The sequence below is a fragment of the Pseudomonas sp. WP18 genome, from assembly GCF_036689585.1.
GTDB lineage: Bacteria > Pseudomonadota > Gammaproteobacteria > Pseudomonadales > Pseudomonadaceae > Aquipseudomonas > Aquipseudomonas chlororaphis_E.
On the sequence record NZ_CP144758.1, the window covers coordinates 4,334,818 to 4,390,206 of the forward strand.

Annotated in this window: 54 protein-coding genes, 2 tRNA genes and 3 rRNA genes (2 of these 59 cut by a window edge); 30 read left to right on the top strand and 29 right to left on the bottom strand. The window is 61.5% G+C overall.

What is annotated here, in order from left to right; translation table 11 throughout:
- Window positions 1-332: the final stretch of an SDR family oxidoreductase gene (locus V5F23_RS18970; RefSeq protein ID WP_123579742.1), read on the top strand. It extends 469 nt beyond the left edge of the window; 332 of the gene's 801 nt are visible here — the last part of the coding sequence; its start codon lies beyond the left edge, outside the window; its stop codon occupies window positions 330-332.
- On the top strand, window positions 325-2,148 hold the full coding sequence (locus tag V5F23_RS18975; RefSeq protein ID WP_053151613.1) for a glycoside hydrolase family 15 protein: 1,824 nt from the start codon (window positions 325-327) through the stop codon (window positions 2,146-2,148). Before V5F23_RS18970 ends, V5F23_RS18975 begins: the two co-directional genes overlap by 8 nt.
- 140 nt (window positions 2,149-2,288) lie before the next feature.
- Here the strand turns inward: V5F23_RS18975 and V5F23_RS18980 are convergent, their stop codons facing one another.
- On the bottom strand, window positions 2,289-2,663 hold the full coding sequence (locus tag V5F23_RS18980; RefSeq protein WP_338496071.1) for a DUF6124 family protein: 375 nt from the start codon (window positions 2,661-2,663) through the stop codon (window positions 2,289-2,291).
- Window positions 2,664-3,178: 515 nt separating this feature from the next.
- Between V5F23_RS18980 and V5F23_RS18985 the strand changes: the two genes are divergently transcribed.
- On the top strand, window positions 3,179-3,556 hold the full coding sequence (locus V5F23_RS18985; RefSeq protein WP_042732158.1) for a hypothetical protein: 378 nt from the start codon (window positions 3,179-3,181) through the stop codon (window positions 3,554-3,556).
- A 28-nt stretch (window positions 3,557-3,584) separates the two neighbouring features.
- On the top strand, window positions 3,585-4,487 hold the full coding sequence (locus V5F23_RS18990; RefSeq protein ID WP_338496073.1) for an alpha/beta hydrolase: 903 nt from the start codon (window positions 3,585-3,587) through the stop codon (window positions 4,485-4,487).
- On the opposite strand, the gene V5F23_RS18995 is transcribed toward V5F23_RS18990, so the two are convergent.
- A complete protein-coding gene (locus tag V5F23_RS18995) occupies window positions 4,456-5,448 on the bottom strand; it encodes a GlxA family transcriptional regulator (RefSeq protein ID WP_212802855.1) in 993 nt (330 codons plus the stop codon). The two genes, V5F23_RS18990 and V5F23_RS18995, sit on opposite strands and share 32 nt — an antisense overlap.
- A 99-nt stretch (window positions 5,449-5,547) precedes the next feature.
- Here V5F23_RS18995 and inhA point away from each other — a divergent pair, with 99 nt between their 5' ends.
- Window positions 5,548-6,237 carry an isonitrile hydratase gene (gene inhA, locus V5F23_RS19000; protein WP_042732161.1) on the top strand — a complete coding sequence of 230 codons (690 nt, stop codon included), beginning with the start codon at window positions 5,548-5,550 and terminating at the stop codon, window positions 6,235-6,237.
- Between the two features lie 46 nt (window positions 6,238-6,283).
- Here inhA and V5F23_RS19005 read toward each other — a convergent pair whose 3' ends face one another.
- Window positions 6,284-7,021 carry an SDR family oxidoreductase gene (locus V5F23_RS19005; protein WP_042732162.1) on the bottom strand — a complete coding sequence of 246 codons (738 nt, stop codon included), beginning with the start codon at window positions 7,019-7,021 and terminating at the stop codon, window positions 6,284-6,286.
- A gap of 202 nt (window positions 7,022-7,223) precedes the next feature.
- On the opposite strand from V5F23_RS19005, the gene V5F23_RS19010 reads away from it, so the two are divergent.
- Window positions 7,224-8,168 (top strand): AraC family transcriptional regulator, encoded by a 945-nt coding sequence (locus tag V5F23_RS19010; RefSeq protein WP_053151636.1) that lies wholly within the window; start codon window positions 7,224-7,226, stop codon window positions 8,166-8,168.
- A 485-nt stretch (window positions 8,169-8,653) separates the two neighbouring features.
- On the opposite strand, the gene V5F23_RS19015 is transcribed toward V5F23_RS19010, so the two are convergent.
- Window positions 8,654-9,112, bottom strand: a complete 459-nt coding sequence (locus V5F23_RS19015) for an SRPBCC family protein (protein ID WP_047737822.1) — start codon at window positions 9,110-9,112, stop codon at window positions 8,654-8,656.
- A gap of 143 nt (window positions 9,113-9,255) precedes the next feature.
- Between V5F23_RS19015 and V5F23_RS19020 the strand changes: the two genes are divergently transcribed.
- The gene (locus V5F23_RS19020; RefSeq protein WP_053151642.1) at window positions 9,256-9,657 is read left to right on the top strand and encodes a lysozyme inhibitor LprI family protein; all 402 of its coding nucleotides are present in this window, start codon (window positions 9,256-9,258) and stop codon (window positions 9,655-9,657) included.
- Between the two features lie 115 nt (window positions 9,658-9,772).
- Here V5F23_RS19020 and rrf read toward each other — a convergent pair.
- The 6 genes from rrf to V5F23_RS19050 form a co-directional block, all read right to left on the bottom strand.
- Window positions 9,773-9,888 (bottom strand): 5S ribosomal RNA (rrf, locus tag V5F23_RS19025).
- A 137-nt stretch (window positions 9,889-10,025) separates the two neighbouring features.
- Window positions 10,026-12,917: ribosomal RNA gene (locus V5F23_RS19030) — 23S ribosomal RNA — on the bottom strand.
- 246 nt (window positions 12,918-13,163) lie between these two features.
- Window positions 13,164-13,239, bottom strand: a tRNA-Ala gene (locus tag V5F23_RS19035).
- A 30-nt stretch (window positions 13,240-13,269) separates the two neighbouring features.
- Window positions 13,270-13,346 (bottom strand) — tRNA-Ile (locus V5F23_RS19040).
- Window positions 13,347-13,428: 82 nt separating this feature from the next.
- Window positions 13,429-14,965 (bottom strand): 16S ribosomal RNA (locus tag V5F23_RS19045).
- The 16S, 23S and 5S rRNA genes sit together here with 2 tRNA genes alongside, the layout of an rRNA operon.
- A gap of 300 nt (window positions 14,966-15,265) precedes the next feature.
- Window positions 15,266-15,445 (bottom strand): hypothetical protein, encoded by a 180-nt coding sequence (locus V5F23_RS19050; protein WP_338496075.1) that lies wholly within the window; start codon window positions 15,443-15,445, stop codon window positions 15,266-15,268.
- Window positions 15,446-15,646: 201 nt separating this feature from the next.
- Between V5F23_RS19050 and rhtA the strand changes: the two genes are divergently transcribed.
- Both rhtA and V5F23_RS19060 read left to right on the top strand, forming a co-directional pair.
- Window positions 15,647-16,534 carry a threonine/homoserine exporter RhtA gene (gene rhtA / locus V5F23_RS19055; RefSeq protein ID WP_053146316.1) on the top strand — a complete coding sequence of 296 codons (888 nt, stop codon included), beginning with the start codon at window positions 15,647-15,649 and terminating at the stop codon, window positions 16,532-16,534.
- Between the two features lie 167 nt (window positions 16,535-16,701).
- Entirely contained in the window at window positions 16,702-16,983 is a 282-nt protein-coding gene (locus V5F23_RS19060) for a hypothetical protein (RefSeq protein WP_042729241.1), read from the top strand.
- A gap of 5 nt (window positions 16,984-16,988) precedes the next feature.
- On the opposite strand, the gene V5F23_RS19065 is transcribed toward V5F23_RS19060, so the two are convergent.
- Window positions 16,989-17,552 (bottom strand): TetR/AcrR family transcriptional regulator, encoded by a 564-nt coding sequence (locus V5F23_RS19065; RefSeq protein WP_042729240.1) that lies wholly within the window; start codon window positions 17,550-17,552, stop codon window positions 16,989-16,991.
- Between the two features lie 89 nt (window positions 17,553-17,641).
- On the opposite strand from V5F23_RS19065, the gene V5F23_RS19070 reads away from it, so the two are divergent.
- Both V5F23_RS19070 and V5F23_RS19075 read left to right on the top strand, forming a co-directional pair.
- The gene (locus V5F23_RS19070) at window positions 17,642-18,370 is read left to right on the top strand and encodes an SDR family oxidoreductase (RefSeq protein ID WP_042729239.1); all 729 of its coding nucleotides are present in this window, start codon (window positions 17,642-17,644) and stop codon (window positions 18,368-18,370) included.
- Window positions 18,371-18,403: 33 nt separating this feature from the next.
- Window positions 18,404-18,994: a 2-hydroxychromene-2-carboxylate isomerase gene (locus V5F23_RS19075; protein WP_338496076.1), complete on the top strand. Its 591-nt coding sequence runs from the start codon at window positions 18,404-18,406 to the stop codon at window positions 18,992-18,994.
- Between the two features lie 9 nt (window positions 18,995-19,003).
- Here V5F23_RS19075 and V5F23_RS19080 read toward each other — a convergent pair whose 3' ends face one another.
- The 5 genes from V5F23_RS19080 to V5F23_RS19100 form a co-directional block, all read right to left on the bottom strand.
- Window positions 19,004-20,812 carry an aminopeptidase P family protein gene (locus tag V5F23_RS19080; RefSeq protein ID WP_338496077.1) on the bottom strand — a complete coding sequence of 603 codons (1,809 nt, stop codon included), beginning with the start codon at window positions 20,810-20,812 and terminating at the stop codon, window positions 19,004-19,006.
- Between the two features lie 49 nt (window positions 20,813-20,861).
- Window positions 20,862-22,028, bottom strand: coding sequence for an aminotransferase class V-fold PLP-dependent enzyme (locus tag V5F23_RS19085; protein ID WP_338496079.1), 1,167 nt, complete (start codon window positions 22,026-22,028; stop codon window positions 20,862-20,864).
- A gap of 160 nt (window positions 22,029-22,188) precedes the next feature.
- Window positions 22,189-22,803: a LysE family translocator gene (locus V5F23_RS19090; protein WP_042729235.1), complete on the bottom strand. Its 615-nt coding sequence runs from the start codon at window positions 22,801-22,803 to the stop codon at window positions 22,189-22,191.
- Window positions 22,804-22,905: 102 nt separating this feature from the next.
- Window positions 22,906-23,172, bottom strand: coding sequence for a hypothetical protein (locus V5F23_RS19095; protein WP_042729234.1), 267 nt, complete (start codon window positions 23,170-23,172; stop codon window positions 22,906-22,908).
- A 116-nt stretch (window positions 23,173-23,288) separates the two neighbouring features.
- Window positions 23,289-23,648, bottom strand: coding sequence for an antibiotic biosynthesis monooxygenase (locus V5F23_RS19100; protein WP_338496081.1), 360 nt, complete (start codon window positions 23,646-23,648; stop codon window positions 23,289-23,291).
- Between the two features lie 97 nt (window positions 23,649-23,745).
- Here V5F23_RS19100 and soxR point away from each other — a divergent pair, with 97 nt between their 5' ends.
- The 10 genes from soxR (at window position 23,746) to V5F23_RS19150 (ending at window position 31,154) form a co-directional block, all read left to right on the top strand.
- Complete coding sequence (gene soxR / locus V5F23_RS19105) at window positions 23,746-24,198, top strand: redox-sensitive transcriptional activator SoxR (protein WP_053146290.1); 453 nt, start codon at window positions 23,746-23,748, stop codon at window positions 24,196-24,198.
- Window positions 24,199-24,300: 102 nt separating this feature from the next.
- Window positions 24,301-24,759 carry a VOC family protein gene (locus tag V5F23_RS19110; protein WP_338473737.1) on the top strand — a complete coding sequence of 153 codons (459 nt, stop codon included), beginning with the start codon at window positions 24,301-24,303 and terminating at the stop codon, window positions 24,757-24,759.
- A 230-nt stretch (window positions 24,760-24,989) separates the two neighbouring features.
- The gene (locus V5F23_RS19115) at window positions 24,990-26,204 is read left to right on the top strand and encodes a PepSY domain-containing protein (RefSeq protein ID WP_042729230.1); all 1,215 of its coding nucleotides are present in this window, start codon (window positions 24,990-24,992) and stop codon (window positions 26,202-26,204) included.
- Window positions 26,201-26,746 (top strand): hypothetical protein, encoded by a 546-nt coding sequence (locus V5F23_RS19120; RefSeq protein ID WP_042729229.1) that lies wholly within the window; start codon window positions 26,201-26,203, stop codon window positions 26,744-26,746. Before V5F23_RS19115 ends, V5F23_RS19120 begins: the two co-directional genes overlap by 4 nt.
- Window positions 26,743-27,069: a hypothetical protein gene (locus V5F23_RS19125; protein WP_042729228.1), complete on the top strand. Its 327-nt coding sequence runs from the start codon at window positions 26,743-26,745 to the stop codon at window positions 27,067-27,069. The genes V5F23_RS19120 and V5F23_RS19125 overlap by 4 nt, the downstream gene beginning before the upstream one ends.
- Complete coding sequence (locus V5F23_RS19130; RefSeq protein WP_042729227.1) at window positions 27,066-27,641, top strand: DUF6162 family protein; 576 nt, start codon at window positions 27,066-27,068, stop codon at window positions 27,639-27,641. The genes V5F23_RS19125 and V5F23_RS19130 overlap by 4 nt, the downstream gene beginning before the upstream one ends.
- 35 nt (window positions 27,642-27,676) lie before the next feature.
- Window positions 27,677-28,606 (top strand): zinc ABC transporter substrate-binding protein, encoded by a 930-nt coding sequence (locus V5F23_RS19135; protein WP_338496084.1) that lies wholly within the window; start codon window positions 27,677-27,679, stop codon window positions 28,604-28,606.
- A complete protein-coding gene (locus tag V5F23_RS19140) occupies window positions 28,603-29,355 on the top strand; it encodes a metal ABC transporter ATP-binding protein (RefSeq protein WP_042729225.1) in 753 nt (250 codons plus the stop codon). The genes V5F23_RS19135 and V5F23_RS19140 overlap by 4 nt, the downstream gene beginning before the upstream one ends.
- Window positions 29,355-30,254, top strand: a complete 900-nt coding sequence (locus V5F23_RS19145) for a metal ABC transporter permease (RefSeq protein WP_047736382.1) — start codon at window positions 29,355-29,357, stop codon at window positions 30,252-30,254. The genes V5F23_RS19140 and V5F23_RS19145 overlap by 1 nt, the downstream gene beginning before the upstream one ends.
- Window positions 30,255-31,154, top strand: coding sequence for a zinc ABC transporter substrate-binding protein (locus V5F23_RS19150; RefSeq protein ID WP_042729223.1), 900 nt, complete (start codon window positions 30,255-30,257; stop codon window positions 31,152-31,154).
- Window positions 31,155-31,262: 108 nt separating this feature from the next.
- Here the strand turns inward: V5F23_RS19150 and prpF are convergent, their stop codons facing one another.
- The 5 genes from prpF to V5F23_RS19175 form a co-directional block, all read right to left on the bottom strand.
- Window positions 31,263-32,456 (bottom strand): 2-methylaconitate cis-trans isomerase PrpF, encoded by a 1,194-nt coding sequence (gene prpF / locus V5F23_RS19155; RefSeq protein ID WP_123578306.1) that lies wholly within the window; start codon window positions 32,454-32,456, stop codon window positions 31,263-31,265.
- 27 nt (window positions 32,457-32,483) lie between these two features.
- Window positions 32,484-35,075, bottom strand: coding sequence for a Fe/S-dependent 2-methylisocitrate dehydratase AcnD (gene acnD / locus V5F23_RS19160; RefSeq protein WP_338496090.1), 2,592 nt, complete (start codon window positions 35,073-35,075; stop codon window positions 32,484-32,486).
- A gap of 199 nt (window positions 35,076-35,274) precedes the next feature.
- Window positions 35,275-36,402, bottom strand: coding sequence for a 2-methylcitrate synthase (gene prpC / locus V5F23_RS19165; RefSeq protein WP_053146270.1), 1,128 nt, complete (start codon window positions 36,400-36,402; stop codon window positions 35,275-35,277).
- A 55-nt stretch (window positions 36,403-36,457) separates the two neighbouring features.
- Window positions 36,458-37,348, bottom strand: a complete 891-nt coding sequence (gene prpB / locus V5F23_RS19170) for a methylisocitrate lyase (RefSeq protein ID WP_042729219.1) — start codon at window positions 37,346-37,348, stop codon at window positions 36,458-36,460.
- Entirely contained in the window at window positions 37,345-38,058 is a 714-nt protein-coding gene (locus V5F23_RS19175) for a GntR family transcriptional regulator (RefSeq protein WP_042729218.1), read from the bottom strand. Before V5F23_RS19175 ends, prpB begins: the two co-directional genes overlap by 4 nt.
- A 282-nt stretch (window positions 38,059-38,340) precedes the next feature.
- On the opposite strand from V5F23_RS19175, the gene V5F23_RS19180 reads away from it, so the two are divergent.
- The 4 genes from V5F23_RS19180 (at window position 38,341) to pabB (ending at window position 43,030) form a co-directional block, all read left to right on the top strand.
- Window positions 38,341-38,877 carry an ATP-dependent zinc protease gene (locus tag V5F23_RS19180; protein WP_042729217.1) on the top strand — a complete coding sequence of 179 codons (537 nt, stop codon included), beginning with the start codon at window positions 38,341-38,343 and terminating at the stop codon, window positions 38,875-38,877.
- 5 nt (window positions 38,878-38,882) lie between these two features.
- Window positions 38,883-40,415 (top strand): inactive transglutaminase family protein, encoded by a 1,533-nt coding sequence (locus V5F23_RS19185; RefSeq protein WP_042729216.1) that lies wholly within the window; start codon window positions 38,883-38,885, stop codon window positions 40,413-40,415.
- A complete protein-coding gene (locus tag V5F23_RS19190) occupies window positions 40,415-41,401 on the top strand; it encodes an alpha-L-glutamate ligase-like protein (RefSeq protein ID WP_042729215.1) in 987 nt (328 codons plus the stop codon). The genes V5F23_RS19185 and V5F23_RS19190 overlap by 1 nt, the downstream gene beginning before the upstream one ends.
- Window positions 41,402-41,686: 285 nt before the next feature.
- Window positions 41,687-43,030: an aminodeoxychorismate synthase component I gene (gene pabB, locus V5F23_RS19195; RefSeq protein ID WP_338496097.1), complete on the top strand. Its 1,344-nt coding sequence runs from the start codon at window positions 41,687-41,689 to the stop codon at window positions 43,028-43,030.
- Between the two features lie 115 nt (window positions 43,031-43,145).
- On the opposite strand, the gene thrH is transcribed toward pabB, so the two are convergent.
- Window positions 43,146-43,763: a bifunctional phosphoserine phosphatase/homoserine phosphotransferase ThrH gene (gene thrH, locus V5F23_RS19200; RefSeq protein WP_042732465.1), complete on the bottom strand. Its 618-nt coding sequence runs from the start codon at window positions 43,761-43,763 to the stop codon at window positions 43,146-43,148.
- Between the two features lie 171 nt (window positions 43,764-43,934).
- Between thrH and V5F23_RS19205 the strand changes: the two genes are divergently transcribed.
- The 3 genes from V5F23_RS19205 (at window position 43,935) to V5F23_RS19215 (ending at window position 47,457) form a co-directional block, all read left to right on the top strand.
- Window positions 43,935-44,675 carry a phosphoadenylyl-sulfate reductase gene (locus V5F23_RS19205; protein ID WP_042732464.1) on the top strand — a complete coding sequence of 247 codons (741 nt, stop codon included), beginning with the start codon at window positions 43,935-43,937 and terminating at the stop codon, window positions 44,673-44,675.
- A 467-nt stretch (window positions 44,676-45,142) separates the two neighbouring features.
- A complete protein-coding gene (locus V5F23_RS19210; RefSeq protein ID WP_338496099.1) occupies window positions 45,143-46,672 on the top strand; it encodes an NCS1 family nucleobase:cation symporter-1 in 1,530 nt (509 codons plus the stop codon).
- 56 nt (window positions 46,673-46,728) lie between these two features.
- The gene (locus tag V5F23_RS19215) at window positions 46,729-47,457 is read left to right on the top strand and encodes an aspartate/glutamate racemase family protein (RefSeq protein WP_338496102.1); all 729 of its coding nucleotides are present in this window, start codon (window positions 46,729-46,731) and stop codon (window positions 47,455-47,457) included.
- A gap of 145 nt (window positions 47,458-47,602) precedes the next feature.
- On the opposite strand, the gene V5F23_RS19220 is transcribed toward V5F23_RS19215, so the two are convergent.
- Window positions 47,603-48,526 (bottom strand): LysR family transcriptional regulator, encoded by a 924-nt coding sequence (locus V5F23_RS19220; RefSeq protein WP_338496105.1) that lies wholly within the window; start codon window positions 48,524-48,526, stop codon window positions 47,603-47,605.
- A gap of 126 nt (window positions 48,527-48,652) precedes the next feature.
- Here V5F23_RS19220 and V5F23_RS19225 point away from each other — a divergent pair, with 126 nt between their 5' ends.
- Window positions 48,653-49,399 carry a 3-oxoacyl-ACP reductase family protein gene (locus tag V5F23_RS19225; protein ID WP_338496107.1) on the top strand — a complete coding sequence of 249 codons (747 nt, stop codon included), beginning with the start codon at window positions 48,653-48,655 and terminating at the stop codon, window positions 49,397-49,399.
- A gap of 70 nt (window positions 49,400-49,469) precedes the next feature.
- Here V5F23_RS19225 and V5F23_RS19230 read toward each other — a convergent pair whose 3' ends face one another.
- The 6 genes from V5F23_RS19230 to V5F23_RS19255 form a co-directional block, all read right to left on the bottom strand.
- On the bottom strand, window positions 49,470-50,165 hold the full coding sequence (locus tag V5F23_RS19230) for an HAD-IA family hydrolase (protein WP_053146256.1): 696 nt from the start codon (window positions 50,163-50,165) through the stop codon (window positions 49,470-49,472).
- A 183-nt stretch (window positions 50,166-50,348) separates the two neighbouring features.
- Window positions 50,349-50,720, bottom strand: a complete 372-nt coding sequence (locus V5F23_RS19235; RefSeq protein ID WP_053146253.1) for a hypothetical protein — start codon at window positions 50,718-50,720, stop codon at window positions 50,349-50,351.
- A gap of 92 nt (window positions 50,721-50,812) precedes the next feature.
- Complete coding sequence (locus V5F23_RS19240; RefSeq protein ID WP_338496111.1) at window positions 50,813-50,974, bottom strand: hypothetical protein; 162 nt, start codon at window positions 50,972-50,974, stop codon at window positions 50,813-50,815.
- Window positions 50,975-51,004: 30 nt separating this feature from the next.
- Complete coding sequence (locus V5F23_RS19245; protein WP_172679709.1) at window positions 51,005-51,163, bottom strand: hypothetical protein; 159 nt, start codon at window positions 51,161-51,163, stop codon at window positions 51,005-51,007.
- Window positions 51,164-51,662: 499 nt separating this feature from the next.
- Window positions 51,663-51,848 (bottom strand): hypothetical protein, encoded by a 186-nt coding sequence (locus V5F23_RS19250; RefSeq protein WP_042729288.1) that lies wholly within the window; start codon window positions 51,846-51,848, stop codon window positions 51,663-51,665.
- A 155-nt stretch (window positions 51,849-52,003) separates the two neighbouring features.
- Window positions 52,004-54,193: a response regulator gene (locus tag V5F23_RS19255; RefSeq protein WP_042729289.1), complete on the bottom strand. Its 2,190-nt coding sequence runs from the start codon at window positions 54,191-54,193 to the stop codon at window positions 52,004-52,006.
- 387 nt (window positions 54,194-54,580) lie between these two features.
- On the opposite strand from V5F23_RS19255, the gene V5F23_RS19260 reads away from it, so the two are divergent.
- On the top strand, window positions 54,581-55,389 hold the 5' portion of the coding sequence (locus tag V5F23_RS19260; protein ID WP_338496116.1) for a glycosyltransferase family 2 protein. The gene runs 151 nt beyond the window's last position; only the first 809 of its 960 coding nucleotides appear in the window; it begins with the start codon at window positions 54,581-54,583; its stop codon lies off the right edge, out of view.

Below are 55,389 nucleotides of genomic sequence, written 5' to 3' on the forward strand. Positions count from 1 at the left end.
TTCCCTGGGCCGGCCACGTCAACTACGCGGCCTCCAAGGGCGGTGTCGACCTGCTGATGCAGAGCCTGGCCCAGGAAACCAGCCACCAGCGCATCCGCATCAACAGCATCGCCCCCGGCGCCATCAGCACGGCCATCAACCGCGACGTCGTCGAAGGTGAACAGCGGCAGAAGCTGTTGGACCTGATCCCCTACGGCCGCGTCGGGGATGTGGAGGACGTTGCCAACGCAGTGGTGTGGCTGGCGTCGGATCTGTCCGACTATGTGGTGGGCACCACCTTGTTCATCGACGGCGGGATGAGCCTTTATCCGGGGTTTCGCGGCAATGGCTGATCATGACGAACCGCAAAGCCCCATCGAGAACCACGGCATCATCGGCGACATGCGCACCGCCGCCCTGGTCAACGACCGCGGCAGTGTCGATTTTTTCTGCTGGCCGGAATTCGACAGTCCGTCGATCTTCTGTTCGCTGCTGGACACTCCGGCGGCGGGTATTTTCCAACTCGCGCCAGACCTGCCGGATGCGCGTCGCCAGCAGATCTACCTGCCCGACACCAACGTGCTGCAAACCCGTTGGCTGAGTGACGGCGCCGTGGTGGAAATCACCGACCTGCTGCCCATCGGCGACACCGAGGATGACCTGCCCGTACTGATGCGCAAGGTGCACATGACCGTGGGCAGCGCGACCTTTCGCATGCGCTGCGCGGTGCGCCACGACTATGCCCGCGCCGCCACCCAAGCGCGCCAAGACCAGGCCCATGTCTGCTTCGAGGCGCCGGGGCAACCGAGCCTGCGCTTGTGTTCCGATCAGGCCATGACCCTGGACGGCGATGCGGCAGTGGCCGAATTTACCCTCGAACAAGGCCAGAGCGCCGAGTTCCTCTTGGGCGGCATCGACGACCCGCGGCTTCAGGACGACGTCAGCGGCATCTGCCTGGAACGGACCCTGGCGTTCTGGCGTGGCTGGATCGGCCAGTCCAACTATCGCGGGCGCTGGCGGGAAATGGTCAACCGCTCCGCCCTGGCCTTGAAGCTGCTGACCTCGCGCAAACACGGCGCCATCCTCGCCGCCGCCACCTTCGGCCTGCCGGAAACCCGCGGCGGCGAACGCAACTGGGATTACCGCTACACCTGGATCCGCGACGCGTCCTTTACCGTCTATGCGTTCATGCGCCTGGGCTTCGTCGAAGAAGCCAACGCCTACATGCGCTGGTTACGGGGCCGGGTTAGCGACTGTTGCGAACAGCCGACCAAACTCAACATCCTGTATGGCCTGGACGGCCGGCTGGAGCTGCCCGAGAGCGAATTGCCGCACCTGAGCGGTTTCGGCAATGCGCAGCCGGTGCGCATCGGCAACCTGGCCTACCAGCAGATCCAGTTGGATATCTTCGGCGAACTGATGGACGCGGTTTACCTGGTCAACAAGTACGGCGAGGCCATTTCGCACCAAGGCTGGAAACACACGGTCGAGGTGATCGACCAGGTCTGCGAGGTCTGGCAGGACGCCGACGTCGGCATCTGGGAAATGCGCGGCGAGAAACAGCATTTCCTGCATTCGCGACTGATGTGCTGGGTCGCCGTCGACCGCGCCATCCGCCTCGCCGAAAAACGCTCCCTGCCCGCCCCGTTCGCCCGCTGGGATGAGACCCGCCAGGCGATCTACGAAGACATCTGGACAAACTTCTGGAACGACGAACACCAGCATTTCGTCCAGCGCCTGGGCAGCACCGCCCTCGACGGCTCGATGTTGCTGATGCCTTTGGTCCGCTTCGTCAGCGCCCGCGACCCGCGCTGGCTCTCCACCCTGGACGCCATTGAAAAGAGCCTGGTGCGCGACGGCATGGTCTACCGCTACCGCAACGACGACAGCCCCATCGACGGCCTCAGCGGCACCGAAGGCTCCTTCGCCGCCTGCTCGTTCTGGTACGTCGAATGCCTCGCCCGCGCCGGCCGCGTGGAAAAAGCCCAACTGGAGTTCGAACAACTGCTGCGCTACGCCAACCCCCTGGGGCTGTACGCCGAAGAATTCGACAGCCACGGCTACCACCTGGGCAACACCCCCCAGGCCCTGACTCACCTGGCACTGATCAGCGCGGCAAGTTTCCTGGATCGCAAGTTGAGTGGGGAGAAAAATCATTGGCAGCCGTGAGCTGCATAACCACGCGCCCAAATAGATACCTTGTGGCGAGGGAGCTTGCTCCCGCTCGACTGCGCAGCAGGCGCAAGATGCCTGGGGGCGCTGCGCAGCCCAACGGGAGCAAGCTACCTCGCCACGGGACGGCGGGTCAGTTAACGGGGCAGCTCCACATCATCCAGCGCCCGGTCAGCCAGCAACGCACCCAACTCGATCAACTGCAAAATCCCCAGTGCCACATGCCGTCGCGAGCCCTCCAGTTCGAATGCCAGGTCACTGACCATGGCGTTGGCCGAGGCCAAGGTTTCGCTGAGGCTGGTCAGCACCGATTCGGTATTGAGGCCCGGGACCACTGAAAATATCTGCCCATCCTGGGTGTCGGGCTTGGCCGGGGTCGCGGCAGACAAATGCGCGTCCAACGCCCGGTCGGCGGCTTCGCGGAGTTTTTGGGTATTGAAGGTGGTGTAGGCGGAAAGGTTTTCGGCTTTTGGAGGGTTGGGGGTGATCTTGACCGTGACATGAATCTCCATTCAACGGTGGAGTTCGCCATTCCGCGACCAAGCAGAGGGTGGCGAACTGTACGCAGGTTGGTCGACCAGGGAATGGAAACCCGGCAGGGCCCAAAGCCCTCCCACGCACAGTCAGCCATAAAGCAGACAACCACTCACGCGGCATCGTGCGCCATTCTAAACCCGGGCGACCAAACCCGGTCGCTGATTTTGCAGCGACCATCAAAGCCTATCCCCGGTGTTTCCTAACCGACAACCGCCACGACTCGTCAGAAAATTCCTTTCCACCCAATTTTTTGTAGGACACCCACCCGTGGCGAGGGAGCTTGCTCCCGCTCGACTGCGCAGCAGGCGCAAGATGCCTGGGGCCGCTGCGCAACCTGAGCGGGAATAAGCGCCCTCGCCACAGGTGCAGTACCTCGGTTGTGCGGGTCCCTTTATCCGCGACTGGGTTGCGAGCCCCCCAAACCCCTCCTAAGATCGATGCACCCATGGGTGCAGCGGAGCTGCCCGACAACCCGACTCAAGGATCCGACATGTCCCGTATACAACGCCCCATCACCACTGCGCCCCGAACAGGCCTGACCCGCGAAGACCTCTGGGAAGGCCAGGACCGGGGGCTGATCAAATGCTGGGAAATCGGTCGCGAGCGCGCGACGCGGTTTCCCGAGCTGGCCCAACGCTGCCTGGCCGGCGAGTTGCCGGTGCTGGGTTGGAAAGGCGGCGTGAGCCGCAGCCTGAAGAAGAACGAAAAATTCGGCTGCCTCAAGTACCTCGCCCAATGGCAAGGCCTGCGGGGCGAAGACCTGGACATCGACTTGTCCCAAGAGCGCACGCTGACGTGCTCCAGCACGAACATGATCGTGACATTCACGCCGGATCGGACCAAATACGTGAACCAGGAACCCGCCTGAGCACCGCCAGGCGCCGCCGGAGACCGATATGAACCTAGCGCCAACCGTCAGCTACGCGGTGACACCGCTGCTGCGCATCGCCTACGAGGAACACGGGCCGGCCAGCGGCGAGCCGGTGATCCTGCTGCACGGCTTCCCCTACGACCCCAGGGCCTTCGATGACGTCGCCCCGGCGTTGGCCCAGCGCGGCTATCGAGTCCTCGTGCCCTACCTGCGCGGCTATGGCCCGACCCGGTTCAACAACCCGGCGATCATGCGTTCCGGCCAACAGGCGGCGCTGGCCCAGGACCTGCTGGACCTGATGGACGTGCTGGGCATCGGCCAGGCGACGTTGTGCGGTTATGACTGGGGCGGCCGGGCGGCGTGCATCGTTGCCGCGTTGTGGCCGGAGCGCGTGCGCGGCCTGGTGACCGGCGATGGCTACAACCTGCAGGACATCCCCCACTCGACGCAACCGCTGGCCCCGGAAACCGAGTATCGCCTGTGGTACCAGTATTATTTCCACACCGTACGGGGCGTCGAAGGGCTGACGAAAAATCGCCGTGAGTTGTGCGAATTGCTCTGGCGCCTGTGGTCACCCACCTGGGCCCGAGGCGCGCAATGCTATCCCCTCAGCGCCCCGTCGTTCGACAACCCGGACTTCGTCGAGGTGGTGATTCATTCCTACCGCCATCGCTTCATGTATGCGCCGGGGGACCCGACCCTGGAATGGATGGAGGAACGGCTCGCGGCACAACCGTTAATCAGCGTGCCGAGCATTTCCCTCTGCGGCGCCGACGACGGCGTGGGCCCCGCCCCTGAACAAGATGAGGACGCGGCACATTTCAGCGGTGCTTATGAACGGCGGGTGCTGGCCGGCGTAGGCCACAACATTCCCCAGGAAGCGCCCGAAGCCACGCTCAAGGCATTGCTGGATCTGCTTGAAGGCTGACCGAAAACCGCTCGCGATACGCCTGGGGCGTCACCCCCATGGCCCGCAGGAAGCTGCGGCGCAGGGTTTCTTCGCTGCCAAAGCCGCACTGCATCGCCACCCGCTTGATCGGCACCACGGTATCGGCGAGCAGGCGGCGCGCGGTTTCCACACGAATCAATTCGACGGCCCGCGCCGGGGTCTGGCCGGTGTCGGCGCGGTAGTGACGCACGAAACTGCGCTCGCTCATGCCCACCTCGGCGGCCAGGCTCGGCAAACCCAGGTCACAGGTCAGATGCTCGGCGATCCAGGCATGCAGTTCATCAAACCGGCCGCCGTTTTTCTGCAGTGACAGGGTCACGCTGAACTGCGACTGCCCGCCCGGCCGCTTGAGGAACACCACCAGGTGCCGGGCGACTTCCAGGGCCACGGCGCGTCCCAGGTCATCCTCAACCAGGGCCAGGGCCAGGTCGATACCGGCCGTGACACCCGCCGAGGTCCAGACCGGGCCATCGTTGATGAAGATCGGGTTGGGTTCGACTTTGAGTTGCGGGTGCTGTTCGGCCAACTGTTCGCAGCGGGTCCAGTGGGTGACCACGCGCCGCCCGTCCAGCCATCCGCTGGCGGCCAGCAGGAACGCGCCTGTGCACACGGACGCCACCCGCCGCGAACGCGTGCCGTGATCCTTGACCCAAGCCACCAGCGCCGGATCCTTCGCCGCCTCGTACACGCCCCAGCCACCGGCAATCAGCAGCGTGTCGCTGCGCTCGGTCGGCAGCGGTTCGGCCATCAGCGCCAACCCGGCAGAAGACATCACCGCTCCGCCGCCTGCGGCGACCACCGTCGGCGCATAAGGCAACGGCAGGCCTTGCTGGCGAGCCAGGTCATTGGCCGATGCGAACACCTGCAACGGCCCGGTGACATCGAGCACTTGCACGTTGGCGAAGGCCAGGACATGAACGGATTTAGGGGTGTTGGGCATATTGGCGTGATTCGTGGGGTTATTGGCGTATTCGCCAGAGCCTAAGGGCCTAAAGTGAAATCGTCCAGCCCCCGGGCATTACTCAAGGAGAAAAGCATCATGACGCTGCACATCGGTTTACTGCTGTTTCCCCAAGTCCAGCAGTTGGACCTGACCGGACCGTATGACGTGCTGGCCTCGCTGCCGGACGTGAAAGTGCACCTGATCTGGAAAGACTTGGCGCCAGTCACCTCCAGCACCGGCCTGGTGCTGCTGCCAACGACCACATTCCAAGACTGCCCGAGGCTCGACGCGATCTGCGTCCCGGGTGGCACCGGTGTCGGGGCATTAATGGAGGATGAGCAGGTCCTGGACTTCATCAGGCAACAGGCTAGCCATGCGCGGTACATCACCTCGGTGTGCACCGGTTCGCTGGTGCTCGGTGCCGCTGGCTTGCTGCAAGGGAAACGAGCCACCACCCACTGGGCCTATCACAGCTTGCTGCAAACCCTGGGTGCGACCCCGGTCAAGGAGCGCGTGGTGCGTGACGGCAACCTGATCACCGGCGGTGGCATCACGGCGGGCATCGACTTCGCGTTGACCCTGGCAGCCGAGCTGTTCGACCAGCCCACGGCCGAGTTGGTCCAGTTGCAATTGGAATACGCTCCGGCGCCGCCGTTCGATGCCGGCAGCCCCGAGACCGCACCGGTGTCAATCCTGGAGGAAGCGCACCGGCGTACGGCGGAATCGTTCCGGGTACGCTCGCAGATTACCCAACGCGCCGCCGCACGATTGTCCATCACCGCCTAGTGACCCGTGGCGAGCGGAGCAGTCCGCTCGCCACCGAAGGCCACGCTCAGTAAGGGCTGGCGGTAGGCCGCACGATCAACTCGCTGACGTCCACATCCGCCGGTTGCTCGATAGCATAGGCAATCGCCCGCGCGATGGCTTCGGCGGGGATGGCAATCCGCCGGAATTCGCGCATTTCGGCGCGTCCCCCTTCATCGGAAATGCTCTCGGCCAGTTCCGACTCCGTTACGCCGGGAGAAATCACCGTCACCCGCACATCGCCGCCCACTTCCTGGCGCAAGCCTTCGGAAATCGCCCGCACCGCGTACTTGGTGGCGCAGTAAACAGCGGCGGTCGGGCTGACCGCGTAGGCACCAATCGAAGCGATGTTGATGAACTGGCCACTGCGCTGACGCTGCATCAGCGGCAAGCCGGCAGCGATGCCGTGGAGTACGCCGCGAATGTTGACGTCGATCATGCGATCCCACTCCTCGACTTTCAGTGCTTCGAGCTTGGAGAGCGGCATGACGCCAGCGTTGTTGATGATCACGTCAACCGTGCCGAAACGTTCGACGGCGAAATCGATCAGGTCCTGGACCTCTTCACGGCGGGTCACGTCCACGGTCTTGCAAGCGGCTTGCTGGTCGGCGGCTTCGAGTTCCTGCACCAACGCCTGCAAGCGGTCGATACGCCGGGCGCCAAGCACCACACGGGCGCCACGGGCGGCCAACAGTCGTGCGGCGGCTTCACCAATCCCGCTGCTGGCACCGGTGATCACCACTACTTTGTTTTGAATATCGGACATGATGGTTTCCTCGTCTGGGTGTGTTGGCTCCCGGTAGGAGCGCTCTGACAAATCCAGATTAGGGAAACGACAAGGGTTGGGGTTAGCCGAATCCTCCTGTGCACTTGCACGATCCTGTAGCGATCACACCACCCCTGGCCGCCCGCCGCGCAATCGGTTTTACTAGCGCAGTTCACTCATTGGGTCAGGGAGATTGATCAGCATGTCGGTATCGCCCATGCACAGTGCGCCAGACGATGGCGTCAACCAGCGCCGCGCTGAACTGGCGGAGTTGATGAAGCGCTTCGCTCCTCAAGACGGTGTCTACGCCACCGCCATCGACACCTTGAACATTGTTCGCTGCGACCAGCCCACCGATGCCTTGCACGTGGTGCACAAGCCGGGCTTGTGCGTGATCGTCGAGGGCCGCAAGGAAGTGCGCCTGGCGGACGAACGCTACGTGTATGACCCGCTCAATTACCTAGTGGTCTCCGTCACCCTACCGCTGGCCGGCCAGGTGGTCGAAGCCTCTCCTGAGCGCCCTTACTTGTGCGTTCGCCTCGACATCGACCCGGCGCAGATCTGTCGCCTGATTGCCGACGCCAGTGCTATCGGCGTACCGCCTCCGAAAACCGGGCGCGGCCTGTTCCTCGACCGCATCGACTCGCCCTTGCTCGACGCCGTATTGCGTCTGTTGCGGCTGCTGGACAGCCCGGACGATATCGCCACTCTGGCGCCCCTGGCCCAGCAGGAGATTTTCTACCGGCTGCTGCGTGGCACCCAAGGCCAGCGCCTACAAGAAATTGCCATCCCCGATACCCAGACTCACCGCATCAGCCGTGCCATCGAATGGCTCAACACCCATTACGCCGAACCGTTGAGCATCGACAGCCTCGCGCAAATGATCAACCTCAGCCCTTCGGCATTGCATCACCGCTTCAAAGCCGTAACAGCCATGAGCCCGCTGCAATACCAGAAGCAGCTGCGCTTGCAGGAGGCCCGGCGATTGCTGCTGGCAGATAACAGCGACGTCTCGTCAATTGGCTACAAGATGGGGTATGAGAGCCCGTCGCAGTTCAGCCGGGAGTACAGCCGCCTGTTCGGTGCTTCTCCGAGCAAGGACATTGCCCGGCTGCGGGCCCAGGCGTTGCAGGTCGACAGCGCTTGAAGCCAGGCCGACGGATCGGCATTTTTCCACAGGCGAAAAAAAACCCGCCGAAGCGGGTTTTTTGAGGACCAATTTGACTTCCTGTCTGGCATTCCTTGCCTGGTCCCATCATCCATGACCCCAAGCACTCCCTGTACTCAGTGGATGGACACAGATTAGGCCCACCGGTGATTCGAAAAAAGACGAGAAAGCAGCAGCGGCGTGTAAGCAATTCGCTATACCGCTCTTTCTGACTTTTTGATGGACGAAAAAAAACCCGCCGAAGCGGGTTTTTCCAAGACCATTACGACTCCCTGTCGATAGCTATCCTTGCAAGGTCGATCGTCCCTGATCCTGAGCACATCCTGTGCATCAGTGGATGGGGCCAGATTACGCTTCGGATCCAAAGTGCAATAGACGACATAGCTACTATTGCGTGTAAGACATTCGCTATACCGGTACCCTCCAAAACCTTGCATATGCTCAGGTATGACAGCCAAGCCAGCTCAGGACTTGCTCAGGAACGCCTCGATATTGGCCATTTGCTCGTCCCAGCCACGGCTGTCCATACGAAAAGCCTTGAGCCGACGCGCCTCGGGAATGGCGTTGAAGCCGGACTCCACCACCTTCAGCAAGGTGCCGCCGTTCATGTCTTCGAGTTCGAATTGCACCCGTGTCTCGGGCTCCTGGGAGTAATCCACGTCGGGCTCGATAGCGTAGGGATGCCAACGAAACGAGAACACCCGCTCGGGCTCCACCCGCTCCACCGCCACGTCCCAGATGAGGTGTTGGTAACCTGGATAAGTGATTTGCCCCTGGGTACGCTCACCCGCCACGAACCGCTTCCCCTCAAGCGCGACACCGAACCACTGCCCAAAAGCTTCGGCATTGGCCAAGGCTCGCCAGACTTGAGCCCGCGGGACCTTGAGCAGGATCTTTCTTTCAATGCGATCGGATGAATGCATGGGTCACCTCCTGTGTGCAACAGTAGGCTTGTAAGACCACAAGGCCAACCGGAAAGTTGTATCAGGTCGTTGTTTCCAGCCCGGTGCCCCTGACCGATGTAAACTTCCCCAGCCATTTTTCATCCCTCAAGGAGAGACCCGGTATGTCCCCACGCCTGCTTCTGGCCCTGACACCTCTGCTATTCATCAGCCCTGCCCAAGCCGACGACTGCGCCAATGCCATGACTCAAGGCGATATGAACCAATGCTCGGCCCAAGAGTACAAGGCGGCCGACAAAGAGCTGAATGACCTTTACAAGCAGATCACGGGACGCCTGAAGGACAATCCCGAGGCCAAGCAGATGCTGGTCAAGGCACAGCGCGCCTGGATCGCTTTCCGTGACGCCGAATGCGACTTCTCCGCCTCCGGGGTCGAAGGCGGCAGCGTTTATCCACTGATCTACAGTACCTGCATGACCACGCAGACCAAGACACGGGTTGAAGCATTCAAGGCCTACCTCAACTGCAAGGAAGGCGACTTGAGCTGTCCAGTGCCCGAGGCTTAAGCGCCCTGCCAACAACAAGGATGGCCTCTTCTAGGTCATCCTTTTTTGGGGCTGACTTTTTTCAGCGCAAAAACAAAACCCCAACTGCTTTCGCAATTGGGGTTTCGGAATTTAATCTTGACGATGACCTACTCTCACATGGGGAAACCCCACACTACCATCGGCGATGCATCGTTTCACTTCTGAGTTCGGGATGGGATCAGGTGGTTCCAATGCTCTATGGTCGTCAAGAAATTCTTGAGCCAGCGCGCTTTTCAGCGTTCCAGCAAATCGGGTATGTGATCAGGTGTGAGCCGCAAACTTTCGGTTCGTTTCGTCTTCACCACACCGCAATCTGGCTTTCTAAGCGCAAATTGCTTGGGTGTTATATGGTCAAGCCTCACGGGCAATTAGTACAGGTTAGCTCAACGCCTCACAGCGCTTACACACCCTGCCTATCAACGTCGTAGTCTTCGACGGCCCTTCAGGGAGCTCAAGGCTCCAGTGAGATCTCATCTTGAGGCAAGTTTCCCGCTTAGATGCTTTCAGCGGTTATCTTTTCCGAACATAGCTACCCGGCAATGCCACTGGCGTGACAACCGGAACACCAGAGGTTCGTCCACTCCGGTCCTCTCGTACTAGGAGCAGCCCCTCTCAAATCTCAAACGTCCACGGCAGATAGGGACCGAACTGTCTCACGACGTTCTAAACCCAGCTCGCGTACCACTTTAAATGGCGAACAGCCATACCCTTGGGACCGGCTTCAGCCCCAGGATGTGATGAGCCGACATCGAGGTGCCAAACACCGCCGTCGATATGAACTCTTGGGCGGTATCAGCCTGTTATCCCCGGAGTACCTTTTATCCGTTGAGCGATGGCCCTTCCATACAGAACCACCGGATCACTAAGACCTACTTTCGTACCTGCTCGACGTGTCTGTCTCGCAGTCAAGCGCGCTTTTGCCTTTATACTCTACGACCGATTTCCGACCGGTCTGAGCGCACCTTCGTACTCCTCCGTTACTCTTTAGGAGGAGACCGCCCCAGTCAAACTACCCACCATACACTGTCCTCGATCCGGATAACGGACCTGAGTTAGAACCTCAAAGTTGCCAGGGTGGTATTTCAAGGATGGCTCCACGCAGACTGGCGTCCACGCTTCAAAGCCTCCCACCTATCCTACACAAGCAAATTCAAAGTCCAGTGCAAAGCTATAGTAAAGGTTCACGGGGTCTTTCCGTCTAGCCGCGGATACACTGCATCTTCACAGCGATTTCAATTTCACTGAGTCTCGGGTGGAGACAGCGCCGCCATCGTTACGCCATTCGTGCAGGTCGGAACTTACCCGACAAGGAATTTCGCTACCTTAGGACCGTTATAGTTACGGCCGCCGTTTACCGGGGCTTCGATCAAGAGCTTCGCGTTAGCTAACCCCATCAATTAACCTTCCGGCACCGGGCAGGCGTCACACCCTATACGTCCACTTTCGTGTTTGCAGAGTGCTGTGTTTTTAATAAACAGTCGCAGCGGCCTGGTATCTTCGACCGGCGTGGGCTTACGCAGCAAGTGCTTCACCCTCACCGGCGCACCTTCTCCCGAAGTTACGGTGCCATTTTGCCTAGTTCCTTCACCCGAGTTCTCTCAAGCGCCTTGGTATTCTCTACCCAACCACCTGTGTCGGTTTGGGGTACGGTTCCTGGTTACCTGAAGCTTAGAAGCTTTTCTTGGAAGCATGGCATCAACCACTTCGTCACCCAAAGGGTAACTCGTCATCAGCTCTCGGCCTTGAAACCCCGGATTTACCTAAGATTTCAGCCTACCACCTTAAACTTGGACAACCAACGCCAAGCTGGCCTAGCCTTCTCCGTCCCTCCATCGCAATAACCAGAAGTACAGGAATATTAACCTGTTTTCCATCGACTACGCTTTTCAGCCTCGCCTTAGGGACCGACTAACCCTGCGTCGATTAACGTTGCGCAGGAAACCTTGGTCTTTCGGCGTGGGTGTTTTTCACACCCATTGTCGTTACTCATGTCAGCATTCGCACTTCTGATACCTCCAGCAAGCTTCTCAACTCACCTTCACAGGCTTACAGAACGCTCCTCTACCGCATCACTTACGTGATACCCGTAGCTTCGGTGTATGGTTTGAGCCCCGTTACATCTTCCGCGCAGGCCGACTCGACTAGTGAGCTATTACGCTTTCTTTAAAGGGTGGCTGCTTCTAAGCCAACCTCCTAGCTGTCTAAGCCTTCCCACATCGTTTCCCACTTAACCATAACTTTGGGACCTTAGCTGACGGTCTGGGTTGTTTCCCTTTTCACGACGGACGTTAGCACCCGCCGTGTGTCTCCCATGCTCGGCACTTGTAGGTATTCGGAGTTTGCATCGGTTTGGTAAGTCGGGATGACCCCCTAGCCGAAACAGTGCTCTACCCCCTACAGTGATACATGAGGCGCTACCTAAATAGCTTTCGAGGAGAACCAGCTATCTCCGAGCTTGATTAGCCTTTCACTCCGATCCACAGGTCATCCGCTAACTTTTCAACGGTAGTCGGTTCGGTCCTCCAGTCAGTGTTACCTAACCTTCAACCTGCCCATGGATAGATCGCCCGGTTTCGGGTCTATTCCCAGCGACTAGACGCCCTATTAAGACTCGCTTTCGCTACGCCTCCCCTATTCGGTTAAGCTCGCCACTGAAAATAAGTCGCTGACCCATTATACAAAAGGTACGCAGTCACAGAACAAAGTCTGCTCCCACTGCTTGTACGCATACGGTTTCAGGATCTATTTCACTCCCCTCTCCGGGGTTCTTTTCGCCTTTCCCTCACGGTACTAGTTCACTATCGGTCAGTCAGTAGTATTTAGCCTTGGAGGATGGTCCCCCCATATTCAGACAAAGTTTCTCGTGCTCCGTCCTACTCGATTTCACTTCTAAGATCCTTTCGCGTACAGGGCTATCACCCACTATGGCCGCACTTTCCAGAGCGTTCCGCTAAAATCAAAGAAGCTTAAGGGCTAGTCCCCGTTCGCTCGCCACTACTAAGGGAATCTCGGTTGATTTCTTTTCCTCAGGGTACTTAGATGTTTCAGTTCCCCTGGTTCGCCTCTTGCACCTATGTATTCAGTGCAAGATAACCATCTTATGATGGCTGGGTTCCCCCATTCAGACATCTCCGGATCACAGTCTGTTTGCCGACTCCCCGAAGCTTTTCGCAGGCTACCACGTCTTTCATCGCCTCTGACTGCCAAGGCATCCACCGTATGCGCTTCTTCACTTGACCATATAACCCCAAGCAATCTGGTTATACTGTGAAGACGACATTCGCCGAAAATTTGCATGCTCAATTAAGAACGCTCACAAATTTTACCTTAGCCTGATCCGTTACCAGTGAAAGTAACGTTCAGTCTATCTTTCTATCACATACCCAAATTTTTAAAGAACGATCCAGTCAAAAGACCAGAAATCAACATTCACCATCACGTCGATGGAATGCTCATTTCTAAGCTTTCAGTCTCAGAAGCAGTAGTGGTGGAGCCAAGCGGGATCGAACCGCTGACCTCCTGCGTGCAAGGCAGGCGCTCTCCCAGCTGAGCTATGGCCCCGTATTTCTACAGGCGTTTCCCACACAAAATTGGTGGGTCTGGGCAGATTCGAACTGCCGACCTCACCCTTATCAGGGGTGCGCTCTAACCAACTGAGCTACAGACCCAATTTCGGGCTGCTTCTAATCGTCTTCTTCAATGAATCAAGCAATTCGTGTGGGAGCTCATGGAGCCGCTGCTGTCGTCGATTAAGGAGGTGATCCAGCCGCAGGTTCCCCTACGGCTACCTTGTTACGACTTCACCCCAGTCATGAATCACACCGTGGTAACCGTCCCCCCGAAGGTTAGACTAGCTACTTCTGGTGCAACCCACTCCCATGGTGTGACGGGCGGTGTGTACAAGGCCCGGGAACGTATTCACCGCGACATTCTGATTCGCGATTACTAGCGATTCCGACTTCACGCAGTCGAGTTGCAGACTGCGATCCGGACTACGATCGGTTTTATGGGATTAGCTCCACCTCGCGGCTTGGCAACCCTCTGTACCGACCATTGTAGCACGTGTGTAGCCCAGGCCGTAAGGGCCATGATGACTTGACGTCATCCCCACCTTCCTCCGGTTTGTCACCGGCAGTCTCCTTAGAGTGCCCACCATAACGTGCTGGTAACTAAGGACAAGGGTTGCGCTCGTTACGGGACTTAACCCAACATCTCACGACACGAGCTGACGACAGCCATGCAGCACCTGTCTCAATGCTCCCGAAGGCACCAATCCATCTCTGGAAAGTTCATTGGATGTCAAGGCCTGGTAAGGTTCTTCGCGTTGCTTCGAATTAAACCACATGCTCCACCGCTTGTGCGGGCCCCCGTCAATTCATTTGAGTTTTAACCTTGCGGCCGTACTCCCCAGGCGGTCAACTTAATGCGTTAGCTGCGCCACTAAGAGCTCAAGGCTCCCAACGGCTAGTTGACATCGTTTACGGCGTGGACTACCAGGGTATCTAATCCTGTTTGCTCCCCACGCTTTCGCACCTCAGTGTCAGTATCAGTCCAGGTGGTCGCCTTCGCCACTGGTGTTCCTTCCTATATCTACGCATTTCACCGCTACACAGGAAATTCCACCACCCTCTACCATACTCTAGCTCGACAGTTTTGAATGCAGTTCCCAGGTTGAGCCCGGGGCTTTCACATCCAACTTAACGAACCACCTACGCGCGCTTTACGCCCAGTAATTCCGATTAACGCTTGCACCCTCTGTATTACCGCGGCTGCTGGCACAGAGTTAGCCGGTGCTTATTCTGTCGGTAACGTCAAAATTGCAGAGTATTAATCTACAACCCTTCCTCCCAACTTAAAGTGCTTTACAATCCGAAGACCTTCTTCACACACGCGGCATGGCTGGATCAGGCTTTCGCCCATTGTCCAATATTCCCCACTGCTGCCTCCCGTAGGAGTCTGGACCGTGTCTCAGTTCCAGTGTGACTGATCATCCTCTCAGACCAGTTACGGATCGTCGCCTTGGTGAGCCATTACCTCACCAACTAGCTAATCCGACCTAGGCTCATCTGATAGCGCAAGGCCCGAAGGTCCCCTGCTTTCTCCCGTAGGACGTATGCGGTATTAGCGTTCGTTTCCGAACGTTATCCCCCACTACCAGGCAGATTCCTAGGCATTACTCACCCGTCCGCCGCTCTCAAGAGGTGCAAGCACCTCTCTACCGCTCGACTTGCATGTGTTAGGCCTGCCGCCAGCGTTCAATCTGAGCCATGATCAAACTCTTCAGTTCAAACATCTTTGGGTTTTGAGAAAACCCTAAACTTGGCTCAGCAATCGTTGGTTACATCTTTGATTTCTCGCGGAGTAACTTGTGATGCTGATAATCTGTTGACTAGCAGTCTGACTCCACAAGCACCCACACGAATTGCTTGATTCAGTTGTTAAAGAGCGGTGGTTGATTCTTTCGTCTCAACCGAGGCGCGCATTCTACAGCGCCTGGTGTTGCTGTCAAGCGGTTATTTAAGAAGTTTTTCAAAGTTTCCCGTGGGAAACACTAACAACTTCAACCACTTGCGCTTTCGATCTCTCGTTAGCGGGAGGCGAATTCTACAGCGTTGTTCGCTGCTGTCAACACCTCTTTTTCACCGCTTTCGATCGAGAGGATCGAACCGTTGATAAAGCCAAACGACAGCGCCTTATCCACGGCTTCCGGACTTCGATGAACTGAAGCCCTGCACTGCCTAAAATCGTTTAACTCATTGAAACCCAAGGAGTTTTCCGTTTCGACTGCGCCGGAAGTGGGGCGAATTATAGACGTCTGGAATCTGCCGTCAACACTTAATTTAACTTTTCTATCAACACGCAAGCCGTTCTTCTAAATTCACGTCCGTATATAGACGGAAGGCTTTCGAATGCGCAATATACTGCTCAAATCTGCCTTCCTGCCTTTATCTTTGGACGACCGTTAGTAATGACTCCCCCTTCTCGCAGCCTGGTAACCACCTTGTTCCCGGTTGCCCTTCTATTAGTAGCCATGGCCTCCATCCAGTCCGGCGCCTCCCTGGCCAAAAGCATGTTCCCGATCGTGGGTGCACAAGGAACCACGACACTGCGCCTCATCTTCGCCAGCATCATCATGCTTATATTGCTGCGCCCCTGGCGCGCCAAGCTCACCGTGCAGTCCCTGCGCACGGTGATCGTCTACGGGATGGCACTGGGCGGCATGAATTTTCTGTTTTATATGTCGGTGCGTACGGTTCCCCTGGGAATCGCCGTGGCGCTGGAGTTCACCGGCCCCCTGGCCGTGGCGATCTACGCGTCGCGCCGGGCAATCGACTTCCTCTGGATTGCCCTGGCAGTGATCGGCCTGCTGCTGTTGATACCTACAGGCGCCTCCAGCGCCGGCATCGACCTGGTTGGTGCCGGTTACGCATTGGGCGCGGGCGTCTGCTGGGCGCTGTACATTCTGTTCGGCCAGAAGGCCGGTGCCGACCATGGCGTGCAAACCGCCGCACTCGGTGTGGTGATCGCGGCTCTGTTCGTCGCACCGATCGGCATCGTCCACGCGGGCGCTGCATTGCTGACACCGAGCCTGATCCCTGTCGCCATCGGCGTGGCCGTACTGTCCACCGCCCTACCCTACACCCTCGAGATGGTCGCAATGACCCGCATGCCGGCCCGTACCTTCGGCACCCTGATGAGCATTGAACCCGCGATCGCAGCCATGTCCGGTTTCATTTTTCTCCAGGAGTTCTTGTCCTTGGCACAATGGTCCGCCATTGCCTGCATCATTCTGGCGTCGGTCGGCGCAACACTGACCATGGACAGCAAGGCAACGCCAGCCGTCGCGGCGGATTGAAGCAGGATTTAACGAAGGTCTGGCATTTGCCGCGCATTTAGGCCATGTTTAGGTCCGTAACCCAATGTCAGACATGGATTTTTCATACAGGACGTCATGAACGCTTCAAGCGCAAGCGAACGCAACCGTACGCAGGCATAAGACCCACGACGGTGTTAAGGACGGGAATGAAACGAATTTTGATACTGATCGCCGTATTGGCCGTTGCTGGCTGCGCGGCGACGACGAAAACCGAAGTCAAGCGCGGTAAAAAAGGCCTGCACATCAATTGCTCCGGCCTTTCCTCTTCCTGGGATCAATGCGCTGCCAGTGCTGCCAATTCCTGTGCCCCCAAGGGCTACAAGGTCATCGCCAAGTCGGGTGATGCCGTGGAAGAACCCGGTGACTATCCCTTCGGGCTCAACCCCGCCGGCTACACCAGCCGTAGCATGATCGTGATCTGCAAGTAAGCACGTCAGTCGAGCCCGGCCAGCCGAAGAGTAATTTCGGCACGGCTGGACTCGAGGACCTCCTGCTGGACCTCAGGTGCGGCCATCATCCGCGCAACAACCATCGCCCCCACGCATTGGGACAGGATGGCCCAGGCCAGGGCTTCACTGCCCAACACCCGCGCCCAGCTTTCATGCAAGCGACAAACCCACGTTTGCGCCACGTCTCTCACCTGCTCATCCGATCGCGCAATCTCGGCGCCCAGCACGGGTAACGCACAGCCCACCTCGGGTTGTTCGACGTGGCTCATGCTCAGGTACTGCTTGAGACAGCGCGCCAGCTTCGCCTGGTCCATGGCCCCTTCGCCACTCAGGCGATCCAGGCTCTGGGCCAGCTCACGCTCGACGATGGCCTTGAAAAGCTCATCCTTGGATGAGAAGTGGCTGTAGAACGCCCCGCCGCTCAAGCCGATCGCTTTCATCAGGCCATCGACCCCCACCGTGGAGAACCCCAATGTCTTGGCGGACGCGGCGCTGCTGGCGAGCAGCTTCTCTCGGGTTTCCATCTTGTGATTGGCTGAATAACGCATGGTCCTGCCCCTGATTGCCTGTCTTGACGCTTGCCGGATCTTAGCATAACGTCCGTTTAGCTAACGATCGTTTACCAATGAGGCTAATCATGAATAACAACAAGGTCGTACTGGTCGTGGGCGCGGGCGATGCAACGGGTGGAGCGATTGCCCGGCGTTTCGCGCAGGAAGGTTTTATCGCCTGCGTCACCCGCCGCAGCGCCGACAAGCTCGAACCGTTGGTGGAAGGGATCCGCGCCCTGGGCGGTGAAGCCCATGGCTTCGCCTGTGATGCACGCAAAGAAGACGATGTCATCGCGCTGGTCGAACAGATCGAGCAGCAGATCGGCCCGATCGAAGCCTTCGTGTTCAACATCGGCGCCAACGTCCCTTGCAGCATCCTCGAAGAGACCGCCCGCAAGTACTTTAAGATCTGGGAAATGGCCTGCTTTTCAGGCTTCCTCAATGCACGGGAAGTGGCCAAGCGTATGGTCACGCGTCAGCGCGGAACGATTCTGTTCACCGGCGCAACGGCAGGGCTGCGCGGCGCTTCAGGGTTTGCCGCGTTCGCCGGGGCCAAGCATGGCATTCGGGCGCTGGCCCAGAGCATGGCACGTGAGCTGGGTCCGATGAACATCCACGTGGCCCATGTGGTGGTGGACGGTGCCATCGACACCGACTTCATTCGCGATAATTTCCCGGAGAAATACGCGACCAAGGATCAGGACGGCATCCTGGACCCCGAGCACATTGCCGACAACTATTGGTATTTGCACAGCCAACCCCGTGACGCCTGGACCTTCGAACTGGACCTTCGCCCCTGGAACGAACGCTGGTAAACCCTCCCGTACAAATAACAAGAGAGCAGCGCCATGAGCAAATCGGTGGAGTTCTACTTCGATCTCGGCAGCCCGACCACGTACCTGGCCTATACCCAACTGCCAACGCTGTGTGCAGAGACCGGTAGCCAGTTGATCTATCGCCCGATGCTATTGGGTGGGGTGTTCAAGGCCACTGGCAACGCGTCCCCGGTGACCATACCGGCCAAGGGCCCTTACCTGTTCAAGGATTTGAAACGCTTCGCCGACCGTTACGGCGTCCCCTTCAGGCTCAACCCCTACTTCCCGATCAATACGTTGCTGCTGATGCGCGCCGTCACCGGCATGCAATTGCACCGGCCCGAGCGCTTCGAAGCCTTCCTCGATTGCCTGTTCCGCGCCTTGTGGGTGGAGGCGCGCAACCTCAACGACCAGGCGACGGTGGCGGCGCTGTTGGAAGAAGGCGGTTTCGATCCTGAGTACGTGCTGGCCCTGACCGCCAACGATCAGGTCAAGCAGGCGCTCAAGACGGCCACCGAAGCCGCCATTGAACGGGGCGTGTTTGGCGCCCCAAGCATGTTTGTCGACGACGAGCTCTACTTCGGCCAGGATCGGCTGGACTTCGTCCGTGAAGCCCTGGCCTGATCCTGCCGGTCAGATGGCCACCGTCCGCTCGTTCAGCCATTGCAGCGCCGCCCCGTCCAGCAATGGGCTCAACCGACGCTGAACCTCGGCGTGGTAAGCGTTGAACCAGTCCTTTTCTTCCTGGGTCAGCAACGATGGTTCCAGGCAGCGAGTGTCGATCGGGCACAGGGTCAGGGTTTCGAATTCGAGGAACTCACCGAACTCGCTGCTGCCCGCCTCGCGGTTCAACGCCAGGTTCTCGATGCGCACGCCCCAACGACCGGGACGATAGGTTCCCGGTTCGATGGAAGTGATCATGCCCGGCTGCATCGCCGTTTGCGGCGTGGCCGCGGCCTGGTAGGCAATCACCTGCGGACCTTCGTGGACGTTGAGGAAGTACCCTACCCCGTGACCGGTGCCGTGACCGTAATCCACCTGTTCGGCCCAGATCGGCGCGCGGGCGATGGCATCCAGCAACGGCGACAGGATGCCCCGCGGAAACCTGGCCCGGGACAAGGCGATCACGCCCTTGAGCACACGCGTGCAATCGCGCTTCTGTTCGGCGGTGGGTGTTCCGACCGGCACCATGCGCGTGATGTCCGTGGTGCCGCCGAGGTACTGTCCGCCGGAGTCAATCAGCAACAGGCCATCACCTTCGATGACCGCATGAGCCTCTGGTGTGGCGTGGTAATGCGGCATCGCGCCGTTGGCATTGAACGCGGCGATGGTATTGAAGCTCAGCGACACATAATCCGGCCGGCGTGTGCGGGCGGCAGTCAGGTGTTCATCGATGGTCAGCTCGGTAATGCGCTCGCGGCCCCACGCCGTTTCCAGCCAGGCAAAGAACTCGCAGAGCGCCGCGCCGTCCTGCTCCATGGCCTTGCGGATGTGCTCGGCGTCAGCCAGGCTCTTGCGGGACTTGGCCAACGTCGTTGGGTTGAGACCTTCGACCAGCGTTACATCGCTGCCCAGGTTATCCAAAAGCCCGACCGTGACCCGCGCCGGATCGACCAGCAGGCTCGCCCCGCCTGGCACTTCACGCAATGCAGGGGCCGCTTCGTTGTAGTCACGCAGGCACACCCCGTCCTGTTCAAGCACGGCACGCAGCGCTGCATCCACTTTGTCCAGGACCACGAACAACGTGGCCTGCTGCTGATTGATCAAGGCAAACGAGACGAACACCGGGTTGAACGACACATCGGCGCCGCGCAGGTTGAACAGCCAGGCGATGTCGTCCAGCGTGGCGATGAAATGCCAGTCGGCCCCACGTTCCTTGAGGGCCTCGCGCAACTTGGCGAGTTTCTCGACCCGGCTGACCGTCGCCTGGGGAGGCAAATGCGCGTAGACCGGTTGATTGGGCAGGCTCGGGCGATCGGTCCAGATTTCGTCAAGCAGGTCGATGTCCGTACGCAACCGCGCACCTCGTTCCGCCAACTTGCCGCTCAGGGTCCGGGCCGAAGCCACGGCCATCACCGCACCGTCCACCGCCACGACCCCACCCTTGGGCGTTTGCTCGGCGAGCCAATCCAGGGGGCCGGGCTGGCCCGGGATCAGCTTGACCAGCTCGATACCGCTGCCTTCCAGCTCATGGGTGGCCTGTTCCCAGTACCGACTGTCGGCCCAGACGCCGGCAAAACCGGCGGTCACGATCAACGTGCCCACCGAGCCATGGAACCCCGACAACCACTGCCGCCCCTGCCAGTAACCCGGCAGGTATTCCGACAGATGCGGGTCGGCCGATGGCACCAACAGCGCATGGATACCCTGCTGATTCATCCGTTGGCGAAGTCGGGCCAGGCGCTGGGGAACCAGTCCGTGGGTCAAAGGCTCGGTGCTCATCGTTTCTCCTGCTCATTAATGTTGTTGTTCGCTGCCGAAGACGCTCGGCTCATGGGGTGGTGGCCCAAAACGCCGGCGCCGTCGCGCATGCAGCCTTGATCAGCCGTACCGCTTCATCGATGTCCTGCTCGGTGGTAAAACGCCCCAGGCTCAGACGGACGGTGCGTCCCGCCGCGCGTGCATCATGCCCCAAGGCCAGCAGCACGTGGGACGGCGTGTTATGCGCCGAGTTGCAGGCCGAGGTCGCGGAAAAGGCAATCGACGCACCCAGGGTCGCTGGGTCGAACGTCCCTTCATTGAACGTGAGGCTTAATGTGTGGGGAATTCGCCGGGTCGCGCTGCCGTTGATACAAACCCCGGGCAAGGCCAGCAGCGGCTCCAGCAAACGATTGCGCAACCGGGCGATCTTGGCCAGCTCTTCATCAAACGCCTGGGCGGCCAGTTCGAACGCGGCGCCCATGGCAGCGATCTGATGGGTCGCCAGGGTCCCGGAACGCAGGCCGCCCTCGTGCCCGCCACCGTGAATCTGCGCCGCCAGCCGCGGCCGGGCACGGTCGCCGACGTACAGCGCACCAATCCCCTTGGGGCCATAGATTTTATGGGCGGAAAACGACATCAGGTCCACCGGCCAGCGGGCCAGGTCGATCTTCACCTTGCCGGCGCCCTGGGCGGCGTCGACATGAAACAGCGCACCGTGCTCACGCACGATCTCGCCCGTGGCCACGACATCATTGACGGTGCCCAACTCGTTGTTCACCAGCATCAGCGACACCAGGAACGTGTCTTCACGCAGAGCGTCGCGAACCGCCTGGGGGCTGATCAGCCCCTCGGCGTCCGGCGCCAGCCATGTGACCTCGACGCCGCTTTCCTCGAGCTGTCTTGCCGTGTCGAGGATCGCCTTGTGCTCGATCAGGCTGGTGATGACATGGCCACCGCCCCCGGCGCGGGCCTGGGCAACGCCCTTGAGGGCCAGGTTGTTGGATTCGGTAGCGCCGGAAGTCCAGACGATCTGCTCGGGCTGGGCGCCCACCAGATGCGCCACTTGCTGGCGGGCCCGATCGACCGAGAGACGGGCCTCCTGGCCGAAAGCATGGGAACTGGAAGCCGGGTTGCCGAAGTTGCCGTCAAAGCCAAGGCACTGGACCATGACCTGTATGACCCGCTCATCCACCGGCGTGGTGGCGGCGTAATCGAAATATAGCGGACGTTTTTTCATGGGAAACTCGCAGAGCCTGCTCCGGGATCAGGCGCCCTCGTTGGGGTTCGAGACTAGCAATACCTGATCAAAGACCTTAAAGAAGTCGGACTTCGTTTAAAAGTGCGTAGGAACGCTCCTGAACAGCGAGCTTAGCAGGCATCGCGTCGAAGCTCAGCCCTCAACTGATGCTTTCGAGCAACAGCGGATACAACGAAGCGACCAGCAACAGCGCCATGCCCCAGTTGAACAGGCGCAGCCAGCGACGATCACGCAAGAGGTTGCGCAACAGGCTGCCGCAAACCACCCAGAGGCTCACGCTCGGCAGGTTGATCAGGGCAAACACCGCGGCGATCACCACCACATTGAAGAAATAGCCCTGCAAAGGGGTGTACGTGCTGATGGCACCGATGGCCATGATCCAGGCCTTCGGGTTGACCCACTGGAAGGCCGCCGCCCCCCAGTAGCTGATGGGCGTGTGCGCTCCCGGCTGGCTGTCCGATACCGGGCCGGAGTGGGCGATTTTCCACGCCAGGTACAACAGGTACGCCGCCCCGATGTAGCGCAATGCGGTATAGAGCAACGGGTATGCCTGGAACACCGCGCCCAGGCCAAGGCCTACCGCCAGCACCAGGGAAAAGAAGCCGCAGGTGATGCCTAGCATGTGAGGAATAGTGCGGTTGAAACCGAAATTGACACCCGAGGCCAACAGCATGGTGTTGTTGGGACCCGGCGTGATCGAGGTCACCAGGGCAAACAGGGCGAAGCCCAGCAAGAGGTCGAGCGAGAGGGTCATGTGAAGTCAGTCCATCGGGGCGGTCAGTCAAGCCATGACCCTACCCCACGTCCTGGCGCAAACCCATGGACAGTTGGGCAAAACTTCGAGCAGTACAGTCCCTCAGCTTGAGCGGCCAGGTGTCTGCACACCCAGTTCGGCGCTCATCTCGCCCTGGTCGTCGAAGCCGACATTCTTTTGCGCGGTGCCGAGCAACTCGGTTTTCTTCGCGTGGTATTCCTCGAACGAAAGGCCGCGGCGATTCAAGGCCTCAAGGGCCAGCTCGCGGGTTTCATCGGCACTGTAGGGACGCAGCTCCGGCGACGAGGTGGCGCAACCGCTCAATACGGTGGCAGTCAACAGCAGCAAAACGGCAAGGGTACGGTTCATGGCAAGTGTCCGGTGTTCTGGAGTTGGGCGATGAACAAAGGCTACTCGCGGGCCCTGCCGGGCAGAAATCAACCCTCTCGATAGTGGGTATCGCGTCCTCGAATCGACCGTTGCGCTTAATCGACCAACTGGCAATGCAAGGCGTTATCGAGGCTGCGCTCGATGTTGCACAGCACCTCGAATGAGCCGAACGTGACGGCCTTGGCCCGGTGCACCAACCGCCAGAAGTCCTGCTCGCCGGCTTCGACACTACGAAGCGCTGCTTCGCCCGCCTCACGGGTTTGCCACTGCAAATAGTTGAGTACTCGCCGACCGTCTTCGCTGGCCTGGATGCTGGCGCTCAGCAATCCCTCATGGTCACGGGCCAGGCGCTCGGTCTGCTCCGACAGCGCCGAGACCAAGGCTTGCTGCCATTGAGGTTCGATGTTGAACTCCATCAGCTGGGTGAAACTGCGATTGTTCCTTGGCATCTGCATGAAAGGTCCCCGATTTGTGTAAGGCGGATCTTGAGATCCGAAGGCCTGCAGGGTAAAACCTCTAGTTAAGTCAAGGTCAAGCGAGAAATTCAGGCCAATGAAACCGATCGATGTCCACAAGGAACTCACCGTCGGCCAAGTCGCCGCCCGCAGCGGCGTGGCGGTCACCGCCCTGCACTTCTATGAAGCCAAGGGCTTGATCAACAGCACGCGCAATTCGGGCAACCAACGGCGTTACCCGCGCGAAGTGTTGCGCCGCGTGGCGCTGATCAAGGTTGCCCAGAGCCTGGGCATTCCCTTGGCGGAAATTGGCGAGGCCTTGAAAAACCTCCCGGACAGCCGCGCGCCCACGGCGACTGACTGGCAACGCCTCTCGGCGCAATGGGGCCAGGCGCTGGATGAGCGCATCAACCAGCTAGTGGCACTGCGCGACCGGCTCAACGGCTGCATCGGCTGCGGCTGCCTGTCGATGGAGCATTGCCCCCTGCGCAACCAGGGCGATGTGCTGGGCAAGCGCGGACCGGGCGCTCATCTGCTGGACGCACCGTGAGACGTTCGTCGGCGCGCGACCAGGTGCCAGAACGCTGTCCTATAGTGGATGGGCGCCAGCCAGCGAAGGTGCTCTTCGCCCTACCCCACAAGGAGAAACGTCATGGGTGCCAAAGCCATTCCTGAAGGTTTCCATTGCATCACGCCCTACCTGGGCATTCAAAAAGCGGCCGAAGCCATCGAGTTCTATAAAAAGGCCTTCAACGCCACCGAGGTCATGCGCCTGCCGATGCCCGATGGCAGCGTCGGACACGCCGAACTGCGGATCAACGACTTCCCGATCATGCTCGGTACGCCTTGCGACCAAGGCCCGCTGCGCAATCCGGACGCATCGCCCTCGGTGGGCCTGCACCTGTACGTCGAGGACGTGGACAGTGCATTTGCCCAGGCCATCGACGCGGGCGGTACGGTGATCTCGGAGGTGAAAGACCAGTTTTATGGGGATCGCACCGGCAGCCTGAAGGATCCCTATGGGCATGTGTGGTTCCTGGCAACGCACAAGGAGGACCTGACCCAGGAACAGATCGAGCAACGGGCCCGGGAGATGTTCCAATCAGGCTGACCTGAAGCCCTTATCCGCTGTGGGAGCAAACCTGCTCGCTCCCCACGGACAGGACTAAAACTGATTGCGAAACATTTTCTTTCATCTTTCCCTTCGGGATTTCAGTTTCTCGTTCGTCTTAATTAGATGCAGCGGGCCGCGTCGGCAAAAGCCACGGCCCGCCCGTCCAGGGTTCACCGTGTTGCGAAGCCCGTAATACAGAGCCTTTCATCGAATCAAGACGTTCAATCATGTCCAAGAAGTCCCGCTCCAAACTCTGGTTCCTGGTCCATAGCTGGCTGGCATTGCCCATCTGGTTTTTCGTCCTCATCGTGTGTGTCACCGGCACTCTTGCCGTGGTCAGCCAGGAGATCGTCTGGCTGGCCAACCCGGAGATGCGCGCCAGCAAGCCGACAGACGATGCACCGCTGCTCGGCTACGAGCAGGTGGTCGCGGCGATCAGGCAAGCCCAACCGCTTACCCAGGTGCAGAGCATCACCCGCCCGGATGAATCGCATTTCGCCCTGGAGGTCCGGGTCACCTACCCTGATGGCCGTCCCGACACGGTCTACGTCAACCCCTACAGCGGCGTCATCCAGGGCTCGGCGCCGACGTTCAACTTCCAGGCGTTCACCCGCGCCCTGCACGGCTGGTGGCTGGTCCCGTTCACCAACGGTTTCAGCTGGGGCTGGTACCTGGTGTCGTTCCTCGGCCTGCCGCTGCTGGCGTCCCTGGTCACCGGGCTGGTGGTCTACAAGCGCTTCTGGAAAGGCTTTTTTCGTCCAACCCTGCGCATTCGCCACGGCGCGCGGATTTTCTGGGGCGACTTCCACCGCCTCAGTGGCATCTGGTCGATCTGGTTCATCGCGGTCATTTCCATCACCGGTACCTGGTTCCTGATCCAGGCCTTGCTGTTCGACAACCAGATTTCCATTTCCAGCGAGCCCGTGCTGCCGGTGGTCGCCCGGGAAAGCGTGCCTCTGTCGGCCGACGGCACGGCACCGCCCCTGTTGAACCTGGACCGGGCCCTTGAAATTGCCCAGCAGCGAATCCCCGGCTTGGAAGCGAGCTTCATCAACCTGCCCGGCAATGCCTACAGCCATCTGGAAATCAGTGGACGCGGCTGGTACCCGCTGATGTTCCAGACCGCCACGCTCAACCCCTACGACGGTGACGTGGCGGCCTTGCGGCTGCTGTCGGACCGCACCACCCTGGAGTTCGTCACCGAATCCATGCGGCCGTTGCATACAGGGGATTTCGGCGGGCTGTGGATCAAGCTGATCTGGTTCTTCTTCGGCCTGATCCTGAGCATGATGGTGCTCAGTGGGTTGCTGATCTGGACCAAGCGCACGGCCCTCGCCACCGCCAACGCCTTCAAGCGCAGCCAGAAGCCCAGCCGAGGAGCACGGGCTGCACGGTCACTGCAGCCGTCCATGGGCAGTGAATCATCGGAGGGCAGCCTGTGAGCCAGTCCACTACCCACCCATCGACACCGTCACGCCTGAACCTGATCTGGCGTAAATGGCGCTTTCACCTCAACGTACTGCTGTTGCTGATTCCCCTGGGATTCATGCCCAAGTATTTCTCCGAAGCGGCGTTGTTCCGTGGCGACGAGGGGCTGGGTCAACGGGACGTCGGTGAAATCCAGGTCGGGCCCTGGAGCCTGCGCCTGGCCGAGTTTCGCAATGAAGCGCCACGCCAGGAGGGCCCAGCCGGGCCCATGAAGCATTTCAACGCGGCCCTGTGCCAACGTTGCATCGGCCAGGTCAAGGCCACCTACCTGCGCATCGGCAAGCCTCGCAGCCTGCGGGCCGCCGGGGTGATTTTCTTCGGCTCGCCCTATCGCATGGGCGCCTTGCTGCCGGTGCCATCCAAGACTCAGCCGGACGCCGAGCTGTGGATAACCCTCGAAGGTTGGGACGGCTCGATGCACCAGGCTTCCATTCCCCTGAGCCAGGCGTCACCGGCCACCGTCGCCTGGCTGAACACCCAAGGAACCCAACGATGACTTCCCGCGCCTGTTTCAAGCGCCTGGCGCTGCTGTTCTGCGCTGGCTTCAGCTCCAGTGTCCTGGCCCACAACCCGATGTGCGAATGCAAGGCCATCGACGCCGAGCAGATCCAGTGCACCGGTGGCTTTTCCGACGGCAGCGGCGCGCCTGGGGTGACCCTGGACGTCATTGGCTACGACGAAACCATCCTGGTTCCGGGCAAGCTGGGGGCGGATTCAACGCTGACCTTCAAGAAACCGAACGCTGAATTCTATGTGCTCTTCGACGCCGGCCCCGGCCACGTGGTGGAAATCGACCAAGCGGACATCGAGGCCCCATGAACCCGTCCACGACTCAAGTCGTCCGGCCTGCCGGCGCGGGCCATGAAACCCTCTACGTCGCGCTGTTGTGCCTGGTCATCGTGCTGGTGGCCGGGTCGGTCGTGACATGGCACCGCAAGGCCGAAGACACGCACGTCCTGGCCTCGAACCAGCTCGACGCCCGCCGCGACCTCAGCGCCGCGGAACAAGGCCTCTATGCGGACCTGCGAGTGACCCTGGATGAAATTCGCCTGTTGCGCGAAGAACACCCCTCGCTGCCCACCCCGCAGGCATTGGCGGATGAAGGCTTTGCCCCGTTCGCCCAGGACGCCAGTTCCGTCAGCCGCGGCGGCCACGCCTGGCAGTCGCTGGGGGATCGGGCCTACTTCGGTACGAGCGGCAATCCCGCCGTCGCCGGTTCGTTTCTGATGCGCATCGGCGAAGCTTCCGACGCTGCACCGGACATCTGGCTCAACCGTGGCAATCGCCCCACGGCGCCTACTGCACTGGACGATGCCGCGCTGTCCGCCGCCGGCTGGCAGCAGATCGTCGCGCAATTCGACGCCGGCGTGACCCGCCAGCACCGGCACTGACCCACGCCCCTGATTCGAGAGAAGACCCTTCGCCCATGCCTATCGCCCCTCAACGCCGCCCCTTGCTGCGCCTGCTGCTGATCAGCCTGCTGGCCTGCCTGTTCACCGCGCCGGCCAGCGCCGAAACAGCCAAGCGCCTGCGCATCGGCATTACCCTGCACCCTTATTACAGCTACGTGGCGAACATCGTCGGCGACAAGGCCGAGGTCGTCCCGCTGATCCCGGCCGGTTTCAATCCCCACGCCTACGAGCCTCGCTCCGAAGACATCAAACGCATCGGCGGCCTCGACGTGATCGTGCTCAACGGCGTGGGCCATGACGATTTCGCCGACCGCATGATCGCCGCCAGCGAAACCCCGGACGTGAAGGTGATCGAAGCCAACGAGAACGTGCCGCTGCTGGCGGCCACCGGTACCGCGGCCCGCGGCGCGGGCAAAGTGGTGAACCCGCACACGTTCCTGTCCATCAGCGCCTCCATTGCCCAGGTCAACAACATCGCCCGGGAACTGGGCAAGCTCGACCCGGACAACGCCAAGACCTACACCCAGAACGCCCGTGCCTACGGCAAGCGCCTGCGGCAGATGCGCGCCGCCGCCCTGGCGAAACTGACCCAGGCGCCCAACGCCGAGCTGCGGGTGGCCACGGTGCATGCCGCCTACGACTACCTGCTGCGTGAATTCGGCCTGGAAGTGACCGCGGTGGTCGAGCCCGCCCATGGCATCGAGCCGAGCCCCAGCCAACTGAAGAAGACCATCGATCAACTGCGCGAGCTGGACGTGAAGGTGATCTTCTCCGAGATGGATTTTCCGTCCACCTACGTCGACACCATCCAACGTGAGTCCGGCGTGAAGCTGTACCCGCTCTCGCACATTTCCTACGGCGACTACAGCGCCGAGAAGTACGAGAAGGAAATGACCGGCAACCTCGACACGGTGGTCCGGGCCATCCAGGAGTCCGGCGCATGACCGCCCAGCAAACCCTCACTCGGCCTCACACCGGGCCATTGATTGAATTCGCCGGCATCCGCCTGGACCTCGGTCGCACCACCATCCTCGATGAGGTGGCGTTCCAGGTGGCGCCCGGTAGCATCCACGCCCTGGTGGGGCCCAACGGTGGCGGCAAGAGCTCACTGATCAAGACATTGCTCGGGCAGATGCCACACCAGGGCCGCTTGAGCCTGCAATGGCCGGGCGAACCCGGCGTGATTGGCTACGTGCCCCAGGCGCTGGAGTTCGACCGGGGCCTGCCCATGACCGTGGATGATTTCATGGCGGCGATGTGTCAGCGACGGCCCGCCTTTCTCGGCCTGAGCCGGCATTACGCCGGTGCCATCGGCGCGGCCCTGGAACGGGTCGGCATGCAGGACAAACGCAAGCGACGCATGGGCGCGCTGTCTGGTGGCGAACGCCAGCGGGTACTGCTCGCCCAGGGTTTGATCCCACCGCCGCAATTGCTGGTGCTGGATGAACCGATGTCGGCGCTGGACGAGGCCGGGATCCAGGTCTTCGAACGGTTGCTGCGGGACTGGCGCGAAGCCGGGATCACCGTGCTCTGGATCGAGCATGACCTGGAAGCCGTCGCGCGCCTGGCCGACCGGGTCACCGGCCTGAACCGCCGGGTGCTGTTCGACGGTCCACCGCACCAGACCCTCACCCCCGAACGCTTGCTGTCGCTGTTTTCCACCCATCCACGGACGAACGGGAGCGCCGCCTGATGAGCTATGAAGCCTTTCGCTTGATGGTCCAGGGCTGGGCCTCGTCCGGCTACCTGCCCGAGGCGCTGGCCTACGGGTTCGTGGTCAATGCGCTGCTGGCCGGGCTGTTGATCGGCCCGGTGCTGGGCGGCCTGGGCACACTGGTGGTGGTCAAGCGCTTCGCGTTTTTCTCCGAGGCGGTGGGCCACGCGGCGCTGACCGGCGTCGCCATTGGCATCCTGCTGGGCGAGCCCTACACCGGGCCGTACGGCAGCCTGTTCGGTTACTGCCTGTTGTTCGGCATCCTGCTCAACTACCTGCGCAACCGTACCGGCCTGGCACCGGACACCTTGATCGGCGTCTTCCTTTCCGTGTCCCTGGCCCTGGGCGCCAGCCTGCTGCTGATCCTGGCGGGCAAGATCAACGTGCACATCCTCGAAAACGTGCTGTTTGGCTCGGTGCTGACGGTCAACGGCAACGACCTGCTGGTGCTGGCGGTGGTCGGCTCGCTGGTGATGGCCCTGGCGTTGCCACTGTACAACCGCATCATGCTGGCCAGTTTCAACCCGCAACTGGCGGCGGTGCGAGGCGTGGCGGTCAAGACCCTGGATTATCTGTTCGTGGTCCTGGTGACGTTGATCACGGTGGCGGCGGTGAAGGTCATCGGCGCGATCCTGGTCGGCGCCTTGCTGGTGATCCCGGCTGCGGCGGCGCGCTTGCTCAGCCAGTCATTGAAAGGCTTTTTCGGCTGCTCGGTGCTGATCGCCACCGTCAGTACCTTGTGCGGAATCCTCGCACCGATCGTTTTCGACCTGCCGATCCCCTCCGGTGCCGCGATCATCCTGGTGGCCGGCATCGCCTTCGCCTTGAGCGCCATCGCCCGCGGTGTCGTCCCCAGCCTCAAAGGGAACCTTGGATAAATGATGATGCTTCGACGCTTGAGCCTGGCCGTGGCGCTAGGCGGCCTGATCACCCTCCCCGCATTCGCCGCCGAAAGCAGCCGGCCCGTGCACCTGCTGGCCTCGCTGCCTGTCACCTACGGGTTGAGCGAGACCTTGCTCAAGGGCACTGACGTCAAGCTGGACCGAGCGGCCCCGGCCAACTTGCCCGGCACCCGGCAGAGCGCCTATTTCAGTGGCCGGGGCGCTCCAGCACTGAACACACTGGCCCGTGACGCCGACGCGGTGATCGGCCTGCGCTCACTGTGGCCAGACGATCCGCTGTACCCCATGGCCCGGCGCAGCAACATCCGCATTGTCGAAGTCGATGCCGCCCGCCCGGTGGACGGTGCCTTGCCAGGGATCGCCGTGCAACCGGGCACGGCCGATGGCCTGGCGAGCCAGCCGTGGATGGCCAGTCATAACCTCGGGCGGATGGCCGATGTGATCGCCGCCGACCTGGTACGCCTGGCGCCCTCGGCCAAGCCCAGCATCGACAGCAACCTGGCGACCCTCAAGCAACGCCTGCTCAAGCTCAGCGCCGACAGCGAAAAACGCCTCGCCAGTGCCGACAACCTGAGCGTGGTCAGCCTGAGCGAACACTTCGGCTACCTGATCAGTGGGCTGAACCTGGACACAATCGACACCGACGCCCGCCCCGACGCCGAATGGACACCCGAGGCCCTCGCCCAACTGACCGCCCAATTGAAAGACAACGAAGTGGCGCTGGTGCTGCACCATCGCCAACCGTCGGAGGCCGTGAAAGCGGCCATCCGCGAAGGCGGTAGCCAATTGCTGGTGCTGAGCACCGACGCCGCCGACCCGGTGGCGGAGCTGGAGGGCAATATTGGACAAGTCATCGCGGCACTGGCAGGAGACTGACAGCGCCCCTGTGGGAGCGGGCTTGCTCGCGAAAAAACCAGCGCCTCCAACCTTTGTGCTGGCTGATACACCGCTTCGCGGGCACGCCCGCTCCCACAGGCTTTCAACTTAGTTCAGGGCATCCCCCGGCACACGCACGAACCCTTCCATCAATACCCGCGCGCTGCGGCTCATGATGGCCTTGGTCACGGTCCATTCGCCGTTGACCTGGCTGGCTTCGGCGCCGACGCGTAAGGTGCCGGAGGGGTGGCCGAAACGTACGGCGCTGCGTTCGGTGCCGCCGGCGGCGAGGTTGACCAGGGTGCCGGAAATGGCGGCCGCGGTGCCGATGGCCACGGCCGCGGTGCCCATCATGGCATGGTGCAGCTTGCCCATGGACAACGCCCGGACCAGCAAATCAACGTCGCCGGCAGCCACCGTCTTGCCACTCGACGAGACGTAGTCCGCCGGCGGTGCGACGAACGCCACCTTCGGCGTGTGCTGGCGCTGGGCAGCTTCGTCCAGGTGCTTGATCAAGCCCATGCGCAAGGCGCCGTGGGCCCGAATGGTTTCGAACATCGCCAGTGCCTTGGCGTCGCCATTGATCGCGCCTTGCAATTCCGTGCCGGTATAACCGACGTCTCGGGCATTGATGAAAATCGTCGGGATCCCGGCGTTGATCAAGGTCGCCTTGAACGTACCGACACCCGGCACCTCAAGGTCGTCCACCAGGTTGCCGGTGGGGAACATCGAACCGCCACCGCCCTCCTCGTCAGCCGCCGGGTCCAGGAACTCCAACTGCACTTCAGCCGCCGGAAAGGTCACGCCATCGAGTTCGAAGTCGCCGGTTTCCTGCACCGCGCCGTCGGTGATCGGCACATGGGCGATGATGGTCTTGCCGATATTGGCCTGCCAGATCCGCACCACGGCCACGCCGTTGTACGGAATGCGCGCCGCCTCCACCAGGCCGCTGCTGATGGCGAACGAGCCCACCGCCGCCGACAGATTGCCGCAGTTGCCGCTCCAATCCACGAACGGCTTGTCGATGGAGACCTGGCCGAACAGGTAATCGACATCGTGATCGGCGCGTGAGCTCTTGGACAGGATCACCGTCTTGCTGGTGCTGGACGTCGCACCGCCCATGCCATCGATCTGTTTCTCGTACGGGTCGGGGCTGCCGATGACTCGCAACAACAGGGCATCGCGCGCCGGCCCCGGGACGCGGGCGGCCTCGGGCAGGTCTTGCAGGCTGAAGAACACGCCTTTGCTGGTGCCGCCACGCATGTAGGTGGCGGGGATTCTGACTTGTGGTGCGTGAGCCATGGACGCTCCTACTCCCTATCGTGAGATTTAAACGGCGACCGCCGATTCAAGAAAGTCCTGGGCGAAGCGTTGCAACACGCCCCCGGCTTCATAAATCGACACCTCTTCGGCGGTGTCGAGACGGCAGGTCACCGGCACCTCGACGCGCTCGCCGTTCTTGCGCGTGATCACCAGCGTCAGCGTCGCCCGCGGCGTACGCTCGCCGATCACGTCATAGACCTCGCTGCCGTCGATACCCAGGGTCTTGCGGTCGGTGCCGGGCTTGAATTCCAATGGCAACACGCCCATGCCCACCAGGTTGGTGCGATGGATGCGCTCGAAGCCCTCGGCCACAATCGCCTCGACACCGGCCAGGCGCACGCCCTTGGCCGCCCAATCCCGGGAGGAACCCTGGCCGTAGTCGGCACCGGCGACGATGATCAGCGGCTGCTTACGTTGCATGTAGGTTTCGATGGCTTCCCACATGCGCATGACCTGGCCTTCCGGCTCGACCCGGGCCAAGGAGCCCTGCTTGACCTTGCCGTTTTCCTGGACCATTTCGTTGAACAGTTTCGGGTTGGCGAAGGTGGCGCGCTGCGCGGTCAGGTGGTCGCCCCGGTGGGTCGCGTAGGAGTTGAAGTCCTCTTCCGGCAGGCCCATTTTGGCCAGGTATTCACCGGCGGCGCTGTCGAGCATGATCGCGTTGGACGGCGACAGGTGATCGGTGGTGATGTTGTCCGGCAGCACCGCCAGCGGGCGCATGCCCTTGAGCGGCCGCGCACCGGCCAGCGCGCCTTCCCAATAAGGTGGACGACGAATGTAGGTGCTTTGCGGACGCCAGTCGTACAGCGGCGTGACTTTCGGCCCGGTGTCTTCCTGGATGGCGAACATCGGGATGTAGACCTGGCGAAACTGTTCCGGCTTGACCGAGGCCTTGACCACCGCTTCGATTTCTTCGTCGCTCGGCCAGATGTCCTTGAGGCGGATTTCCCGACCGTCCACCACGCCCAGCACGTCCTTCTCGATGTCGAAACGGATGGTCCCGGCGATGGCATAGGCCACCACCAGCGGCGGCGACGCGAGGAACGCCTGCTTAGCGTACGGATGAATGCGGCCGTCGAAGTTGCGGTTGCCCGACAACACGGCGGTGGCGTACAGGTCGCGGTCGATGATTTCCTGCTGGATCACCGGGTCCAATGCACCCGACATGCCGTTGCAGGTGGTGCAGGCAAAGGCCACGACACCAAAGCCCAGTTGCTCCAGTTCTTTGGTCAGGCCTGCCTCATCCAGGTACAACGCCACGGTTTTCGAACCGGGCGCCAGGGAGGACTTGACCCACGGCTTGCGCACCAGGCCCAGGCGGTTGGCGTTGCGCGCCAAGAGGCCGGCGGCGATCACGTTGCGTGGGTTGCTGGTGTTGGTGCAACTGGTGATGGCGGCGATGATCACCGCGCCGTCGGGCATCTGCCCCGGCACTTCGGTCCATTGCCCGGCAATGCCATTGGCCGCCAGGTCCGTGGTAGCCACGCGGGCGTGGGGGTTGCTCGGCCCTGCCATGTTGCGCACCACCGACGACAGGTCGAAACTCAGGCCGCGCTCGTACTGCGCACCCTTGAGGTGATCGGCCCACAAGCCAACTTGTCTGGCGTATGTCTCGACCAGTTGCACCTGCTGGTCTTCACGACCGGTGAGCTTCAGGTAATCTATGGTCTGCTGGTCGATATAGAACATCGCCGCCGTGGCGCCGTATTCCGGGGCCATGTTGGAGATGGTCGCGCGGTCGCCCAGGGTCAGGGCCTGGGCACCTTCACCGAAAAACTCCAGCCAGGCGCCGACGACCTTTTGCTTGCGCAGGAACTCGGTCAGTGCCAGCACCATGTCGGTGGCGGTGATGCCCGGTTGCAACTTGCCGGTCAGTTCGACGCCGATGATTTCCGGCAGGCGCATCCACGAGGCACGGCCGAGCATGACGCTTTCCGCTTCCAGGCCGCCAACACCGATGGCGATCACCCCCAGGGCATCGACGTGAGGCGTGTGGCTGTCGGTGCCCACGCAGGTGTCGGGGAATGCCACGCCGTCACGCTGCTGGATCACCGGGGACATTTTCTCCAGGTTGATCTGGTGCATGATCCCGTTGCCGGGCGGGATCACGTCGACGTTCTTGAAGGCCTTTTTGGTCCAGTTGATGAAGTGGAATCGGTCCTCGTTGCGCCGGTCTTCGATGGCGCGGTTCTTGGCGAGCGCCTGGGGATCATAGCCGCCGCTTTCCACGGCCAGGGAATGGTCGACGATCAGTTGCGTCGGCACCACCGGATTGACCTGCGCCGGGTCCCCGCCCTGCTGGGCGATGGCATCACGCAGGCCGGCCAGGTCCACCAGGGCGGTCTGGCCGAGGATGTCATGGCACACCACGCGGGCCGGGAACCAGGGGAAGTCCAGGTCACGCTTGCGCTCGATCAGTTGCAGCAGCGATTCGCCCAGCGTCGCCGGGTCGCAGCGGCGCACGAGGTTCTCGGCCAGCACGCGGGAGGTGTACGGCAGGCCGTCATAGGCGCCGGGACGGATGGCCTCGACGGCCCCACGAACGTCGAAATAATCCAGCGAAGTGCCGGGCAGCGGTTTGCGAAATTCTGTGTTCATCGTCAGGACTCGGGTCACGGTGGTTTCAGAGGGGCCGGCGCAGCTATTGAAGTGAACCCGGTCAACTGTGGGAGCGGGCTTGCTCGCGAATGCGGTGTGTCAGTCGACATCAATCTTGAATGTCAGTCCGTCTTCGCGAGCAAGCCCGCTCCCACAAGAGAAGGCGGTTCCTTCAGTTACAGCGCCAGCGCCCTCCAGCTCAGCGTTGTTCGATTGGCACGAACTTGCGCTGTTCGACGCCGGTGTATTCGGCGCTCGGGCGGATGATGCGGTTGTTGGCGCGTTGTTCGAACACGTGGGCGGCCCAGCCGGTCAGGCGCGAGCAGACGAAGATCGGTGTGAACAGCTTGGTCGGGATGCCCATGAAGTGGTACGCCGAGGCGTGGTAGAAATCGGCGTTGGGGAACAGTTTCTTCTGCTCCCACATGGTCTTGTCGATGGCTTCGGAGACCGGGAACAGCACCGTGTCGCCCACTTCGTCGGCAAGCTTTTTCGACCAGCCCTTGATCACCTCGTTGCGCGGGTCGTTGTCCTTATAGATCGCGTGGCCGAAGCCCATGATCTTGTCCTTGCGCTCAAGCATCGCCAGCGTGCCCTTGATCGCCGCTTCCGGCGAGTCGAAGCGCTCGATCATTTCCATCGCCGCCTCGTTGGCCCCGCCATGCAGCGGGCCGCGCAGCGAGCCGATGGCCGCGGTGATGCAGGAGAACAGGTCCGACAGGGTCGAGGCGCAGACCCGGGCGGTGAAGGTCGAGGCGTTGAACTCATGCTCGGCGTAGAGGATCAGCGAAACGTTCATCACCTTGACGTGCAGCTCGCTCGGCTTCTTGCCGTGCAACAGGTGCAGGAAGTGGCCACCGATGGAGGCTTCGTCGGTGACGCATTCAATGCGCTGGCCCTGGTGGCTGAAGCGATACCAGTAGCACATGATCGCGGGGAATGCGCCCAACAGGCGGTCGGTCTTGTCCTGCTGCTCGGTGAAATCGCGCTCGGGTTCCAGGTTGCCCAGGAACGAGCAACCGGTGCGCATCACGTCCATCGGATGGGCGTCGGCGGGGATGCGCTCGAGCACTTCCTTCAGAGCCTGGGGCAGGTCTCGCAGTTGGCGCAGCTTGCGGGTGTAGGCGTCCAGTTGCGCCTGGGTCGGCAGCTCGCCGTACAGCAGCAGGTACGCCACTTCTTCAAATTGCGCCTGCGCCGCCAGGTCGCGGACATCGTAGCCACGGTAGGTCAGGCCGGCACCGGACTGGCCCACGGTGGACAAGGCGGTTTGCCCGGCCACCTGGCCACGGAGCCCGGCGCCACTGAGTACTTTTGCTTCGGCCATTTGCTGTCTCCAATTTTTGAATTTGTAGGGAATCGGCAAGTTTCGGGAGCGGGCCTTATTTCTTCGCCGCGAACAACGCATCGAGCTTCTGCTCGAAGGTGTGGTAGTCGATACGATCGTAAAGCTCCATGCGGGTCTGCATGGTGTCGATGACATTCTGCTGCGTGCCGTCGCGACGAATCGCGATGTAGACGTTCTCGGCCGCCTTGTTCATGGCACGGAAGGCCGACAGCGGGTACAGCACCAGGGACACGTCGGCACCGGCCAACTGCTCGGTGGTGTACAGCGGGGTCGCGCCGAACTCGGTGATGTTGGCCAGGATCGGCGCCTTCACCCGGCTGGCGAACAGCTTGTACATCTCAAGCTCGGTGATCGCTTCGGGGAAAATCATGTCGGCACCGGCCTCGATGCACGCGGCGGCACGGTCGAGGGCCGACTCCAGCCCTTCCACGGCCAGGGCATCGGTACGGGCCATGATCACGAAACTGTCATCGGTGCGCGCGTCCACCGCCGCCTTGATGCGGTCGACCATTTCCTGTTGCGAGACGATTTCCTTGTTCGGCCGATGACCGCAGCGCTTGGCGCCGACCTGGTCCTCGATATGCACCGCCGCCGCGCCGAACTTGATCATCGACTTGACCGTGCGCGCCACGTTGAACGCCGAGGAACCAAAACCGGTGTCCACGTCCACCAGCAGCGGCAAGTCGCACACGTCGGTGATGCGACGCACATCCGTCAGCACGTCGTCCAGGCCGGTAATGCCCAGGTCCGGCACACCGAGGGAGCCGGCCGCCACGCCGCCGCCCGAGAGGTAGATCGCCTTGAAGCCGGCACGCTTGGCCAACAACGCGTGGTTGGCGTTGATCGTGCCCACCACCTGCAGCGGATGCTCCTGGGCGACCGCATCGCGGAATCGCTGGCCTGGCGTGCTCTTGCTGGAACTCATGACTCACCTCGTTCAGTGGCGGCGCTGTCCTGGAAATGACGCGCGATATTGCGTTTGGAAGCGCCGATGTGTCGGCGCATCAGTAATTCAGCCAGTTCGCCGTCACGGTCGGCGATGGCATCGAGAATCCGGTGGTGCTCGGCAAAGGCCTGGCGCGGACGGTTGGGCGTGGTGGAGAACTGGATGCGGTACATGCGCACCAGTTGATACAACTCGCCGCAGAGCATTTGCGTCAGGGTGCGGTTGCCGCTGCCCTGGATAATCCGGTAGTGGAAATCGAAATCGCCTTCCTGCTGGTAGTAGCCGACACCGGCCTGGAACGCCGCATCGCGCTCGTGGGTTTCCAGCACCCGGCGCAGTTCGTCGATTTCTTCCAGGGTCATGCGCTCGGCCGCCAGGCGGCAGGCCATGCCTTCGAGGGATTCGCGGATTTCGTAGAGCTCCAACAGCTCGGCATGGCTCAGGGACACCACCCGCGCGCCGACATGAGGCACTCGCACCAGCAGGCGCTGACCCTCCAGGCGATGGATGGCCTCGCGCAACGGCCCGCGGCTGATGCCGTAGGTGCGGGCCAGCTCCGGCTCGGAGATCTTGCTGCCGGGGGCGATGTCGCCCTGGACAATGGCCGCCTGGATACGCCGGAACACGTTCTCGGAGAGGGTTTCCGAGTCGTCCTGGGCCATCACCGGGGTTTCGAGCTGACCGAGCATATTGTCGACACCTTTAAAAGCAATGTGCCAAAAACTAACCAATAAAGAACTATTCGTCAAAGTAAAAATCCATATTGTCGACAATCGTCTAATAACGACCTTCTCCATAACCGCTCGCATGGTTCAATCGTAGCCTCCGGCCAGCGGTGGCGTCAGAAAACCACCGTGCTAGAATGCCGCCGCTGTTTGCCGCTCTCCTCTATATAGGGAAAGCGCCTGAAGGAGCTTGCGCAGTAATGCCAGGGCCTGAACCGATGAACGGAATGCTGCGCACCAGGATCTATGACACTCAAGCCCTTATCTGCTGCTCTCTATCTCATGTGCCTGCCGGGGCTTGCCGCGGCGGGCGAAAAAACCGTGTACGGCCTCAACGAATACGCGGCCTTGCAGGGCATCGACCTGGAAGTGGCCGCCAAGCTCGACACCGGGGCCAAGACAGCGTCCCTCAGTGCCCGCGACATCAAGCGCTTCAAGCGCAACGGCGAATCCTGGGTGCGTTTCTACCTGGCCATCGACGCGGCCCACTCGCACCCCATCGAACGTCCGCTGGCCAGGGTCAGCAAGATCAAGCGCCGCGCCGGTGACTACGACCCGGAAGAAGGTAAGAAGTACACGGCTCGGCCGGTCATCGAACTGGACATCTGCATGGGTTCGGCCCTGCGCAGTATTGAAGTGAACCTGACCGACCGCAGCGCTTTCCAATACCCGTTGCTGATTGGCTCCGAAGCGCTCAAGCGCTTCGACGCGCTGGTCGACCCCAGTCTCAAATACGCTGCCGGCAAACCCGCCTGCGCCAATGCCGCTCAAACCGCAGAGTAATTCCAATGCGCTCCCTGACCCTCCATTTGAAAATGCTGATCGCCATCCTGGTGGTGCTGGGCCTGTCGGTGACGGCCTATCAGATTTTCGTGCTCGGCATCCCGGTGACCGAAGACGCCACCGACGACTTGTGGAACATCGACGCCAAGGTCGAGTTCGTGCCCAACGCCAAGGATCCGGTCAAGGTCCAGATGTTCGTGCCGCCCCTGAGCCGCGACTACGTGAGCCTCAACGAGAGCTTCATTTCCAACAATTACGGTGTGGCGGTGAACCGGGTCGACGGTAACCGCAAGGTGACGTGGTCGGCCCGTCGTGCCAAGGGTAACCAGACGCTCTACTACCGCCTGGTGCTGACCAAGCGTTACAGCGCCGAAAAAACCAAGGTCAAGGGCCCGACCTTCCGTGACAGCATCGCCGTCGAGGGCCCGGAAAAACTCGCCGCCGAAGCCCTGCTCGCCCCAATCCGCCAGCATTCGGCCGACGTCGAGACCTTCATCAGCGAGGCCATCAAGCGGGTCAACAACCTCAACGACGACAACGTCAAGCTGCTGCTGGCCGGCGATCCGTCGTCGAGCAACAAAGCGCGCATCGTCGAACTGGTGCTGTCGATTGCCCACGTCCCGGTGGAAAAAGTCCACACCATCCGCCTGGTGGCCGACCAGCCGCAGACGCCGGAACTGTGGCTGCGCAGCTTCAACGGCACCGATTGGCTGTATTTCAGCCCTGACACCGGCGAGCAGGGCCTGCCCACCGACCGGCTGTTGTGGTGGACCGGCGATGAAAACCTGATCACCGTCGATGGCGGCAAGAAAGCCACCGTGACCTTCAGCATGAACAACAGCGAGATGAACGCAATCCGCCTGGCCAAGCTGACGGACGAGAACACCGACGCCAACTTCCTCGAATACTCGCTCTACGGCCTGCCCCTGCAGACCCAGCAGACGTTCATGATCATGGTGATGATCCCGATCGGCGTGCTGGTGATCCTGGTGCTGCGCAACCTGATCGGCCTGCAGACCCTGGGAACGTTCACCCCGGTGCTGATTGCCCTGGCCTTCCGGGAAACCCAACTGGGCTTCGGGATCATCCTGTTCACGGTGATCACGGCGCTGGGGCTGTCGCTGCGCTCGTACCTGGAACACCTCAAGTTGCAGATGCTGCCCAGGCTCTCGGTGGTGTTGACCTTCGTGGTGGTGCTGATCGCCGCCATCAGCCTGTTCAGCCATAAGCTGGGCCTGGAGCGCGGCTTGTCGGTGGCGCTGTTCCCGATGGTGATCCTGACCATGACCATCGAACGCCTGTCCATTACCTGGGAAGAACGCGGCGCCGGCCATGCGATGAAGGTCGCCATCGGCACCCTGTTCGCCGCCTCCCTGGCGCACCTGATCATGAGCGTGCCGGAGCTGGTGTATTTCGTGTTCACGTTCCCGGCGATCCTGCTGATCCTGGTGGGCTTCATGCTGGCCATGGGGCGCTATCGCGGCTACCGCCTGACCGAGCTGGTACGGTTCAAGGCCTTCCTCAAGGCTGACTCGTAATGTTCGGTTTCTGGAAGACCTGGAAGGCCTTGGAAGCGCGGGGCATCATGGGCATCAACCGGCGTAACGCCGACTACGTGCTCAAGTACAACAAGCGCAGCCTGTACCCCATCGTCGATGACAAGATCATCACCAAGGAACGGGCGATCGAGGCCGGCATCCATGTGCCGGAGTTGTACGGGATCATTTCCACCGAGAAGGAAATCGACAAGCTCGACGGGATCATCGGCGGGCGCACCGACTTCGTGATCAAGCCGGCCCAAGGCGCTGGCGGCGACGGCATCATCGTCATCGCCGACCGCTTCGAGGGCCGCTATCGCACGGTCTCCGGCAAGATCGTCAGCCATGAGGAAATCGAGCACCACATCTCCAGCATCCTCACCGGCCTGTATTCCCTGGGCGGACATCGGGACCGGGCGTTGATCGAATACCGGGTGGTGCCGGACCAGATCTTCAAGAGCATCAGCTACGAAGGCGTGCCGGACATCCGCATCATCGTGTTGATGGGTTATCCGGTGATGGCCATGCTGCGTCTGCCGACCCGCCAGTCCGGCGGCAAGGCCAACCTGCACCAGGGCGCCATCGGCGTGGGCGTCGACCTCGCCACGGGCTTGACCCTGCGCGGCACCTGGCTGAACAACATCATCACCAAGCACCCCGACACCACCAACGCGGTGGACGGCGTGCAACTGCCCTACTGGGACGGTTTCATGAAGTTGGCCGCCGGTTGTCACGAACTGTGCGGGCTGGGCTACATCGGCGTGGACATGGTGCTGGACCAGGAAAAAGGCCCGCTGATCCTGGAACTCAATGCCCGGCCGGGGCTGAACATCCAGATCGCCAACGACTGCGGCCTGACCCTGCGCACCCACGCCGTGGAAGCGCACCTGGAAGCACTCAAGGCCCGTGGCGTGGTTGAGACCGTGGAAGAACGAGTGGCCTTTGCCCAGGAGTTGTTTGGGCATATTCCGCCGGTTGAAGGTTGATCCTTTTTAGAATGCTCTATGCAAGATCTGTGGCGAGGGGATTTATCCCCGCTGGGGTGCGGAGCAGCCCCAAAACCTACCATTTCTGTACATCCGATTGATCACGTTCAGCCGCTATGGGGCCGCTTCGCGACCCAACGGGGATAAATCCCCTCGCCACAACATTTGTCCACAACCTTGCTATTTCGGTCGCCAAACTTACCCATCTCCGACATCCCTCTAGGTGCAAATCCTACACAGGGATTACAATCGCTCCCCCGCCTCAATGGCTGATCCGCCCCGCCCATGCCGACCTGTTCCGTACACCCACTGCCCTACCGCGCCAACCCCGCCGAGTACTTCGCGGCCATCCGCCATGCCCCTGGTAGCGTGCTGCTCGACAGCGGCCGGCCGAGTGCCGAACGCGGGCGTTATGATGTGCTCAGCGCCTGGCCACTGGCGCAACTGGCGGTGCTGCCGGACGAGAGTGGGCGCGATTTCCTGCAACGTTTGCGCGCCCAACTGACCCGGTTGGGGCATGCTGTCCTGCCGGCCAAGGTGCAATTGCCCTTCGCCGGTGGCCTGATCGGCTACCTGAGCTATGACTTCGGCCGACATCTCGAAACCCTGCCGTCCCATGCGAAGGACGACCTGCACCTGCCCGACGCGCGTTTCGGCGTGTACGACTGGGCACTGGTCAGCGACCATCAGGCCGGCACCAGCCAACTGGTGTTCCACCCCCATTGCGCCGAAGCCGAACGCCAGCGCCTGATTGCACTGTTCAGCCAGGCGGCCCCACGGCCTGTGGACAACTTCAGCCTGGCCGGGCCGATGACACCCGACCTGAGCGCCGACGCCTATCGCGAGGCGCTCGAACAGATCCACGCGTACATCCAGGCCGGCGATTGCTATCAGGTGAATTTTGCCCAGCGCTTTCGCGCACCTTGCCAGGGCGATGCCTGGGCGGCCTACATGGCACTGCGGGCTGCGTGCCCGACGCCCTTTTCCGGGTTCCAGAGCCTGCCGGAGGGCGGCGCCGTGCTGAGCCTGTCACCCGAACGCTTCGTCAAGGTCAGCCAGGGCCACGTGGAAACCCGGCCGATCAAGGGCACCCGCCCCCGGGGCACGACGCCCACCGAGGACGCCGCCCACGCGGCCGACCTGCTGGCCAGCCCCAAGGATCGCGCGGAGAACCTGATGATCGTCGACCTGCTGCGCAACGACCTGGGCCGCACCTGCCGCATCGGCACGGTGCAGGTGCCGGAGCTGTTCAGCTTGGAAAGCTACCCGAACGTGCACCATCTGGTCAGCAGCGTGACCGGTGAGCTGGCCGCCGACAAGGATGCCCTGGACCTGATCGCCGGTAGCTTCCCCGGCGGCTCAATCACCGGCGCGCCAAAGATCCGCGCCATGCAGATCATCGATGAACTCGAACCGACCCGACGTGGCCTGTATTGCGGCTCGCTGCTGTACCTGGACGTGCGCGGGGAAATGGACAGTTCCATCGCGATCCGCAGCCTGCTGGTCAAGGATGGGCAGGTGTGCTGCTGGGGCGGCGGCGGGATCGTCGCGGATTCGGACTGGCAGGCGGAGTATCAGGAGTCGATTACCAAGGTAAAGGTGCTGCTCGATACCCTGCAGAACCTTTAGTGACCACACATCTTCTGTGGGAGCGGGCTTGCTCGCGAATGCAGTGTGTCAGTCACCATCATCATTTCTGACACACCGCATTCGCGAGCAAGCCCGCTCCCACAAGGGATTGGGGTTACAGGTTGAGGTTGCGGTTCGAAGCCTTGAGGAATTCCTGCTTCAACTCGGCAAAGCTGTGCACCGCCGGGAACTGCGGGAACTCCCGGATCACATTGTCCGGCGCATGGAACAGGATGCCGGCGTCGGCTTCACCGAGCATCGTGGTGTCGTTATAAGAATCCCCGGCCGCAATCACTCGGTAGTACAGGCTCTTGAAGGCCAGGACCGACTGCCGCTTGGGATCTTTCTGACGCAGTTGGTAGCCCGTCACTCGCCCGCTGTCATCGGTAATCAAACGATGGCAGAGCAAGGTGGGGAAACCCAACTGACGCATCAGGGGTTGGGAGAATTCATAGAACGTGTCCGAAAGAATCACCACCTGGAAGCGCTCGCGCAGCCAATCGACGAACTCGATGGCGCCGTCCAGCGGCTTGAGCGTGGCAATCACCTCCTGGATGTCCGACAGCTTGAGACCGTGCTCGTCGAGGATACGCAACCGCTGCTTCATCAGCACGTCGTAGTCGGGAATGTCCCGAGTGGTTGCCCTGAGGGATTCAATCCCGGTTTTTTCGGCGAAGGCAATCCAGATCTCCGGGACCAGCACACCTTCCAGGTCGAGACAGGCGATTTCCACAGGACACTCCCATTTATTGATGTTTATCGGTTGAGGGAACAAAAGGCCTGCCGACTCTAGCCATTCACCGGTGCCGGCGCAACGCACAGGGCGCGCCAGTGCCGACAGCTTTTGTTACCATCAGCCCCCTATAGAGCGCTCAGCGCCACCGACCTGTAGGAAACCGCCCTGATGAGCCCATCGTTTGACGTCGTGGAACTCGCCACGACTTATGCCAACAAGTCCCCGCAGGACATTCTCAAGCTGGCCTTCGCCGAGTTCGGTGACGAGCTGTGGATATCCTTCAGTGGCGCCGAAGACGTGGTGCTGGTGGACATGGCCTGGAAACTGAACAAGAACGTCAAGGTGTTCAGCCTCGACACCGGTCGCCTGCACCCGGAAACCTATCGGTTCATCGACCAGGTGCGCGACCATTACAAGATCGACATCGAGCTGATCTCGCCGGACCACGCCAAGCTTGAACCCTTCGTGAAGGAAAAAGGCCTGTTCAGCTTCTACAAGGACGGTCATGGCGAGTGCTGTGGCATTCGCAAGATCGAGCCGCTGCGCCGCAAACTCACCGGTGTGCGCGCCTGGGCCACCGGCCAGCGCCGCGACCAGAGCCCCGGCACCCGCAGCCAGGTGGCCGTACTGGAAATCGACACGGCGTTCTCCACCCCGGAGCGCACCCTGTACAAGTTCAACCCGCTCTCGCAAATGACCAGCGAGGAAGTCTGGGGTTACATCCGCATGCTGGAACTGCCTTATAACAGCCTGCACGAACGCGGCTTCATCAGCATCGGCTGCGAACCCTGCACCCGCCCGGTACTGCCCAACCAGCACGAGCGCGAGGGGCGCTGGTGGTGGGAAGAAGCGACCCAGAAGGAATGCGGGCTGCACGCCGGCAATATCATCAGCAAATCCAAGGCCTGATACCGCACAGACCGACGCCCGCCTCGACCTTGTACACAGAAATGTCACCACAGGTGCCATTTTTGTGTGCACTTTATCCATCAATGCCCTGAAAAGTTACACCTATCTCCCTACCCCGCCTCCCTTCTGCGCCCTGCCACGCCCACTGAAAAAATAAATACCTGTTCAAACGGTCAATTTATACCGTCTATTTTTCAGTTACTTATTAAAAATCAATAACCAAACGAAATGACAGGCGCGTCATTTAGATCCGCGGCTGGCATAGATCTGGCTTGAGTCGACAAGTGTTTTGTATACAACCCAAATAAAACCTACACACACTTTTAGATCCGCAAGCCTGAAGCGCCCTATCCCGTACAGGCTGCAGATGCCCCATAACCAAGATGCTCGCCGCGCCGCGACGAAGATTGCCGAGCCTTGCGCTCATGCCCAGTCATCGCTGCGCCGAGAATCAGGAGCCTGCCGGAATGCGTACAAGTCTCTCCAATAACATCGCGCTGGATCTGCCCTCCTCCACTACCGCCCATACTGACAAACAGGCGGCCTCCCTGGCTCTGAGCCCCCGGCTGCATAACAAGGACCTGGCCCCGACCAAGGCCGAAGGCCGGCGCTGGGGCCGCTACAGCATCTTTGCCCTGTGGACCAACGACGTTCACAACATCGCCAATTATTCGTTCGCCATCGGCCTCTATGCGCTAGGCCTGGGGGGCTGGCAGATCCTGCTGTCCCTGGGGATCGGGGCGGCGCTGGTGTACGGTTTCATGAACCTGTCCGGGTACATGGGGCAGAAGACCGGGGTACCGTTTCCGGTCATCAGCCGGATCAGCTTCGGTATCCACGGGGCGCAAATCCCGGCCTTGATCAGGGCGGTCATCGCCATTGCCTGGTTCGGCATCCAGACCTACCTGGCGTCGGTGGTGTTCCGTGTGCTGCTGACCGCGATCCATCCAGGCTTCGCCGAATACGACCAGAATTCGATCCTCGGCCTGTCGAGCCTGGGCTGGGTGTGCTTCGTGGCGATCTGGTTCGTGCAACTGGTGATCCTGGCCTACGGCATGGAAACGGTGCGCCGCTACGAAGGCTTTGCCGGCCCGGTGATCCTGGTCACCGTCGCCGCCCTCGCCGGGTGGATGTACACCCAGGCCGGCGCGACCATCGCCTGGTCGATCCGCGAGCCCCTCACCGGCGGTGAGATGTGGCGCAACATCTTTGCCGGCGGCGCGCTGTGGCTGGCGATCTACGGCACGTTGATCCTCAACTTCTGCGATTTCGCCCGCTCTTCGCCGTGCCGGCGGACCATCGTGGTCGGCAATTTCTGGGGCCTGCCGGTGAACATCCTGGTGTTCGCCGGGATTACCATCCTGCTGTGCGGTGCGCAATTCCAGATCAACGGCCAGGTCATCGAAAGCCCGACGCAGGTCATCGCCTCGATTCCCAACACATTCTTCCTGGTGCTCGGTTGCCTGGCGTTCCTGATTGTCACCGTGGCGGTGAACATCATGGCCAACTTCGTCGCACCGGCGTTCGTGCTCAGCAACCTGGCGCCCAAGTACCTGAACTTCCGCCGCGCCGGGCTGATCAGCGCCGCCATTGCCGTGCTGATCCTGCCGTGGAACCTGTACAACAGCCCACTGGTGATCGTGTATTTCCTGTCGGGCCTGGGTGCCCTGCTCGGCCCGCTGTACGGCGTGATCATGGTCGATTACTGGTTGCTGCGAAAAGGCCGTATCAATGTGCCGCAGTTGTACAGCGAAGACCCTAGTGGCGCGTATTTCTACAGCAACGGCGTCAACCTGCGGGCCGTCGCGGCGTTCATTCCGGCGGCGCTGATCGCGATCGTCCTGGCGCTGGTGCCCGGTTTCGACAGCGTCTCACCGTTTTCCTGGCTGATCGGCGCGTCGATTGCCGGCCTGCTGTACCTGATCATCGCCAAGCGCCAGCCCTACTACGAAGACGTCAGCGGTGAATCCATCGCTGTGGATAACGTCAGCCATTGATCTGTAAGGCGGCCCCACCGCGGGCCGCCGTCTTTTCTGCGTTAAGGAAACTGCTCATGCGAATTCTTGTGGTCAACGTCAACACCACCGAGTCCATCACCCAGGCCATCGCCCAACAGGCCCAGGCCGTGGCGGCGCCGGGCACCGAGATCATCGGGCTGACACCGCACTTTGGCGCCGACTCGGTCGAAGGCAACTTTGAAAGCTACCTGGCCGCGATCGCGGTGATGGACCGGGTGATGTCCTACGACCAGCCGTTCGACGCGGTGATCCAGGCCGGTTACGGCGAGCATGGCCGCGAAGGCTTGCAGGAACTGCTGAACGTGCCCGTGGTGGACATCACCGACGCCGGCGCCAGCACCGCGATGTTCCTCGGCCATGCCTATTCGGTGGTCACCACCCTGGACCGCACCGTGCCGCTGATCGAGGACCGCCTCAAGCTATCCGGCCTGTTCGACCGCTGCGCCTCGGTGCGGGCCAGCGGCCTCGCGGTGCTGGAACTCGAACAGGATCCGCAACGGGCGGTAGAAGCCATCGTGCAGCAGGCGGAAATGGCCGTCAGCCAGGACAAGGCCGAGGTCATCTGCCTGGGTTGCGGTGGCATGGCCGGGCTCGACGAACAGATCCGCCAGCGCACCGGGGTGCCGGTGGTCGATGGCGTCACCGCCGCCGTGACCATCGCCGAGTCCCTGGTACGACTGGGGCTGTCGACGTCGAAAGTACGCACCTATGCAACACCCCGGCCCAAGACCATCATTGGCTGGCCGGGGCGGTTTGGGCGGTGAGTTCCAGCCTTTAACCGAGTTGAGCTCTTCGCGAGCAAGCCCGCTCCCACAATGGGTCTGTGTCGCACACAAATGCGGTGATCAACACAGTTCGATGTGGGAGCGAGCTTGCTCGCGATAGGCACACGTCGGCCTGAAGCCAGGCTCAAACCGCACTGAACCGCGCCGCCAACCCCTGCTGCGCGAACTGCTCGATGATGAAGTCCACGAACGCCCGGGTCTTGCCCGGCAGCAACTTGTGCTCGGCGTAGTAAATGGAAATGTTGCCATCGTCGACGTACCAGTCCGGCAGGACCCGCAACAACGCGCCGGAATCAAGGTAAGGCACTGCAACCGGCATGCTTACCAGCCCGATGCCCAACCCTTGGGCCGCGGCGGCGCAGTCGGCCTCCGAGTCGCTCATGGTCATGCGCGCCTTGAGCACGAGCGGGCTGTGCTGCCCGCTGCGATGGGTCAGTTGCCAGGAACGGACGCGCCCGGTCTGCGGTGAACGGATCAGGATGCCCTGATGGTGCGCCAGATCGTCCGGCTCGATCACCGCGGCATGGTCCTGCAGATAATCCCTGGAGGCCACCAGCACTCGATGCGCCACCGCCAGCTTGCGCGCCACCACCCCTTGGGGCAGCTCGAAGCCACCGCCGATGGCCGCATCGAAGCCCTGGCCGATCAGGTCCACTTGCCGATTATCGAAATGCCAATCGGGATTGATCGCCGGGTAGCGCCGTAGAAAACTGCCCAGCAACGGCACCACGTACAAACGGCCGAACGCCGTGCCCATGCTCACCTTCAGCGTACCCGCCGGTTGTCCGCCCGCACTGGCGAGGTTGGCGACGGCGTTCTGGATGGTGTGCAGGCTGCCGCTCACTTCGCTCAGGAACAACTGGCCGGCTTCCGTCAGCGTCAGTCGACGAGTGCTACGCTGGAACAGCCGCACGCCCAACCGCGCCTCAAGCTTGGCCACGTTCTTACCCACTGCCGCCGGGGTCAGGCTCAAGCGGCGCGCCGCTTCGGCGAAGCTGCCGACCTCGGCGCTGCGGACGAAGCATTCGATACTACTAAATGTTTCCATGGGCGCCATTCCAAACTTTTGGTTTACACAGACTATAGCAAGGGCGGTCTACACAACCTACGACGCGATGTCGATACTCCTCCCCATCACCGCGGCATCTCGCCCCGGCACCTTTTGGAGAACACCATGAACACGCAAGCACTGAACGGTAAAGTGGCCCTGGTCCAGGGCGGTTCTCGCGGCATCGGCGCCGCCATCGTCAAACGCCTGGCCGCCGAGGGCGCCGCCGTGGCGTTCACCTACGTCAGCTCGGCCGCCAAGGCTGAAGAGCTGCAACACAGCATCATCGCAGCGGGCGGCAAGGCCCTGGCCATCAAGGCCGACAGCGCCGACGCCGAGGCCATTCGCGATGCCGTCGCCGCCACCGCCGAGGCCTTCGGCGGGCTGGACATCCTGGTCAACAACGCCGGCGTCCTGGCCATGGGGCCGGTGGAAGAATTCAATCTCGAGGATTTCGACCGGACCCTGGCCATCAACGTGCGCAGTGTGTTCGTCGCCACGCAAGCCGCCGCGCGCCACATGAGCGAGGGTGGCCGGGTGATCAACATCGGCAGCACCAACGCCGATCGCATGCCCTTTGCCGGCGGCGCCGCCTACGCCATGAGCAAATCCGCCCTGGTGGGCCTGACCAAAGGCCTGGCACGCGACCTCGGGCCCCGCGGTATCACGGTCAACAACGTGCAGCCCGGCCCGGTGGACACCGACATGAACCCGGCCGACAGCGACTTCGCCTCCAGCCTGCTGTCGCTGATGGCGATCGGGCGCTACGGCAACGTGGATGAAATCGCCAGCTTCGTGGCCTATCTGGCGGGCCCGGAAGCGGCCTATATCACCGGGGCCAGCCTGACCATCGACGGCGGCTTCGGGGCTTGATCGAGGCATGAAAAAACGCCGGTCAAGGTTATCGACCTTGACCGGCGTCCTGCTGTCTCGCGCTGTCCCGTCAGGCCCATTCCAGCTCGGGCAAACCGCAAAGGCCTGGCTGGAACATCTTCAACGAGCGAATGATCCCGTCGGCATGGGCGTATTTTTCATCCGCCATGGCCGGGTCCGGGATCGCGATGGCGGTCATGCCGGCCGCCTTCGCAGCCGTCACGCCAAATGGAGAATCCTCGAACACCAGGCAATCCGCCGGGGCGACGCCCAGGCGACGGGCCGCGACGAGGAAAATATCGGGGGCCGGTTTCGCGGCGCCCACTTGCGGGTCATCCGCCGTGACAATGAAGTCGAACAACGCGAACCAGTCCCGGTGCAGGGTGGTTTTCAAGGCGAAGGTGTGCCGCGAGGAGCTGGTGCCCACCGCGATGGGCACGCCGCTGGCCTTCAGGTGCCGCACCAGTTCCTCGGCCCCCGGCATTGCCAGGGCATGGGGGAAACGCTCGCGCATCAGCGGCTCGCGAATCACCAGGAACTCTTCGGGGGTGATCGGCAGCTCCAGGGCCTGGACCACATAGCGGGCCAGGTCGCCAGCGCCGCGGCCGATGATGTTCTGCTTGACGCTCCAGTCGAACGTACGCCCGTAGCGCTCGGCGATGATGGAGGTGACCTCGGTGTAGATGCCCTCGGTGTCCAGCAACAACCCATCCATGTCGAAAATCACAGCCTTGATCGGGCCAAACTCTTTCAGCGGTGCATTCATCGCATCTGATCCGTTATCAACACAACATTCCAGGGATGGCTCAGGTGCGGCCAGGGAAGGTATTCGCCTTAAAGGATTCAGCAGCATAACGAGGGGGGCTTGGAGCAGGCAACGGGTAATCGACGATACCGCCCATGGGAGCTGGCTCCTACGGGCGGCCTCGCAGTTGAAGGGCGTTAACGGTTACTGGCCGGAACCGCCCGAGCCACCGCCCGAGCCGCCCGAGCCGCCACCGCTGCCCCCGCTGTCGCTGGTGCCTGTGCCGCCACTGGTGCTGGCGCCGGCCGAATCACCGCCCATGGTGCTGCTGCCGCTGGTCGAACCGCCGCCGGTGCCAGGGCTGGTGCTGCTGCCACTGGCGTCACCGCCATTGCCGCCGCTCACGGAGCCCGGTGGCAAGGCATTGCCGTTGGCGTCAGCGTTCATCTGGGTGGACGGTGGCATGCCACCCTTGTCCACGGGCGGGTTGTCGCTTGAGGACTGGGCGAAAACGCTCAGGGAGCTGGCCGAAAGAATCCCGGCGAGTGTCAGCGCTGTGAGATTGGACTTCATCATGGTGAGTCTCCTTTTCGAGGTACTTACCTGATGTGTGGCAAGGGCAGCACGCTGATGGTGCCGTCGGATCGACAGGCGGTGGACCGGGCTGATCAGCCCAGCCCGGCCACGCCGTCATCATCGTCCTCGGGAGGCGCCTGTTCTGCCGCCGCGTCATCATCGGGCGGAAGCTGGTCGCGACTCAGCGGATTGGTGGGTGATGGCAGCGGGTACTCCGGGGTTTCGTCATCGGGCGCGGGCGAATCGGCAGTCATGACAGCCTCCAGAGGCGGATCGAACCCGCCTCAATCGTAGGACTCATCCTCAAGCTCGGCGTCTTCGTCGTCGATCAGCGGGACCTGGGCGTCGTCCATCAGCGAACCGGGGTCTTCATTGCCCGGGTCATTGACGAAAGGAAGGCCCGACGGGCCTTTTTCTTCCTTGCCTTCGGTTTCCGGGGTCATGGCACACCTCGCAATTGTTGATGGATGTAACAATTCGAGGCGAGAGAACGCTAAACGTTCCGGATGATTTCAGGTGCTCAGATGCAAAACAGTGGGGCCAAGCGGCGCTTTCTCTCGTGCTTCTTGCCGCTGGGAAGGCCGTCGTTTTATGACAGGCAAAAAAAAGCCCGCTGGGGAAACGGGCAGGTACTGCTTTCTAACGGATGAGTTCAGCCTACGTGCCCGCTTGTGAAAGAAACGTGAAAGAAACACTCCGTTGAAAAAAGATGAAAAATATTTTCGGCAACTCAACAAAAAGCCCCGTTCGATAACGTAATACCGCTCACTTAAGGTAAGAACGTCACCGGCCCCGTGGCGAGGGAGCTTGCTCCCGCTGGGCTGCGCAGCAGCCCCAAAAGCTTGGGACCGCTGCGCGCTCCAGCGGGAGCAAGCTCCCTCGCCACGACAAGTGATAAACGTCAAGTGAACAGCATTACCGTTCGATAACGGGGCTGCACGGTTACTTCTTGACCGGGATCCTGGGCAGGAACTTGGCTTTTTCGCCTCGCTGCACCTTCGACACCTTGGTTCTGATGGACTTGATCGGTTCATCGCCAAAGTCCGACCGATAGGCCGACTGACCACACTGCAGCCCTTCGTTGATCGGATACACGGCTGCATTGTCCTCGCTGTACGCTGCTCCCATTGCCATTCCCCTTTCATCGAGGCCCATACCGGCAACAACCATTGCCTGGAAAATATCGGCCCTACGCGCTTCAGACTAGTCGGTCAGCAACAGACTGACAGTCCGATAACGCCCTTCACCGACGAATGGAACTCACTGTTTCAGAAAGGAAACGGTCATTCGGAGCCCAGCAGGGTGCGATGTAAAATCCGCGAAACCTGGTCGGCCGAGTAAGGTTTGGGCAAGAACTCGAAGCCTTCATGCCCCTTCAGCGCCAGCTCTTCGCTGTAGCCGGACGTCAGGACCACCGGCAAGTCCGGACGGCGCGCGCGCAGCTCCTTGGCCAAGGTGATCCCGCTGATGCCCGGCATGACCACGTCCGAAAAGATCGCATCGAAGGCCATCGCATCCGGCCCCACCATTTCCAGCGCCTGCTCGGCGTTGGTAGCCCAGGCCGTTTCATAACCCAGGTCCTGGAGGATCTGGTTGGCAAAACGCCCCACTTCCAGGTTGTCTTCCACGACCAGCACGCGCCGGGTGCCTTTTTCCAGCACCATCTGGGTGACCTCTTCCCGGCCAGGCTCTTGAACGTCCTCGGCCTCCACTTCCGGCAGGTACAAGGTAAACACCGTGCCGCCGCCGACGACGGTGGAGACATCGACGTTGCCGCCTGACTGCTTGGCGAAACCGAACACCTGGGACAACCCCAACCCGGTGCCCTTGCCCACTTCCTTGGTGGTGAAGAACGGCTCGAAGATGTGTTCGAGCACGTGCGTCGCGATGCCGGTGCCGGTGTCCGCCAGGGCAATGGCGGCAAACGCTTGCCGGGCCCCGGCGTGACCGCGGATGGGGGGCATGCCGTTGCCGCAATGAAGCCTGAGGCACAGCGTGCCCTGCCCGTCCATGGCGTCCCGGGCATTGAGCGCCATGTTGATCAGGGCCGTTTCGAACTGGCTCAGGTCGGCGCGAATGTAGCAAGGACGCCCGCACAGCTCGACCTTGACCTGAATTCGCGCGCCGGTGACGGTTTCCAGCATGTCACCCAGGCTCTGCACCTGCTTGCCCACCTCGAAGACTTCCGGCTTCAGCGGCTGGCGCCGGGCAAACGCGAGCAACTGGCTGGTCAGTTTCGCGGCGCGCTCCACCGTCTCGGAGACCGCGGTCATGTACCGTTGCCGACGCTCTTCGGACAGGTTGGGCATGCGCAGGAAATCGACCGAAGAGCGAATGATCGTCAGCAGGTTGTTGAAGTCGTGGGCCACGCCGCCGGTGAGCTGACCAATGGCCTCGAGCTTCTGGGACTGGCGCAGCGCCGCCTCGGTCTGTTTTAGCCGTGTGGTGCGCTCTTCGACCCGCTGTTCCAGCGTTGCATTGAGCTCAGCCAGTGCGGCCAGGCCTTCACGCACCGCGGCGTCCGCCCGAGAGCGCTCGATGTGGGCCCAGGATCGCTCGGTGACTTCCATCAACAGCGCCAGGTCGTTGGAGGACCAGACGCGCGGGTTGTTATCGTGGATCGCCATGAGCGCCGTCAAACGCCCGTTCTTGATCAACGGGACGCAGATGGTCGCGGCAATGCCAATCGCCTGGAAGGTCGCCGCTTCTTCCGGTGCCAGCTCCACCTGGTTGTCGTTGATCACCAACGGCTTGCCGGCGCGCAGGTTGCCGACCGCCAGCCGACCGAAATCGGCCAGGCGATAATGTCCCAGAATATGCGGCGATCCCGCACGGGCCCAGTCACCGCGGATCGTGAAACCGTCCTCGTCCTCGTCCACGTCGGCATAGGCGCAGTTGGACAGGTTCAGGTGCGCCGCCAGGATGCGCGTGGTGGTGGCCATGATGACCTGCGGGTCGGTGGCATTGGCCACCGCGTTACCAATGGCATCCAGCACGGCCAGGCGCTGGGTCATGAACACCGTGGAGGTGGTCTCGGTGACGGTGTCGACCATGCCCACGACCTTGCCGAACTGGTCGCGAATAGGGCTGTAGCAGAAGGTGAAGTAGGCCTGTTCCGGGCCGCCCCCGCGCTCGATGACCAGGGGAAAGTTCTCGATGTAGGTGGCCTGCCCCTCGAAGGCGGCCCGCACAATGGGGCTGATATCGCTCCAGACTTCCCGCCACACCTCATCGAACCCCCGCCCCAAGGCCTCGGGCTTGTTTCCCAGGATGGGCAGGAAGGCATCGTTGTACAGCGTGATCAGGTCTGGGCCCCAGATAATGGCCTGGGGAAAATGCGAGGCAAGGCTCAGCGCAACGGTCGTCTTCAACACATCGGGCCACTGTTTCGGTGGTCCGAGCGACGTGTTGTCCCAATCATGGCGGCGCACCCGTTCGGCCATCTCTCCGTAGCTCTGCAGCCAATCTGTCATTGCGTTCGATCCTTGCGTACTGCAATTGCCATCAGGGAGCGCTTGAGACTCCATACCGGCCCGTATTATCCCGTGCCGGGTTCGAATGCGCGATTGTATTGTGGAATACAACGCGCCACCCTTCGCGATTCCTGGGTGAAACGGCGCACAAACCTACAGCCAAGTCCTACACGTTCAGTGGAAACATTCTGCCCAATGAACCCAGGGAGCAAACCTGCCGTCCCATCAGCCGTCCGTGCAACGTCTTATTTCGCAACAGAAAAAGACAGGTGTTGATACGATGGCACCTTTCGCAGATCCCGGAGATCCAACCCCTATTGGCCCCTGTTCCTGCGCGCTACCTGGACGTAGCTTCCCTATCAGTGCCGCAGCCCGGCAAACGGAGTGATGAAGTTGGAAGCAGTGCAACTGGCCGCCACGGATGAGCGGCACAAGACACCTCGACGCGATGAGTGTGATGTGGTCATCGTCAATTACAACGCGGGAAAACTGTTGGTTGAGTGTGTCGATTCGGTCTTAGCCGCGGGTGCAGCCCGGGTCATCGTGGTGGACAACGACTCCCGCGACGACAGCCTGGCCAGGCTGCAAAGCGCCTACGGCAGCGGCCGCTCGCTCCAGATCGTGAAGAACACCGCCAACCTCGGCTTCGCCGTCGCGTGCAACCAGGGTGCACGCCTGACGACGGCACCCAATGTGTTTTTCCTGAACCCGGACACGGTGCTGGCCGTCGACGCCATAGACCGCCTGCTGCTGGCGCTGCACAGCTCACCGGGGATCGGGATGGTTGGCGGCTTTCTGTGTAATCCGGACGGCAGTGAACAACCCGGTGGCCGTCGGGTATTCCCCACCCCACGACGGGCGTTCATGCGGGCCTTCGGGCTCTCACGTATGGCCACAATCTTTCCCTCGGCCTGTTCCGACTTCCTGCTCCATAAAGAGCCGCTACCGGCCGCCCCCGTCGTCGTCGAAGCCATCTCCGGCGCGTGCATGCTGGTCAGGCGCGAGGCCATCGAGAGCGTCGGGCCATGGGATGAGCAGTACTTCCTGCATTGCGAGGACCTGGACTGGTGCATGCGTTTTCGCCAGGCCGGCTGGAACGTCCTGTTCGTACCGGATGCCCGGGTCATGCATGTGTTCGGCGGCTGCAGCCGGCATCGTCCGTATTTCGTCGAGTGGCACAAGCACCAGGGCATCCT

What these genes read in the sequence shown, in the direction of transcription:
- V5F23_RS19230 (WP_053146256.1), bottom strand. Translation starts at nt 50,165, where the DNA reads ATGAATGCACCGCTGAAAGAGTTTGGCCCGATCAAGGCTGTGATTTTC.
- V5F23_RS19010 (WP_053151636.1), top strand. Translation starts at nt 7,224, where the DNA reads ATGTCGGTATCGCCCATGCACAGTGCGCCAGACGATGGCGTCAACCAG.
- V5F23_RS19255 (WP_042729289.1), bottom strand. Translation starts at nt 54,193, where the DNA reads ATGACAGATTGGCTGCAGAGCTACGGAGAGATGGCCGAACGGGTGCGC.
- V5F23_RS19150 (WP_042729223.1), top strand. Translation starts at nt 30,255, where the DNA reads ATGATGATGCTTCGACGCTTGAGCCTGGCCGTGGCGCTAGGCGGCCTG.
- V5F23_RS19235 (WP_053146253.1), bottom strand. Translation starts at nt 50,720, where the DNA reads ATGATGAAGTCCAATCTCACAGCGCTGACACTCGCCGGGATTCTTTCG.
- soxR (WP_053146290.1), top strand. Translation starts at nt 23,746, where the DNA reads ATGAAACCGATCGATGTCCACAAGGAACTCACCGTCGGCCAAGTCGCC.
- V5F23_RS19125 (WP_042729228.1), top strand. Translation starts at nt 26,743, where the DNA reads ATGACTTCCCGCGCCTGTTTCAAGCGCCTGGCGCTGCTGTTCTGCGCT.
- V5F23_RS19015 (WP_047737822.1), bottom strand. Translation starts at nt 9,112, where the DNA reads ATGCATTCATCCGATCGCATTGAAAGAAAGATCCTGCTCAAGGTCCCG.
- V5F23_RS19215 (WP_338496102.1), top strand. Translation starts at nt 46,729, where the DNA reads ATGCGAATTCTTGTGGTCAACGTCAACACCACCGAGTCCATCACCCAG.
- V5F23_RS19210 (WP_338496099.1), top strand. Translation starts at nt 45,143, where the DNA reads ATGCGTACAAGTCTCTCCAATAACATCGCGCTGGATCTGCCCTCCTCC.
- rhtA (WP_053146316.1), top strand. Translation starts at nt 15,647, where the DNA reads ATGACTCCCCCTTCTCGCAGCCTGGTAACCACCTTGTTCCCGGTTGCC.
- prpB (WP_042729219.1), bottom strand. Translation starts at nt 37,348, where the DNA reads ATGAGTTCCAGCAAGAGCACGCCAGGCCAGCGATTCCGCGATGCGGTC.
- V5F23_RS18980 (WP_338496071.1), bottom strand. Translation starts at nt 2,663, where the DNA reads ATGGAGATTCATGTCACGGTCAAGATCACCCCCAACCCTCCAAAAGCC.
- V5F23_RS19205 (WP_042732464.1), top strand. Translation starts at nt 43,935, where the DNA reads ATGAGCCCATCGTTTGACGTCGTGGAACTCGCCACGACTTATGCCAAC.
- V5F23_RS19135 (WP_338496084.1), top strand. Translation starts at nt 27,677, where the DNA reads ATGCCTATCGCCCCTCAACGCCGCCCCTTGCTGCGCCTGCTGCTGATC.
- V5F23_RS19090 (WP_042729235.1), bottom strand. Translation starts at nt 22,803, where the DNA reads ATGACCCTCTCGCTCGACCTCTTGCTGGGCTTCGCCCTGTTTGCCCTG.
- V5F23_RS19095 (WP_042729234.1), bottom strand. Translation starts at nt 23,172, where the DNA reads ATGAACCGTACCCTTGCCGTTTTGCTGCTGTTGACTGCCACCGTATTG.
- V5F23_RS19075 (WP_338496076.1), top strand. Translation starts at nt 18,404, where the DNA reads ATGAGCAAATCGGTGGAGTTCTACTTCGATCTCGGCAGCCCGACCACG.
- V5F23_RS19085 (WP_338496079.1), bottom strand. Translation starts at nt 22,028, where the DNA reads ATGAAAAAACGTCCGCTATATTTCGATTACGCCGCCACCACGCCGGTG.
- V5F23_RS19020 (WP_053151642.1), top strand. Translation starts at nt 9,256, where the DNA reads ATGTCCCCACGCCTGCTTCTGGCCCTGACACCTCTGCTATTCATCAGC.
- V5F23_RS19130 (WP_042729227.1), top strand. Translation starts at nt 27,066, where the DNA reads ATGAACCCGTCCACGACTCAAGTCGTCCGGCCTGCCGGCGCGGGCCAT.
- V5F23_RS18985 (WP_042732158.1), top strand. Translation starts at nt 3,179, where the DNA reads ATGTCCCGTATACAACGCCCCATCACCACTGCGCCCCGAACAGGCCTG.
- V5F23_RS19065 (WP_042729240.1), bottom strand. Translation starts at nt 17,552, where the DNA reads ATGCGTTATTCAGCCAATCACAAGATGGAAACCCGAGAGAAGCTGCTC.
- V5F23_RS19240 (WP_338496111.1), bottom strand. Translation starts at nt 50,974, where the DNA reads ATGACTGCCGATTCGCCCGCGCCCGATGACGAAACCCCGGAGTACCCG.
- V5F23_RS19220 (WP_338496105.1), bottom strand. Translation starts at nt 48,526, where the DNA reads ATGGAAACATTTAGTAGTATCGAATGCTTCGTCCGCAGCGCCGAGGTC.
- V5F23_RS19225 (WP_338496107.1), top strand. Translation starts at nt 48,653, where the DNA reads ATGAACACGCAAGCACTGAACGGTAAAGTGGCCCTGGTCCAGGGCGGT.
- prpF (WP_123578306.1), bottom strand. Translation starts at nt 32,456, where the DNA reads ATGGCTCACGCACCACAAGTCAGAATCCCCGCCACCTACATGCGTGGC.
- V5F23_RS19250 (WP_042729288.1), bottom strand. Translation starts at nt 51,848, where the DNA reads ATGGGAGCAGCGTACAGCGAGGACAATGCAGCCGTGTATCCGATCAAC.
- V5F23_RS19175 (WP_042729218.1), bottom strand. Translation starts at nt 38,058, where the DNA reads ATGCTCGGTCAGCTCGAAACCCCGGTGATGGCCCAGGACGACTCGGAA.
- V5F23_RS19145 (WP_047736382.1), top strand. Translation starts at nt 29,355, where the DNA reads ATGAGCTATGAAGCCTTTCGCTTGATGGTCCAGGGCTGGGCCTCGTCC.
- V5F23_RS19100 (WP_338496081.1), bottom strand. Translation starts at nt 23,648, where the DNA reads ATGCAGATGCCAAGGAACAATCGCAGTTTCACCCAGCTGATGGAGTTC.
- V5F23_RS19060 (WP_042729241.1), top strand. Translation starts at nt 16,702, where the DNA reads ATGAAACGAATTTTGATACTGATCGCCGTATTGGCCGTTGCTGGCTGC.
- V5F23_RS19080 (WP_338496077.1), bottom strand. Translation starts at nt 20,812, where the DNA reads ATGAGCACCGAGCCTTTGACCCACGGACTGGTTCCCCAGCGCCTGGCC.
- pabB (WP_338496097.1), top strand. Translation starts at nt 41,687, where the DNA reads ATGCCGACCTGTTCCGTACACCCACTGCCCTACCGCGCCAACCCCGCC.
- V5F23_RS19140 (WP_042729225.1), top strand. Translation starts at nt 28,603, where the DNA reads ATGACCGCCCAGCAAACCCTCACTCGGCCTCACACCGGGCCATTGATT.
- V5F23_RS18995 (WP_212802855.1), bottom strand. Translation starts at nt 5,448, where the DNA reads ATGCCCAACACCCCTAAATCCGTTCATGTCCTGGCCTTCGCCAACGTG.
- V5F23_RS18990 (WP_338496073.1), top strand. Translation starts at nt 3,585, where the DNA reads ATGAACCTAGCGCCAACCGTCAGCTACGCGGTGACACCGCTGCTGCGC.
- V5F23_RS19185 (WP_042729216.1), top strand. Translation starts at nt 38,883, where the DNA reads ATGCGCTCCCTGACCCTCCATTTGAAAATGCTGATCGCCATCCTGGTG.
- inhA (WP_042732161.1), top strand. Translation starts at nt 5,548, where the DNA reads ATGACGCTGCACATCGGTTTACTGCTGTTTCCCCAAGTCCAGCAGTTG.
- V5F23_RS19190 (WP_042729215.1), top strand. Translation starts at nt 40,415, where the DNA reads ATGTTCGGTTTCTGGAAGACCTGGAAGGCCTTGGAAGCGCGGGGCATC.
- V5F23_RS19110 (WP_338473737.1), top strand. Translation starts at nt 24,301, where the DNA reads ATGGGTGCCAAAGCCATTCCTGAAGGTTTCCATTGCATCACGCCCTAC.
- V5F23_RS19070 (WP_042729239.1), top strand. Translation starts at nt 17,642, where the DNA reads ATGAATAACAACAAGGTCGTACTGGTCGTGGGCGCGGGCGATGCAACG.
- V5F23_RS19115 (WP_042729230.1), top strand. Translation starts at nt 24,990, where the DNA reads ATGTCCAAGAAGTCCCGCTCCAAACTCTGGTTCCTGGTCCATAGCTGG.
- prpC (WP_053146270.1), bottom strand. Translation starts at nt 36,402, where the DNA reads ATGGCCGAAGCAAAAGTACTCAGTGGCGCCGGGCTCCGTGGCCAGGTG.
- acnD (WP_338496090.1), bottom strand. Translation starts at nt 35,075, where the DNA reads ATGAACACAGAATTTCGCAAACCGCTGCCCGGCACTTCGCTGGATTAT.
- V5F23_RS19005 (WP_042732162.1), bottom strand. Translation starts at nt 7,021, where the DNA reads ATGTCCGATATTCAAAACAAAGTAGTGGTGATCACCGGTGCCAGCAGC.
- V5F23_RS18975 (WP_053151613.1), top strand. Translation starts at nt 325, where the DNA reads ATGGCTGATCATGACGAACCGCAAAGCCCCATCGAGAACCACGGCATC.
- V5F23_RS19180 (WP_042729217.1), top strand. Translation starts at nt 38,341, where the DNA reads ATGACACTCAAGCCCTTATCTGCTGCTCTCTATCTCATGTGCCTGCCG.
- V5F23_RS19245 (WP_172679709.1), bottom strand. Translation starts at nt 51,163, where the DNA reads ATGACCCCGGAAACCGAAGGCAAGGAAGAAAAAGGCCCGTCGGGCCTT.